This window comes from Paenibacillus sp. PastM-3 (genome assembly GCF_029893965.1).
GTDB lineage: Bacteria > Bacillota > Bacilli > Paenibacillales > Paenibacillaceae > Paenibacillus_AQ.
On the sequence record NZ_JARXXP010000019.1, the window covers coordinates 1 to 57,671 of the forward strand.

41 protein-coding genes and 1 pseudogene (1 of these 42 running past the window's edge) are annotated in these 57,671 nt (G+C 40.2%); 2 read left to right on the forward strand and 40 right to left on the reverse strand.

Annotated features, from left to right (window positions below):
* Window positions 1–781: 781 nt before the first annotated feature.
* The 12 genes from M2108_RS22330 to M2108_RS22385 form a co-directional block, all read right to left on the reverse strand.
* Window positions 782–2,746: a hypothetical protein gene (locus tag M2108_RS22330; protein ID WP_277471583.1), complete on the reverse strand. Its 1,965-nt coding sequence runs from the start codon at window positions 2,744–2,746 to the stop codon at window positions 782–784.
* A gap of 6 nt (window positions 2,747–2,752) precedes the next feature.
* A complete protein-coding gene (locus M2108_RS22335) occupies window positions 2,753–4,867 on the reverse strand; it encodes a sensor histidine kinase (RefSeq protein WP_277471584.1) in 2,115 nt (704 codons plus the stop codon).
* A gap of 20 nt (window positions 4,868–4,887) precedes the next feature.
* On the reverse strand, window positions 4,888–10,227 hold the full coding sequence (locus M2108_RS22340) for an FtsK/SpoIIIE domain-containing protein (RefSeq protein ID WP_277471585.1): 5,340 nt from the start codon (window positions 10,225–10,227) through the stop codon (window positions 4,888–4,890).
* Window positions 10,227–11,768, reverse strand: coding sequence for a methylation-associated defense system protein MAD7 family protein (locus M2108_RS22345; protein ID WP_277471586.1), 1,542 nt, complete (start codon window positions 11,766–11,768; stop codon window positions 10,227–10,229). Before M2108_RS22345 ends, M2108_RS22340 begins: the two co-directional genes overlap by 1 nt.
* Complete coding sequence (locus M2108_RS22350) at window positions 11,761–13,602, reverse strand: hypothetical protein (protein WP_277471587.1); 1,842 nt, start codon at window positions 13,600–13,602, stop codon at window positions 11,761–11,763. Before M2108_RS22350 ends, M2108_RS22345 begins: the two co-directional genes overlap by 8 nt.
* A gap of 152 nt (window positions 13,603–13,754) precedes the next feature.
* Window positions 13,755–14,585, reverse strand: coding sequence for a hypothetical protein (locus M2108_RS22355; protein ID WP_277471588.1), 831 nt, complete (start codon window positions 14,583–14,585; stop codon window positions 13,755–13,757).
* 2 nt (window positions 14,586–14,587) lie between these two features.
* Window positions 14,588–18,058, reverse strand: a complete 3,471-nt coding sequence (locus tag M2108_RS22360; protein ID WP_277471589.1) for a hypothetical protein — start codon at window positions 18,056–18,058, stop codon at window positions 14,588–14,590.
* Complete coding sequence (locus M2108_RS22365) at window positions 18,051–18,950, reverse strand: DUF4007 family protein (RefSeq protein WP_277471590.1); 900 nt, start codon at window positions 18,948–18,950, stop codon at window positions 18,051–18,053. Before M2108_RS22365 ends, M2108_RS22360 begins: the two co-directional genes overlap by 8 nt.
* A 1,082-nt stretch (window positions 18,951–20,032) precedes the next feature.
* Window positions 20,033–21,925 (reverse strand): DUF2075 domain-containing protein, encoded by a 1,893-nt coding sequence (locus tag M2108_RS22370; protein WP_277471591.1) that lies wholly within the window; start codon window positions 21,923–21,925, stop codon window positions 20,033–20,035.
* A 19-nt stretch (window positions 21,926–21,944) separates the two neighbouring features.
* Complete coding sequence (locus M2108_RS22375; protein WP_277471592.1) at window positions 21,945–22,274, reverse strand: MazG-like family protein; 330 nt, start codon at window positions 22,272–22,274, stop codon at window positions 21,945–21,947.
* 170 nt (window positions 22,275–22,444) lie between these two features.
* Window positions 22,445–23,041 (reverse strand): hypothetical protein, encoded by a 597-nt coding sequence (locus tag M2108_RS22380; RefSeq protein WP_277471593.1) that lies wholly within the window; start codon window positions 23,039–23,041, stop codon window positions 22,445–22,447.
* A 370-nt stretch (window positions 23,042–23,411) separates the two neighbouring features.
* Complete coding sequence (locus M2108_RS22385) at window positions 23,412–24,263, reverse strand: hypothetical protein (protein WP_277471594.1); 852 nt, start codon at window positions 24,261–24,263, stop codon at window positions 23,412–23,414.
* 211 nt (window positions 24,264–24,474) lie between these two features.
* Between M2108_RS22385 and M2108_RS22390 the strand changes: the two genes are divergently transcribed.
* Window positions 24,475–26,019 (forward strand): hypothetical protein, encoded by a 1,545-nt coding sequence (locus tag M2108_RS22390; protein ID WP_277471595.1) that lies wholly within the window; start codon window positions 24,475–24,477, stop codon window positions 26,017–26,019.
* Complete coding sequence (locus tag M2108_RS22395; protein ID WP_277471596.1) at window positions 26,016–27,272, forward strand: hypothetical protein; 1,257 nt, start codon at window positions 26,016–26,018, stop codon at window positions 27,270–27,272. The genes M2108_RS22390 and M2108_RS22395 overlap by 4 nt, the downstream gene beginning before the upstream one ends.
* Window positions 27,273–27,304: 32 nt before the next feature.
* Here the strand turns inward: M2108_RS22395 and M2108_RS22400 are convergent, their stop codons facing one another.
* From M2108_RS22400 to M2108_RS22535, 28 genes and pseudogenes are all read right to left on the reverse strand, one after another.
* Window positions 27,305–27,925 (reverse strand): type 1 glutamine amidotransferase family protein, encoded by a 621-nt coding sequence (locus tag M2108_RS22400; protein WP_277471597.1) that lies wholly within the window; start codon window positions 27,923–27,925, stop codon window positions 27,305–27,307.
* Window positions 27,926–27,997: 72 nt separating this feature from the next.
* Entirely contained in the window at window positions 27,998–28,960 is a 963-nt protein-coding gene (locus tag M2108_RS22405; RefSeq protein WP_277471598.1) for a helix-turn-helix transcriptional regulator, read from the reverse strand.
* A 215-nt stretch (window positions 28,961–29,175) separates the two neighbouring features.
* The gene (locus M2108_RS22410; protein WP_277471599.1) at window positions 29,176–29,781 is read right to left on the reverse strand and encodes a hypothetical protein; all 606 of its coding nucleotides are present in this window, start codon (window positions 29,779–29,781) and stop codon (window positions 29,176–29,178) included.
* Window positions 29,782–29,798: 17 nt separating this feature from the next.
* Window positions 29,799–30,368: an SF0329 family protein gene (locus M2108_RS22415; RefSeq protein WP_277471600.1), complete on the reverse strand. Its 570-nt coding sequence runs from the start codon at window positions 30,366–30,368 to the stop codon at window positions 29,799–29,801.
* A gap of 94 nt (window positions 30,369–30,462) precedes the next feature.
* The gene (locus M2108_RS22420) at window positions 30,463–31,446 is read right to left on the reverse strand and encodes a tRNA dihydrouridine synthase (RefSeq protein WP_277471601.1); all 984 of its coding nucleotides are present in this window, start codon (window positions 31,444–31,446) and stop codon (window positions 30,463–30,465) included.
* A 145-nt stretch (window positions 31,447–31,591) separates the two neighbouring features.
* Complete coding sequence (locus M2108_RS22425) at window positions 31,592–32,344, reverse strand: iron ABC transporter ATP-binding protein (protein ID WP_277471602.1); 753 nt, start codon at window positions 32,342–32,344, stop codon at window positions 31,592–31,594.
* Entirely contained in the window at window positions 32,341–33,405 is a 1,065-nt protein-coding gene (locus M2108_RS22430; protein ID WP_277471603.1) for an iron chelate uptake ABC transporter family permease subunit, read from the reverse strand. The genes M2108_RS22425 and M2108_RS22430 overlap by 4 nt, the downstream gene beginning before the upstream one ends.
* A complete protein-coding gene (locus M2108_RS22435; protein WP_277471605.1) occupies window positions 33,402–34,418 on the reverse strand; it encodes an ABC transporter permease in 1,017 nt (338 codons plus the stop codon). The genes M2108_RS22430 and M2108_RS22435 overlap by 4 nt, the downstream gene beginning before the upstream one ends.
* 19 nt (window positions 34,419–34,437) lie before the next feature.
* Window positions 34,438–35,460 carry a siderophore ABC transporter substrate-binding protein gene (locus tag M2108_RS22440; RefSeq protein ID WP_277471606.1) on the reverse strand — a complete coding sequence of 341 codons (1,023 nt, stop codon included), beginning with the start codon at window positions 35,458–35,460 and terminating at the stop codon, window positions 34,438–34,440.
* A 238-nt stretch (window positions 35,461–35,698) separates the two neighbouring features.
* Window positions 35,699–36,820: a glycosyltransferase gene (locus M2108_RS22445; RefSeq protein ID WP_277471607.1), complete on the reverse strand. Its 1,122-nt coding sequence runs from the start codon at window positions 36,818–36,820 to the stop codon at window positions 35,699–35,701.
* Between the two features lie 21 nt (window positions 36,821–36,841).
* Window positions 36,842–38,260: a CDP-glycerol glycerophosphotransferase family protein gene (locus M2108_RS22450; protein ID WP_277471608.1), complete on the reverse strand. Its 1,419-nt coding sequence runs from the start codon at window positions 38,258–38,260 to the stop codon at window positions 36,842–36,844.
* Window positions 38,250–39,611, reverse strand: a complete 1,362-nt coding sequence (locus M2108_RS22455) for a glycosyltransferase family 2 protein (RefSeq protein WP_277471609.1) — start codon at window positions 39,609–39,611, stop codon at window positions 38,250–38,252. The genes M2108_RS22450 and M2108_RS22455 overlap by 11 nt, the downstream gene beginning before the upstream one ends.
* Complete coding sequence (locus tag M2108_RS22460; RefSeq protein ID WP_277471610.1) at window positions 39,596–40,954, reverse strand: glycosyltransferase family 2 protein; 1,359 nt, start codon at window positions 40,952–40,954, stop codon at window positions 39,596–39,598. The genes M2108_RS22455 and M2108_RS22460 overlap by 16 nt, the downstream gene beginning before the upstream one ends.
* A 23-nt stretch (window positions 40,955–40,977) precedes the next feature.
* Entirely contained in the window at window positions 40,978–42,222 is a 1,245-nt protein-coding gene (locus M2108_RS22465) for a glycosyltransferase (protein ID WP_277471611.1), read from the reverse strand.
* Window positions 42,223–42,226: 4 nt separating this feature from the next.
* Complete coding sequence (locus M2108_RS22470; protein WP_277471612.1) at window positions 42,227–43,543, reverse strand: glycosyltransferase family 2 protein; 1,317 nt, start codon at window positions 43,541–43,543, stop codon at window positions 42,227–42,229.
* 38 nt (window positions 43,544–43,581) lie between these two features.
* The gene (locus M2108_RS22475) at window positions 43,582–44,577 is read right to left on the reverse strand and encodes a Gfo/Idh/MocA family protein (protein WP_277471653.1); all 996 of its coding nucleotides are present in this window, start codon (window positions 44,575–44,577) and stop codon (window positions 43,582–43,584) included.
* Window positions 44,557–44,928, reverse strand: a pseudogene (locus M2108_RS31670) (adenylyltransferase/cytidyltransferase family protein); the annotation flags it as partial. The pseudogene M2108_RS31670 and the gene M2108_RS22475, both read right to left, overlap by 21 nt.
* Window positions 44,925–45,710 (reverse strand): FAD synthase family protein, encoded by a 786-nt coding sequence (locus tag M2108_RS22485; protein ID WP_277471613.1) that lies wholly within the window; start codon window positions 45,708–45,710, stop codon window positions 44,925–44,927. The gene M2108_RS22485 and the pseudogene M2108_RS31670, both read right to left, overlap by 4 nt.
* Window positions 45,711–45,713: 3 nt before the next feature.
* A complete protein-coding gene (locus M2108_RS22490) occupies window positions 45,714–46,934 on the reverse strand; it encodes a hypothetical protein (protein WP_277471614.1) in 1,221 nt (406 codons plus the stop codon).
* Window positions 46,935–46,961: 27 nt separating this feature from the next.
* On the reverse strand, window positions 46,962–48,104 hold the full coding sequence (locus M2108_RS22495) for an FkbM family methyltransferase (protein ID WP_277471615.1): 1,143 nt from the start codon (window positions 48,102–48,104) through the stop codon (window positions 46,962–46,964).
* A 17-nt stretch (window positions 48,105–48,121) separates the two neighbouring features.
* Complete coding sequence (locus M2108_RS22500; RefSeq protein ID WP_277471616.1) at window positions 48,122–49,507, reverse strand: glycosyltransferase family 2 protein; 1,386 nt, start codon at window positions 49,505–49,507, stop codon at window positions 48,122–48,124.
* Entirely contained in the window at window positions 49,497–50,663 is a 1,167-nt protein-coding gene (locus M2108_RS22505; RefSeq protein WP_277471617.1) for a LicD family protein, read from the reverse strand. Before M2108_RS22505 ends, M2108_RS22500 begins: the two co-directional genes overlap by 11 nt.
* Complete coding sequence (locus M2108_RS22510; protein ID WP_277471618.1) at window positions 50,647–52,215, reverse strand: hypothetical protein; 1,569 nt, start codon at window positions 52,213–52,215, stop codon at window positions 50,647–50,649. The genes M2108_RS22505 and M2108_RS22510 overlap by 17 nt, the downstream gene beginning before the upstream one ends.
* Window positions 52,216–52,250: 35 nt before the next feature.
* The gene (locus M2108_RS22515; RefSeq protein ID WP_277471619.1) at window positions 52,251–53,099 is read right to left on the reverse strand and encodes a LicD family protein; all 849 of its coding nucleotides are present in this window, start codon (window positions 53,097–53,099) and stop codon (window positions 52,251–52,253) included.
* Window positions 53,089–53,817: a glycerophosphodiester phosphodiesterase gene (locus tag M2108_RS22520; protein ID WP_277471620.1), complete on the reverse strand. Its 729-nt coding sequence runs from the start codon at window positions 53,815–53,817 to the stop codon at window positions 53,089–53,091. The genes M2108_RS22515 and M2108_RS22520 overlap by 11 nt, the downstream gene beginning before the upstream one ends.
* On the reverse strand, window positions 53,817–55,127 hold the full coding sequence (locus tag M2108_RS22525) for a metallophosphoesterase family protein (RefSeq protein WP_277471621.1): 1,311 nt from the start codon (window positions 55,125–55,127) through the stop codon (window positions 53,817–53,819). The genes M2108_RS22520 and M2108_RS22525 overlap by 1 nt, the downstream gene beginning before the upstream one ends.
* Before the next feature lie 12 nt (window positions 55,128–55,139).
* Window positions 55,140–56,252 (reverse strand): UDP-galactopyranose mutase, encoded by a 1,113-nt coding sequence (gene glf, locus M2108_RS22530; protein ID WP_277471622.1) that lies wholly within the window; start codon window positions 56,250–56,252, stop codon window positions 55,140–55,142.
* A protein-coding gene (locus M2108_RS22535; protein ID WP_277471623.1) for a hypothetical protein crosses the window boundary here: on the reverse strand, window positions 56,249–57,671 show its 3' portion. It continues 1,178 nt past the right edge of the window; the window shows 1,423 of its 2,601 coding nt (coding positions 1,179–2,601); the start codon falls outside the window, past its right edge; it ends in the stop codon at window positions 56,249–56,251. The genes glf and M2108_RS22535 overlap by 4 nt, the downstream gene beginning before the upstream one ends.

Below are 57,671 nucleotides of genomic sequence, written 5' to 3' on the forward strand. Positions count from 1 at the left end.
TCTTCTTCCCGGATCGGGTCGGTCAACACTTGCGTTAGATTCGCGACTTCCCCCTCGGGGGAATCTGTGCTTAAAAGAGTTTACACAAAATTATTTACAGACCCTACCAAAAATGTTCTGTCATTTCAAAAACCTTTCTATAATACTAGGACAGTTTCTTTTCTCTTAATGATAAAATTGACCAAGTATATCATTACCACAAAAGAAGCTTACTTACCCCAAAAAAATTCAAAAGGAGGGTGTGTCACTCTTTTTGAATGTCTACATTATATCTTGCTTTTCATTTTTCCTATCACACCACCAGCGCTATTAACCCCATAACTACACCGTATGCAGGAACATATGATACTGGGTTTCGGTCTGATTCAGGATGTAAATTCTTTCGTTTATAAAGATTTCTGAGCGGGATCCGCTTCTGTATATTTGCTGTTTGCCCAGAGATAATAACTTTCGTATCCAAGTATTATCATATCCTTTATCGAATTTATCCTCTCTTTACTTGATGGAGCCTAGGAGAGCGCCCCCCTGTTTTATGTTTTCAACTGGAGGGCCTTATTTAATTAAATGTTTTAGCTATAAAGATTGTTACTCCATTTTGGCCTTTTTACAGTTTGTCTACATTTGTCTAAAGAACATCGAGGAGGTTCTGAGTGAGACACAGCAAAACAACTTCTTAAATTATCGTCTAATACATTACGGTTGCATATGTATTTTTGCAATCCACATTAAATAGATTAGCAACTGAGGGTTATCAACAAATCTTTTTAATAATAAAATGCCTTCAGCTTTGAGAAATCCCAATAGCTACCTTATCTCCTCCGGCCTGCTCTGGTTGAAATGATATATTTACTTTCATTTCTCTGATCTTAACTTTCACCCCTATTTTTGACAGAACGCTATTAACTGGCGGAGAAAGAGATAACAGCCTTTTCTCTTCAAAATGATCATTCAGTAAATAGTATTCAGGGGGAACCTCACTTTCTAATGCTTCTCTAAAACCCTTGTAAAACAAAGGGCCACTCTCTTTATTCACTTTTAAAATACCTTCTTTAAATGCTTTTAGGTCTAAATAAGCGTTCTTCTCATAATAATAGACTTTCAAGTCATCGTTTGGCTGACCATTAAAGCTAACTTCCATATCCTTCAAATCAATTAAATCTTTGGAGGGATCTAACAATAGGGGAACCCTTGTTTGAATATTAATATACAAGTTTAATATGTGATTTGTTACTTCTTTATCAAGTCTCCCTACCCGCCTAATACTAAAATATGCTTTTTCCGAGTTTTTATACATTTTTAATGTCGAACCTTTATATCTTAGATAATGTCTCCCATTAGAATACTCGGTAAAATCTTTTATCATTGGTTGAATTAAGCGCTGGATGTAAGTATAGTATTGTCTTCCCCACGAAAACTTTCTTTCTAATTTAATATCAAATGGAACACTTGCTTTCCCTAAATCATTTAAACTACATAAGTCAAGTATATCGGTAGGAATTATTTCCCTTTTTCTCACATCCCAGAAAATCTCTTCATTTCCAAGTCGCATTTTATGATAATTATTACCTTCTCCTGAAATGAAGTTTTGCAAAACTAATGTTCCAATAGAATCATTGCGGTTAGGAAATTCATCTTTCTTCTTTAATTTTCTTGTAACTAAATCACAAACTTGAGAAAGTAAAACAGCTTTTGTTATCTTCCCATCGATATCTAACTCAAATACATCCCCAAACATAATAGGTTCATATCTTTCGTTTACAGATTCATCCAATAATTGAATTCTCCTCAAATCTCTCATATGTTGATCTGTTTCATAATCCCATACTTCACAAGGCCAACCTTGAACCTGCTGAAGTTGATTATGTATTTCCTCCATTGCCTCAACGTTTCGGTATACAATATTTTTTGCTAGGGCTAGTGAAAAATCTACTAAATAGGTAGTTTCAGAAACACCCTCAACTTCTACTTTATCTACAAATAAAGCTTTCATTGTCTTCGTATTAGATAACAAAAGCTGATTAATCGCTTCATTAGTTCCCTCGTTAAGCAACTGTTTTATTGTTTTAATTGCATCTAACATGATTTTCCCCGATTTTAATTCTCTAAATACACGGGTAATCTCTTTAATAAATACATCTTTATCATAAACATCATCTTTATTAATATAATTTAATAGCGCCATTAGTTGAATATTATAATGGTTCGCACATTTTCTAAAGAGCGCCTGCTTTTTTTCAGGATCCAACATATCATAAGTTTTATCTTGAAATTGAACAGTACTATGTGAACTCAACATAATAATATAATAAGTCTTATCGTTTTGAAGAGATAGTTCTTCCAACTTCTCTAAACCAGAATACTTGCCACCGAAGTCATAATCCATAATAATCACGTTAAAATCACTACAATTACACCACTCCTCCGCAAGATTAAGTGAACATTCGTTAAAGAACTCCTCAGTATAATTTATTATATGGCTTATCGAAGAACGAATTAATTCAGGATTATACCTCTTTATAGCGTTTGTAATATTATTCCTCAGCACTTGATCATCAAAGAAATCATTTAATTCGCCTGTGTCTCTGAAAGAATCAATAATATCTCTAGTTTCTGATTCTAAAATTGTTTCAATGAAATCTTCTTTATAAATTAATTGTTCTAATATAGTATAAACTTCTTCATATTTTACATTAACTTCATCATCTAAGATGATAACACTGTTAACCTCTAATCCTTCAATTAACATCTAAAATCAATCTCCTTTCATTGAAGAAAAGTCAATCATGAATGTATTAAAACGGCCCCACTTATTTTTTTCTCTCAGTAATTCAAACCTTATTTTATGAAATGAAGCTATTTCCTTTGATATAAATAGTCCTAAGCCCTTTCCTTCTTCCCTTCTAGTAAAAAAAGGTTCAAAAATTGCATCCGCATCTATTTCTGAAATACCAGGTCCATTATCTGAAAAGAGTACCTCTCCATCATCAGTAATTTCTATAGAAATCACTCCAAAGTCATCCTCACTTTTTACTTGAATCTGATTAATCCAATAGACTGAGTTTAAAATGAGGTTGTCAAAAAGTTGAATTATTAAACCTTTATTAACTTTTACAACTATACTAGGAACATTATTTTTCACAAGTATTTTTGTCTTGCGATTATACTTCGCTAAAATCGGTTCCATTGCAGCTGAAATATTTTTAATTTGTGCAACCAAATCAACAGAACTTTTCACCCTTCTCATAGTTATAGCCTGTTCATCTATCTGGCTAATCATAGTACGTAATGATTTTATATTAAATTCAAGAAGTTCGAACCTAGGTTTTATTCCCGTAGGTATAGAAGTTTGTAATTCAAATAATATTGAAAGAATTTTATTTATAAAATTATGCAGCTCGTGAGCTATTTGCATAGAAGTCATACCTATAGCCGATATCTCTACTAACGATCTTTCTCTACGGTTTATTTGTTTGAGTCCCTCTTGGATCTTTTCAGAATCCCTCATTACAGCCAAATACATTTCTTTATTAATTAAATTTCCTTGCTTCTGAGAATTAAACAAGAAACTTTCTATATTATTTGCTGATTCTTTGGCTTCATCTAAAATATCTGTAAATGTGCGGACTTTCTCATTTCTAGATACTACATTGCCAAGGGTTTTAAATATCTCCTCAACAATTCTTTTGAAAATATCATAAGATTTATTCTTGACTAGACCTTCACGATTTGTCTGATCTACAAGATAAGGAGCTTTTGTTGACTCTAAAGAAATATAACCAGCTGTCTGCTCTCTTACTATACGCCCCTTACCACCTTTTCTGATTCTATCTTTGTTTAGTTCAAGCCAATCATCTCCTGGATCACCATAAGGATAAATTCGAAATCCATCTCTAAATATCATAGGGCCCCCAGTATAACGGTCCAGAGCCTTTCTAATTTCTTTGGAAGAACCGAAATTGCTAATTTCTTTTAATCTACTGCCAGTTCTATTAAAAATATAAAAATGGTAATCAAAACTTCCAACATACCCCTCTAATTCCTTGTCATCATTAATAAGTGATCTTTGCAAAGGTATATTAACAGTTAAATGCTCAATAATTTCGCCTTGATTACGTACCCAATATTCCATTTCGAGGTTTCCTGGAACATACGTCCCCTTAGCTTCATAATGTGCTTGTGAAAATAATTCTGAATCCGCCTTCCCAAGTATCCACTTTTTCTTATCACCGTTGTGATCAATTAATTCAACTGTAACTGTAAATTTCCTTGGAAGTGCTTTATATGGATTTATAAATTTTGATGCGGAATCAAGCAAGAAATCATTTATTGCTTTAATTGTCCACTCATCACCAATAAAATCTTTGATGTCCGTAATTGTAATTCTGGTATACTTTCTTTCATATTCTTTTTTTTGTGTTTTATAAAATTTGTTTTCAACTTCATCTAGAAAAAGTCTACTTTTATAACCATACTTTGACCAATCAATCTCAAGGTTCCAAATGCACTTTGAATCTAAGGTGGTAGTTTCCAATTTTAAATGGTTTCCAAGTTTCATTGTCGAAAACCGTCCTAGCCCCTTTTCTCCTAATGGAACATCAACATCCCCTTCTTCTAATTCTTCCTTATCATCGAGTCTATTAGCAGTACCAACCACTAGCCAACAATTTTCTATTACATCCCCGTCCATCCCATCGCCTTCATCATAAATAATAATTTTGCGTTCCTTTTGGTCAATGGTGATATTAACTATTGGTGATTTAGCATCATAAGAGTTTTTTATTAACTCTAATAAAGCAACCTGTGTACTACTAATAAGTCTTTCTCCAAAGTGTGAAATGATTCTTGCCATCGGTTTAAATTCAGCCATAACCCTCACCTTCTTATTAATTATATTTTCCAATCTAACGACTTGACTATATAACTAAGCATACTAGAGTTTGCATACGGAACTTGAGCAAAAACTAAACTTGGCTCACCTTGTAATCTTGCAACCAGATGTCCTTTCCCAAGCAACTTTTCGGCACCTTTTTCTCCTAAAGAAATCTCGGAAGTTCCGACACTCTCAACCCGCAAAATCAATCTATTCCCTAAATTATCCCTCAACTGCACTGGTAACACATTCGCATCAGGACGTTGAGCAGCAAAAATCAAATGTATACCCGCTGCCCGTGCTTTAACACCTAATCGTTGAACAATAGAGGAAACAGCACTCTTATAATCATCGATGAGCATCCATTCAGCGAACTCATCGTGTATTAAGAAAATAAGGGGCAATTTCTCATTATCTGTAACCTTAGCATTAAAATCTTTTAGATTATTAACTCTGAACTCTTTAAACTTCTGATACCTGTTATTCATCTCAACTACCATTTCTTCCAATATCTCTGCAGCTTTATTCTGATCATCAATAATGCCTTCAACTAAGTGAGGAAGATCAGCAAGGTGCATATAATCAACACCATATTTAGGATCTATTAAATAAATATGTGCCAAATTTTTACTATTTGTTACACAAATATCGAGAATGAGATTTTGCAACAAGACTGATTTACCACTACCTGTTGCTCCTGCTATGAGTGTATGAGGAGCATGCTGGGCGCCTCCCTCAAACTCACCACCTAAGTTTAAATAAAGTATTTCACCGTCTAACTCTTTTACACCAATAACGAAACTCATATTTAAGCCCGAAGCATCGTTCTGTACTTTACGAAGTTTCCAAACATCTGCTAAAGAGATACCTTGCCTATGTGGACGAGCTAATGAAACCACTATCTCTCCAGGCTGAGCCATGATATTGATAACATCTAGAGCATGAGTTGTTAATAGAATTGACCTTCTTTTTTCAACATCATCAACTTTTAATTGATCGGACCCTTTTAATCGTATTACTATTGCGTTCGGTGTTAAACGATGGCTAATTACTTTAGCTTGTAAATTATAGCTAATAAGAGCCATTCTTAATTTATTAACCGTTTCGCTTACCCATGTTTGATCCTCGATATTCTCCTCAACAGATTGAGCGTTATCCTCGATCCAAATGGATAATGCTGTTGTCGCCCAGGGAATGGCATTCATATTCTCTTCATGATTATTTTCTTCTTTTGCAGTAGAGCTTGTACCAACCACTACACTTTCATTTCTTGTAGCATTATTAGCATCTTCAATATCATTATTTTCATCTTCCGCGACTTCATCAGAAGTAGAATTTGCTTTCGTGGTTTCATCCTCAACAATAGAGATAGCGCCGGTATTACTTGCAGCAAGGAAGTTGACTCTCGGAGCAGGTAAATTAGTATCATGAATTTCCCAAGGCTTACTGTCATCAAATTTCTCACGAATTGAGATGATTGACTCTCCTTTATGATAAGCCAAGATTAAATCCCTTACTAAATCTCTAGTAAACATCTCTTGATAACACTTTTTTGAATTAGCGATCGGGAATCTTTCACTTTCCAAGTTAGAATCAGGTAACGTAGATAAAAATACGTGAGAATAACCTTTAATCTCAATAGGGATTGAGCCATTACGAATACCCTCTCGTAGCTCTTCAACAGAGTATGGAGATCCCGGAGGTAGCTCAATTCCATCATTTAACATGTCGCTTAATCTCGAGAGCCACAAATCTCTGTCAAGTCTTCCCGGGTTGCCAAATATAGCATTGTCCATTCTTGAAACAGTGTCACGCAACTGTTTTGATGAGTTTTTCTTAGCCTCAGAAGCATTTTTTGCGTCCACATACTTTGCTTCAGATATAAATACCTGTAGGTGAGGTTTGTTTTCAATTATTTTAGGACTTAGAGCTAATATATCAGCAATCTGCTCTTCTTTTTGACCTAGCCAGGTTGCGTAGTCATCTAAGAGAAACCAGCTAGTAGGTTGGTCTACTTCCATTTCTGATTGGAGGATCGCTTTACTTAATACAACTCCAATTAGTTCACCAGCACACACTCCACGTTTAGCAGCGCGAAGAACAATATCACCTGAGATTGTATTGGCGTCATCGATGAAACGTTCCGTTAGTAGAACTAACTCTATCTCACTTAAATTTAAATTCAAAGCATTCAATCGCCGTTTCACCAATACATTAAGCAGATTCAACTGTGATTTTGAGGATACTACTATATTTGAACCATGGGATTTATTATGCTGATACTTTATTACTTTCACACCTAGATTCTTTAATTGCCTTCTTTCTAGCAATTCATCATAGTTGACTACCCACTCACCTAGCTTATGGGCTTCGTCAAAGATTGCCTTCACTTTCTCATTTTGAAATGATATTTGCCTAGCAGGTAAGAAAAACGTTCCTTCATTAACATCTTTACCTTTTACCACTGAATAAACTGTCGAAAGATAAGACCACCCCACAGATGGTTGACTTGGACAAGTAAGATACACCGTTGATTTTAACTCATCTTTAGCTGTAGAACGCCTTTTCGCCCACCGCGGCGGATAATGATCAAGAATATCCGGGATTTTTCTAATCTGTACCTGGTCCCACTCAAGAATTGCTTGTCTTGATATAACATCTTGAAGAAATACAATATCAGCAAGTTTTCCTTCTTTGGGATCTGATATGGAGGCTTCATGTGCCATAACCCCCACACGAAGCCTCGCCATAAAATCACGTGTCACTTCACTTGCGACAAAAGAATCCGCATTATTATCCGTACTTTCTACCATCTTCATATACAATTCATTTAACTTATTAGTATCACGATGTCGTAAAATAACCTGACATCTAACCTCGTCTTCGGTCTCATGCAAATTGGCAAGTGAGTTAACAATGGTCTCGGGTAATCTAATTGAATCACAATTATATAAGACTATACTTAAATTGGTTTTCTCATGCGGTTGGAGGTCTAAATATCGTTGAACAAGCTGTAATAGCTTATCAGTTGCTTGTTTAGGATCCTCATTTGTCTGCATGTCGTTATCATCACGTAGCGGTGACTCCATTAAAGTGTAGTCGTTCTTGGTATCTGTAATAGCAAGTAAAATAGGCTCTTGTCCTTTATATCCTATAGATACTTCCGGATAGTATGGGTTTAATATCTCTTCTTTCAAGTCCATAAAGAATAAACGTTGGTCGCCAAAATCTATTTGTTCACTGGTTAACACATAGTTAATTAAACCTATAACTTGTCGAGCCTTAACGGATTTCGCAACCATACGCATAGGATGCCAAGGCGAAATGATAGTCATTGGTTTGTTTTTATCTCCATCGACTTTCACATTACCAATACTCATAACCGGCTGCAGGATATCAATTCGATTCACATCCCCTAGAGCATGCTTATGTAATGTACGAAGAAATTCATCATACAATTCACATTGTTCGATTATTGAATCTGAATTAATTCCTTCTTGCAACCACTCTTTTAGGGCCAATTTGTATTTTTCAGAGAAATTCACCCAACCTTCTTTAACAGAATCGTAGTTTTGTTGGGAAAGCCTATCTTCTTTCAGTGAGCTCTTTAGGTTATTCAAAAAAACCTTTTCTAGATCTGTTGTTTTTGCAAAAACACCAACTAACGATCCTCTATCTTGACCAAAAACAGCCTGCAGTGTACCAATATCACTCAAAGAAAGACCTTGAAGCTTTCCTTTCTTACTTACGGGATTTTGAGAAACTGTTGAATATGAAAACGGATGATCAGCTAGTCTTTTTAAATCATCATATAATTCTAGCCCAATTCCTAATGGGTCACCTTGCCAAATAAGTTTAACGTCATTCTTTTGTTTTGTTCCCTGCAAGTCGTGATAAGTTAGCTCGATATAAAACGCGATTTGTATAGCAGATCTTGCAGTAGATGTATTCTTCTTATTTTCTTTTTGTTTTCGCTCTGCAACCAAATGATCATATTTAAATAAATGGTGAGTTTCCCAATTAACTTGCCAATCCGTTAACTTCTCCAACCCTCTATATGCACAGCAGAAGTATAAAGCAACATCTTCGTTTAGATCCAGCCATGATTTTTTACTATTTGTCTTTTGAGTACGTATCTTTAAAGATTTCATACCAGCGACACTATCACATTGCGCAAAGAGTCTTTCAGTCGCTTCAAGCAAACCTACTAAAAAATCGCTACAATCAATTGCTTTTCCATATACATAACGATCCCACTCGGCCTTTAAAGACTTATCTGTTTCTAAGTTTTGTCTATGCTTGTCATAGAACTCTTTATCTTCCTCTGTGGCTTCTTTTGCTTTTCTTTTTTTAAAAAATTCATCTAAATTACTTAAATAAATTAATTCTTCATCAGTAAGCGTATTTGGAAATTCATCCTCGTACAGTTGACGAGTTCTCTCAGCCAAGTTAATTTTCATTGGTTTTAGCTCGAAAAACAAAAGGTTTACCTTATCCCCTTCCCATTCTAACTGAGCCAACCTTTCTGCTGCATTAGACCAATTTGCATTTGAGTTTATAAACAACTCCATAATGGGTTGAACCGCTGGATCAATTTCGCTTTTCACTTTTTCATAAGACGACATGATATCGCTATTCTCTATTAATTGTCTGTTAGGATGTTGTTTATATAAGTAGCATGCTCTTTTAGTATATGCCTCTAAAAACTTTTTTTTCCATCGGCTCGCATGCCCTAATGCGTTATCTGGTATCGAATCAAAAAAATACGAATCTCGTGGAATGCGAAGTGCAGGTAAGGCCCAGCCTAATGCACGTACTACAGGTATACATTTCTCAAATATTACTTCACGCACCATAACTACAAACTCGCTAAATTCTTCAAGACTGCATTCGCTTGCCTCCTGTAACCCTTTTAGAGATTGCTGCCAATACTTTTTTTGATCATCCGTTAGGGGTAAATCCTTGCTAGCTACTTGAACCCAGATTTCCGGTTGACTTTTTAGGTCCCCGGCTCCAACTCTTGCAATATCCCTTAACGACTGTCCTTGATCATCATTTGTGTTGGCTAGAAGTATTGCTGGTTTATCACATGAGGCATTTCTCCAATAAGTCGTTTTCTCATCTGTAACCATTTCATCAGGTAATCCATTACCTTCAACAAGCTTTCGAGGAACCTTAATAGAGAGTGATAATGATAGTAAAGCATCCTGGCGGATTGTTTTACAAATCAATGAAACTTGATCACCTGTAAGACGATCCAATAGAAAACGCGCCACTCCCTCATCTGAGTTGCCCGACTGTAATTGTCGACGGAGATATTCCGTTGCCACTTGTCCTATAAGTTCCAGTTGATTCATTAATTTTCATCCTCCCGAATTCCGAAGGGATTCTCTACATATGCACAGGCATCAGATAACCTACGCAATAATCCCATACTTGATAACCGTTGCTCAAGCCGTCTTGCATTTTCCGAAAAGGCCTCCATATCGGCTCTTCCGGAATCCGTTAGTTGCTGAGCCTGCTTATCGCCAATTATAAAACCATACTTCTCATATAATTTTTCTAAAAAATCCTGAAACTCCATTCTTTGCGGCACTACACAAAGGACTAATGATTTAAGCAATATATCCTGGGGAGCATATCTTAACCTCCTGGCTCCCCTTCTAGAAGATAAACCAATTTCTTTACCCCAAACACTATGAAATTTATCAACATGTTGTTTATGTCTATTATTAGCAGCTGTAACAAACTTATTTATCAAGTCTTCTGGCGAATTAGCAGACTCCACTTCATTCTCTTTATTATCCCTAGGCCAAGCATATTCTTTCTTTAAAAGGTTTATTGCTTCGGTTATATCTGTTATTTGACTCCATGAATCTGTATTAACAACTTTTCTTATATATGACTCTATTGCACGACGAGACAAATTATTATGTTCAGTAAAGGAATCAGATGATAAATCACGTATAACTGTTTTCTTTGATGCAACAATCTCTAATACAAATGTAAGCTTTTGCATATCTCCAAGTTCAGCCTTAGCGCGATTCAAACTATATATGACGAAGTGTAAACCTGTGATATTTACAAGATGAGGAATTGCATCATAATTTGGAATGTTACTTTGTAATAAACCTAACCAATCGTCAGCAAGTGTTAAATAATCTGGTAACTCAAGATATGGTAAATAAGCTCCAGATCTAACAGTAGATGAAGTTAACGTTCCCATCGGTTCTAGTGCTGCAACTAGTCGGTTGAATTTATTTTCATGATTTAATACACTTTTGTTAAGTAATGAAAGTATTTGCTCCCCTTTTCCGCTTCTTGTTAACATCAGATATAATAATTCCCCTGTCCTACCAAAAAACCTTCGATCATTAGTAAAGCTGCCATTGTCTTTTACTTTTAAGTCCTCATATAAACAATCGGGGCCATACGGAAAAATAAACTGAGAACTCCATCTTTTATTATTTTCACCTTCAATGGTGGTTTCCCGCAGAAAGTGAACTACCTCAGCAAAGTCTTCAAACTTTGAAAATCGTTTCTCTAAATAGCTAAAGTCAGCATTAATGAGCCCCGCTTGACTTTTATTCATGACTTCATACCATTGTACCCAGGCTTCTTTTGGATCATGTTTATATCTATTAGCTATCAACGATAATTGAGGGTTATTAAATAGTATGTTACGCAAATACAACCTAGCTTTTGGTGAATATGCTAACTTATTAGCCTCGAGTTCAATGAAGCCTCTGCCTGCATCATGTTCTGACTGAAGCACATTTAAAAATTCTATAAAACAAAGCCACGGAGTTTGTTCATCGTATAAACGATGACCCCAAATCGCTTCATCTACCCACATATCTGCATCATGTTTAGTAGGACGCGGAAGCCTCTCACGCATTGTAGTTAACCTCCACAGTTTTATCATTTATGATACCGTCTTGATTCAGCCTAATAATTCTAAATGATAAATCTTTTACGTCATCGGTATCTTCTCCATCTATTTTACGGCGTATCTCTAACTGCTTAAGTAGTCTACTTTTAAATCCCAAAATGTCTTCATAGCATTCTCGAGAAAAACTACCCGGCAATGCCCCCTCAGCAACACGTGATATAAATTCAAATCGTACTAATTGTAAGGGTAGCTCAACAGCCTCAACAGACGAGGATAGTCTAACCTCAATCACAAGTTTCCCATGATCATTAACTTTAAGTTGCATGCTCTCCCCGCGTTTTTTAGGAACAGAAATACTTTCTTCATAAATTCTACTAACTTTTGCCTGCGAGTGACTTCCCGACGTAGCTAATATTAACTCATCATTATTTTTTGCAAGTAAACCAGTAAAGATACGATTTAAACCTTGTGCAATTCGGAATGTAATGTGTGATGCTACTCTACCACTCTGTGCGGCTTTGTATACGTCAGTTAAAAATTCTCCGGCGTAGTGAAATGTGGTAAGTTTCCAAAGTTTAAGTTCCTCTTCTTTCTCTCGAGAAATGACAAAAAACAATCTCTGCCTCTGAGAACGAAGCGAATCTAAAAAAGAATTTCCACTATCCGTCATTACACCTTCTAGGTACTCCTTTTGATTTGCCCGAAATGCTTGATCTGCACCGTAATATGTATCATTTAGAACAAGATCATTGTAGTACACGTTTAGATCAGGATCATCTTGACCAAAAATCAAAATATTATCAATAGCGTTACTTGTCTCATAACCTATACCAAATCTACCTAATGTAGAGAAAACATCCGTAGACTCCCGTCTTCTTTCTGTGAGATTCTCCCCTAAAATATTACGGTAGATACTCGCCAGTGAAGTTCTATCGCTCTCAACAATTTTGACTACTTCAGAACAAGACATAATTCTGTCTCTGGCATCTGGATGGCCTAATAACATATTCGATACAAGAAGAAGCAATTGTCTTATAGGAAGATGAACACCATTTAGCTCACATAGTTCCAACAAATCGGTGACTCTTGAACGAATAAGATTTTGATCTTTGTTGCCTTCAAGTCTTTTACGATTTTCCCATATAGGGCATCGTTTTTCTATCTGATCATTTTCCTTAAGAGAACAGTTATTACAATCATTCCAACCCGGATGGTTTAATACAACATCAACAATTTGCGGAAAAAGTCTAGCTGAACTAATTTGGCTCAAATTATAGAGCCTCAGATTAAATCCATCTTTCTCTCTAATCTCATTTACAAGTAATCCCTCTACACAAAGTTTCACCGATTCAGTATGTGTATCGGTATCGATATTTTTCCATGTTTCTATTAGTTGACCGTCATTTGCCGCAATCAAAAAGACATTTCTAGCATAAGGGTTCAATACAGAATCTACAAAGTCTTTAAGAATTCCTCTTTCTTCATCTTTAAGTTCACTCAAATCTTTAATCACAAATAATTTAGCACCATTCGGTAATATGAGTTCTTTGATTTTATTATCGTTCTGCCATATCTGAAGAGAACCGTTAAGAGATATCCAAATCTCTCTACAATTAAAAGTTTTTCCATCTCCGGCGGTTCCTGTTAGAATCACAGATTTAGGTTTGCTGGACCTGAAATTCTCAATTAGCTCTTCCAAATAAACAGACTCTACTATTATCGGTACAATATTTTTACGTTTCAGAGTTCTATGTATGGATTCATCGTACATGTTATCGTTACGTGGGATAGGGCCATATTGGCGAAGAAAACTAATCCAACTGGATTCAATCATAGTCATTTTTTACTACCACCTTCTAAAAGTAAACTCAAATTTAGGTCTTAGGTAGAGTTTCGACAAAATAATATCATTCCCTTCTATTGGAAACAAAAAAAACCCAGATATGACCATCTGGGGTGAATTATTATTAGTATACAATTAAAAATAAGTCCTCAAGAAAACACACAAACACATGGAACCGTATCATCCTCATCAGGTATATCTATTGGGCATGATGCAGTAGCTACCTCATCCATTCCTTTATTCACTATATCAAGATATATTCTGTATTCACGAAGAGTATATGGTCTACCGTTATCTTGTACTTTCAAAATGCTTACATCACCTAGTAAATCTCTCATTCTTTCTTCCATTTCCACTTGCTCTTGATATTTATGTGGCCAAATTTTATAAAGATCTGCATAATGCTTAAATCCACCTCGTACACAACGTCCTCCACAGTTAGCATGAGAAAATCCCAAATCATACATTCTTGGTAGTTTTATTCCCCATTCATCATTAATAACTCTTTTCGCATCGAAATCTTTAGTGTTTTTACCAAATAAGGGAAACCTCGTCTCAACAGGCTCTAATGCTTGATGCCCATAAAATTCTCTGAGACTATCAGCACGTTGCTTTTCATGAGTACCTATTCCAAAATATAAAATCGGTTCAAGACCTTGATCTCTTAACTCTTCAATAAAAATAACTGTCTGCCTAACCTTTAATTCCGAAGAACACTTTGCAAGCCTAGAGTTCCCTAAAAACCTCGTCTCTTCAAAAACCTCCTCAGGAGTCCTACCATCTACTCTCTCGGTTATATCAATACCAATATATTCGGCTACTTCGTACATGAATCTATAGTTATCTTCATCTTCCCATAATGTATTTGTGAAAAACAAAATGCAATTCTCTTTACCATGTGCCTGTACCATTTCATATGTAACAAAAGCACTCGCAGCTCCCCCACTGAACATTGCAACATGTACTGGCTTTCTATTCATTTTCATTCCACCTCATCTATCGATCTAGTCTTTTCTGCAGATATATCTTGCATTAATTTCCACAATACCACTAATATTTCATCTTTCTTAACTGTTCTCCCTGTATACTTAAGTTTTCTTTTTATATCATCATAAATCAAATTAGATTTCGCCGATAAATTAACTTTAGCCAAGACAAGAGAGCTCTCACTAGAAGTAACCTCAATATAGTCTTCGGTCACCTCCTGAGAATTGATACTATCTAATTCGTTCAGCAACTCCGTTCGAAATACATCATCTGTTGCATCGGACCAATCTTGTCTACTAACTCCAACTAGAGCATCAGTTATATTGTCTATATAGTTCTCAGAATTTGAATTTATAATCGAAGACAATAATTTAGAAGTTTTCCTTTTGATATTTGGATATTTTTTAGCCCATGGAATTAAATCTTCTTGTTTTTCAACTGAAAGAGAATTAAAGATAATATTTCTCATAGAATCTTTATGCACTGTAGATATATATATCTCACTTTCAGTTTTGGCAATATTCACCTTATCCTTATCTTTTCCCATGTTCGTATACTCTAAAAATCTATCCATAGCATCTAATGGTCTAACTTCACCGATTCTAATAATTTCACGAAGTTGATTGGATAGTGCTGATTGTCGGTTTGTAACCCTCGCCAATCTAGGGAGTGATTGATACCAACGTACCAGTACCTTACTTAGAAAAACAGGAGTTTGCAATCCCCTATCTTCCTCTTGAATATATGATGAAAAACATCCCTCTATCAAATCGAGCAGACCACCATACTTACCTTCAAATGATTGGTATGCAAAGCTATAATCATTTGGGTTATTAATCATTCTCCATAGGAGTTCACCATTAATCGTTTGTATGAAGATCCCATTATTATAAAAGAGTGTATACTTCCATTCTTTACCCAGAAGAGTTGGCAAAAGTATTCCTATTATAGGTTGTCTTACAGCAAAAGGTGTATTTTTAAAGATATTAATTAAATCTTTAAAAGATCCTCTCTCTTTCCTTATAACGGTCAGAAGATCTTCCCTCAAAAGGATTAGAGATTCATCTTTTATAAGCTCTGGATGTAATGGATCCAGTCCATTATTTTTTAATACCGTCGCATAAATCAAAAAATCAGGTCCAAATCCACTTATATTTATTTCATCACTATTTGCACTAATATACTCAAGGATTTTATCAACAACTTTGTATGCTCCCTTTTCCTGTACTTTTGCAATTACTCTTCGATTGAAAGCCTCATTCCTTACTTCAGGTGTAGAGGGATATAACTTATACATAATATTTGAAAGACTGTTACTTAAAGAGCGCTCATCTAAAATCTCTAGACTTTCCCCTTTATATATCCATTCACAATCTTTAGAAAAATCAACAAACGGGCTTAAAATCATTCTAATATCGTGAAGGAATGACTTTTTAAGATATGCCAATTCATCAATTAAAAAGCGATCTTGTATTAAAAACACTTTATCTTGCTCTAACTTTTCTATCACGAGTAGTTTATCAAGTTTATTATAAATACTATCAATAGGGTAAGTTGGCATTACAAACATTACCTTTTCTGCGATCAAAGAAATTTGAAACACTTGCTTTCTCACTTGATCCATAACATCCAGATTATCCACAATAATATAAACAATATTGAAGTCACTTTTTTCACTTTCATCAAAATTGAAGGGGGATTCAGTAATATCAGTCTGGTGGGCAATCCTAACTTCAGCATACCTAGTTATACTCTTTTCATCATTATACAGCTTAGGTAGATAGAACCTAGATTCTAGTAATCGCTCTGCTAGTTCGAGTTTTTGTTCAATAGAAAAAGATGATAGAAGTAACTTATTCTCAATTTCCACATTAACATCAACAATACTACCTTCATACAACATAAAACGATCTCCATCATTTAAGTAGCGCAATATTTTCAGTTTATATAAATCATCAATTAGTTCTTGCGCTTGCACTAGTGATAACACTAATGCAAAAGATATAAACTCTAAGCTTGGAACTACGCGAATATTTAGATTGGCTATATCCCAAATTGTTAGTAGTTTCAAGATTTTCAATTGATCCTCAAGATGTATAGAAGGAACTAAGCGTTTCTGCAATCTTTTATATAATAAATAACTTTTTTTAATATTAGAATCATGTTCGAACTCATCAAAAGCAGGCTCAAAGTAATCAAACAACTTATCTACAGTGTACCAGTCTTTTTCTTTTTCATAATGATATTTCAACCCGCCATTTTCATTGCTTTCCAAAAAAGTAAACATAGTCCTTTCATTTTGAGCAACAATGTTAGCTAATTTCGGCATACAAAATAAAGTAATTGGATGGATAGGATAACTTCCCTCAACAATAAGTGATGTTTTTTCGAACTGTGTTAGTTCCGGAAAAAGCGGGTACCTTGATAGTCCACTCCATAAATTTTTCTGAGTTTCCTCTGAGTTCCAATTCTTGCGCATATGCTGTGTAGCCATGTTAGAAATACGGACAAAAGTTGACTGATCGCTTTCCACATTATAAATAGAAAATCTTTTTTCAATCCGTTGAAACTCTCTTTGTAACTCTTCATTAAAACGCTGTGCGTACTGTCTCATATTTTTATGAGTAATGAGTAATATGCTTAAATTTTGATATGAATTATGATCTGCTAGTTCAGCAATATCTTGAAGGTCTTGCATGGTCTCATGGACTTCATTGGTGTTAAGCGACTGCAATAACCTTCCGAATTCATCATGAACAATTAGTAGCCCTTTATCAATCTTTTGTAGCTCCTTAAGAATGTGATTTAATTGAGAAACTAACTCCCCTGTATACCCAGGGATAAAATTAGACCCAGAGGTTAGACTTGGATAAATGTTTGTAAACCATATAATTTCATCTTCATTAAAATTCTCCACTAGTTTAATCCAAGAAGAAAGAACCTGATTTCTTTCACTTAATTTCTCCATAAACTTAGTATATGTTAAAGGGAATTCCGTCTCCCATTTCTTTACAACGTTTATTATTTCGATAATTAAACTCGGTAAAACAATATTAGTTCCATCCTTCTTTAAAGCTTTATGAATAGAGGAGATTAACGATCGTCGAAGATTTTGAACATTGCCTTCTAGGATAACTGGTATGTAAATAATCTCATGATTTTTAACTTCTCTTATTAAGTGCTCAACTTCATCGTCTATTACTTCAAACTTCTGCATTAAATCATTAGAAACCACATCATTATATTTTTTTGAGATTAGTCCCGTTAAAATGGTACTCATCAAAGACTTGCCAGATCCATAAGGTCCAGTAATGATATGAGATTTTTTACCTCCTAATACTCCACTTAAAATCTCTTTAAAAGGAGCAACATGAGAGGACGTTGGGAGAAATCTACTAACAAAGTTTTCTTCTCCAAGATCAAAACGAATATTAACACTTGAATGAAATTTATACTGCTTATTCATAAATATATTCTCCGACCTTTCTACTATACTCATATCTAAGATATTCAACAGGAGAAATACCAGGTAACTGTATAGTATTCAATCTATTAGTTCTTTGAAAATGAATAGGATAATTTAAATGTTCTGAAAGTTCTTCTAACGCATTGATTATCTCTGATCTTTGCAGATGGAATATTCTTCCCCACAAATTAGGTTTAATTTCAATTTCTTCCAAAGAGATATTATCTGTTTCATTTGCTTCACCATATTTCAATAAAGCATACATTAAGGCAGTTGTTCCTATTTCCTTATAACTGTGATTGTTTTTGATGAACACACTTGAACTTTCCTCGGAGATAGATAGCAGTTTTAGTTTTCCTAATGGACTTTGTGTTACATCCTCGGGATCTTTAACCTGTTCATCTCTAACATATAACCTTAACATACAATCCAAATCTCTTTTCAGTGATTTTTCTGATGTTTTCTCGCCTTCACGAGCTGCCCAAATTCCAAGTTCATGAATGACTTCTTCTTTAGTAAACGACGCTCGTGAAAATACATTAAATAAGCCATACCATACAAATAGCCTCTCGTTAATATTCTCCTTGTCTATTAAAGAGAAATGTATCAATGATAGTGAGTCTGAAAAATCGAGGTATGGATCATATGTATTAATAATTTCACCTAACTCAGTTAGTTGGTGAATGCTCTTATTTTCTTCATTTTTCGACTCCCTAGCAATACCCGTCGCTGTAATCCAAAACCTTAATGATTGAACCATGTTTTTACCCAATCCTATTATTTCAGCTGCATCTTTTTCATAGAAAAAACGCGGTTTAATTTGAATCATGTTAATTCCTTTACGTAACCAATTTAAACGCAAATGAAATGTTTCATGTTGCCCATACTTCATATGTAAAGATCCCCCTAATAGATAACTAATGAGAATGTACATTCGCCATATAACATTATAGCATAAAAAAAATCCCTGGATAACATTCTCCAGGAAAATTCAAATAAGAATATCTTGATTTTCATCCTATCCTTCTTTCTATAGAATTCATAGTATGAAATCTTTTTACTAGGTTGTGTTCGGATATAATCCCATATAACTCAGCAGCTATTTATTTCATGCTACAATATTAATATAATATCGTAGAATATTAATATTCATTAAAATCATCATCTCTAGGAATATAAATATTATTAAACTCACTTTCTTTTATTTAGGTAATTAACCACAGCCAACTCCCCTGTCAGTCGTTCATTCCCTTATTTATTACTTCTCCTTACACTTATAATATTTTGGTATGATTGCAATATCAATTCTTAGATATTAAATTAAATCAACTACCCATGATGAAACGGCTGTAATAAGAAGTATAGTTCTCGATTTAATCACTATCACGCCTCTTACTAAATAATTCACCATTAATCTCCAATTCCCTTCATTTTCTAGATATATCGTCAGACAATCTTATAAGATTGATGTTACAATAAGTAACACATGGTTATCCTATATACTTAAGGAAATTAGATAGCAAAATTATAATAATTTCAATGCCCAAAATTCTTGGTAAGAAGTGGCTAATACTCATACTTCTCATTTATTATTATTATCAATTCGCTAATGATCTAATAAACACATTATCACATTCCCGCCCAAACCAATACGGAATCCCATCGGTATACCCTATCTAACCAGGCATCGACTTATATATATCGGTAACTTTATTACATACTTCATCAGGCAGATCGCTTCATGTATTCAGATTAAAATTTTAAGAGCTTAACCTATTCATTTGCCTTTCCTCTTCGCTCGCATCCTCCGACAAACGCCATCTCCATACCTTATTATGGATTACAACTACACTCCCGCGTCTAAGCCCATAACAAAATAGAGGAAAGGCTGGTTGGGCTCCAGGTTCCCCCGCACCATTCAGTCGATCCTCATTCTTTCTAAACCAATGATATAACCCTCGTTCTTTAATGAACTTACCCCGAAATCACCGCCGAACCTTGTACAGCCAATCTCCTTTGCAAATACGCCTTTAAATATGGGTCCACACAGTAGATATAACACCCCTTCGTTCCCCGGGTCATTAACGTCCTGTAGGTGTTTCTAATAATTTGATCGGCCATTCGGAGAGCCTCGTCCTTATTCTTCTTATACAAGGTCTTGAAGCCAGAAAGAGACTTATCCGTCTTTGCACGCTTGAACGGGTCGGTGACGATATGGTTATTTTCAAAACGCATATCTTCGCCAATGATAACTCCGACATAGTCGAATTCTAATCCCTGTGAAGTATGAATGCAGCCTACTTGCTCGATAGATTCAGGGTCGATTGCCCAAGTCGTCGTATTATTAAGGTTCCAGCTCATGAAAAACTGATAGCGATCTAATTGAATGTCATGGATACCAGGATTACTCTTTCCATCTGTCTTCCAATCCCAGCAGTATCCGGCGAGCATTCTAGCCTTATTATTCAGCTGATTTTTGCTGAAGATTTCGTCCCGTAATTCGTTCGGGTCATCATAGAGCCGAATTTCATAGTCGAAATCGAAACCATCTGCGTTTGCGGTTTCACGGATACCGAGTACATCATCAAGCCATGCCAAATATCCATCTGATCCATTGCATCTGAATTGAGAAGCTAATGTTAACTCTGTAATATCCGCATCCATTTGTTCGGCATACCGTCTAATCTGCTCTTTGCTGCCAACATCGTGCATCGCAATCTTCTGATATTCATCAATAAAAAATACAGAAAACCGGGCAGCGCGGATAATTTCCATGGTTTGATTAATCCCTTTATTTTTAAACAGACCTGACTTTTCATTTAAGCGATGAGCCTCATCGACAATCAAGCAATCGAATTCATTCGGCAATGCTTCATAGTAAACGCCTGATCCCTTAAACAGGTTATCAATGAACGACTTCTTCAAGTTTTGTTGCAGCTTTTTCATGTATACGGCACGAGGTGCGCTATTCTTGGTTACATATTGGCAGACCAGCTCTCGTGACGTTAGCTCTACCAAAAGATTAATACCGAGAACCGACTTCCCTGTCCCTGGGCCGCCTTCAACAATCAGGACCTGTTTCTTTCCCGACTGGGCTTGCTTCGCTAATCTTAACGCTTCCTCATATACGACCTTCTGATCATCAATCATGATGAATTCCTGATTTCCCTGCAGCATGCTGACAAGTGAGTCCTGAAGCGATTTAGAGGGCTTGATTTTGCCATGCTCAATGAGGTAAAGCGATTTGCTTCTATCGGTTTTCTTAATGAAGGTCGAAATAAATCCTCTTAGCTTTAGAGCATCTCCCTTGGAGAAGATCGGAGCTTCCTCAATATATTGATCATAGACAGGATGCAGTAGAGGGTCGTTATCGGTCTGTATATAGTTATGTAAATACGCACAAGGATAAAGCTGGACCTCTTCGTTCTGCACAGTCTCGTTATATTCGCTGATCAGCCGAGCATAAGACCATGCCTGATAAGAAGGATGCTGCGTTTTAGTCTTTGTCCGGTTGAAATGGGTTTTAACAAGGCCATCCGAATCTTCAACCGTTTCAACTTCGGTCCATTGCTTAAGCTCGATGATAACGACGGAGTATTCATCCTTTTCATTTAAGCCTGTAATCATGAAGTCGACTCTTCTTGAGGTCGCTGGAATTTTATATTCGATTGCGATACCTACGTCATCCGGAATAGCCGATGTGTTCAATACTTTATAAAGATAGTTCATGGAATTGTTCCATGCGTTAATCTCGCCCATGGAAACTCTGCCGACTTTTTGCACGTACTGATTATGAATCTTTACCGCAATGGTGTCCTCGGTCACATCATTCATAAATTGCTGCTTGGTCGATTCATAAATAATCATGGTATTCTCCCCTATTCGTTCACTGCCGCGTACTTTTTTGCGAGCTTCCCTTGGAGCTGGCTATCGGATATTTCTCCGCGTTTTTGTTTATTTTCTGAAGGATGGCATCCTTTACGTCGATCTTCAAATCATGAGCGAGTGTTAGCGTATAGATGAGAATATCAGCGATTTCATCCTGCATGTCTGAATAATGTTGCTCTATGGCTTGCTGACTGTTCTTCCATTGGAAGAGCTCCAGCAGTTCGCTAGACTCTAACGAGATAGAGAGAGCCAGGTCCTTAGGATCATGGAATTGCTTCCAGTCTCTTTCGTCACGGAACTGAATAATTTTCATAATTAATTCATCCATTTGTAGCACCTCATCATGTTGTTCTATTTCAATCTTTTATACTTGCTCTACACAAAATAATGATAGTCCAATCTTCAATATAATTCCATGAAATTCCTCCAAATTAAATAGAAAAGGACTCCTGTTAAACGGAGTCCCTTATTAAAAGATACAGCGAATTATGGTTTGAGCTAATTTATAGAAGCAGCCTGATTAATTTCCTCTTGAAAATTATTTAAGTCAAATTTCAATGTTTTCGCATCATTCTCAATAGATTCATTCTGTAAAGTGTCTTTCAAACTGAAGTTTCCCTGAGACTGTCCTACCACGTAATAGCCGAAATCGTTCTTATCTGGCCTATCTCCTTTATCGGCGCTAAGAAACACAATAACCTCTTCATCAATTTCAAATTTTGGGATGTAGTCTTCATCGAGGACAAGGATCATATCTTCTGTTTTTCCACCATCTACCCGTACTTCTACGTTTTCTCCAGGCTCTCCCTTAAAGACGGTTTGAACTTGGATTGTTGTATCGGTAACCGGGAACCCTTCAAAATTTTTCTGCACTTCTTGGGAGAGAACTCTACCTTTTACAATCGCATCTGCCTCATTAACAAGCTGATTCTTATCTAAGTGAATAAACTGAACCTCAGAATACACAACAGTTTTAACGGTTGCAGGTAAATTAGTCATGGTTTCATTCGACAGACTTGCTTCAGTATTACTATTTGTACATGCCGATAGAAACAGGAACAGCAAGCTGCCAAGAATAATATAAGGCGATTTCACTTTTAATCAGCCCCTTCTTCGTCTCTGTTATAGACATTAACGTTGCCCACAGTAATATAAAAAGCAGCCTTGAGGGCTGCCTTTTCAAGTCTGAGTTTAAATATTGCTTTCGACACCTTCTGGAAGGAATATTCTTGGAACATTATTGGTTCTATTGTACTCTTCTATGCGATTAATTTCTTCTTGAAAATCATTGAAATTCGCCATCATTACTTGTGATACTGCATCCGCAAAAAAGACCCCGCATCCGCGGAGCCTCTCATTAATCTATTTCTAATGCCCAGTCCCATGATTATATAATGTAATCCCGCCCGCAGGGCTTGTCTTTGCAGCGGAATCAGCACTAGCTGAGGCTCCAATAGCAACTGCACTAAGTAACAACAGCGTCGTCAGCAACAAGGATATCTTCTTCGTCATAAAAAAACTCCCTCTCTAAGATATTTTTTATAATCCTTTGATACATCTCTTGCTGTGAATCTGTAGCCCTGTTTCGGATAAGCTCGTAGAAGGCGACAGATTTCCTAAATCCCGCCTCATCTTCTAGTTTACTACATATTTGTAAAATATCTAGTATTCTATTTAAGGCATCGGTCATATTATTTCTTCTATATAAATATGTAGCGAGTAAATACTTGTAATCCACATAGCTTCGTACATCTTCTCTCTTCTCTTTGCTGCGGATCTCCTCGATCTGATCCTCGAATAGCTCAAGCACCCAATCGATAGAGTAGTTGTATTTGATTGCAGACTCGAGGACGGTTAACAGTCCGTTCAATACTTCCTTCTTCGTTAACGTCTGCAGAAAGCGGACATACTCCTGCAGCACTCTGCTGTTCCCCTCAAGTAACTCAATCACATAACCGTTGGCCACAGCCATTTCCTTGAAAAAAGCCGCTTCTGCACGTCCCTCTTCATCCAGATGCTTAATCCAGCCCAAATCCTTGTATTGATTAATGCATCTTCTTGCTTCTGCGTATTGTCCCGTCTTCTGATGCCCCACCCCCTTCATTAATAGGCTATATCCGAAATAGTAGGCAATGCTTCTGTTCAAGTGCGGCTTGGGGGACATCCCGATGATAGTATGCGAGGTCTCGTAGGTGATAGCAATTACTTCGAATAGCTTATCTGATACCTCAATTACGGCTGGCCAGTTTTCACATGAAAATGATAGCTTTATCATGTCTACAAGTGAATCGGCAGCTATACCATCGAGTTCAAGCAACGTATACACTTCCTCTCAAAACCATTTATACCAATACTAACCCTTTATTTTCCATGGGTCAATATTCCATTTCTGCAGTTTGCTAGATTGTCAATATTATTGCATATTTAACTTCCCGGTTCTTGTACACCTAAATCTGTACCACCCTTCCCTAAGCTGGAGTAAAATAGTCATATAGCAGATATCCGATACAGACAAGGGGCGGTTGTAAATGGCAGGTAAATCCCTGGCACAGGGACTAATGGCTTCAAGCGGGGAGCAATTACGTTTAATTTATGTCTTAGTTATGGAAACCGGCATTTTAAGGATGATCACCAATAAAACTAAAGATCTTTTTGATAAAAATATAGACCATTCGCAGCAGCAGCTGAATCAGGAAATTGCGAAGCTTAACGGCATTGACGATGATACGCTGCGTTTAGAGTTATTTTTACATATGACCAAAGAATTTGAATTAGCCGGATCACACTATAACACATCCTATGAAATAGAGAATAAATGCGGAGAAATCCTCCGGAAAGCGCATGCCTATCAGTTAAAAAAAGATAAGGATTACAGCGCATTTGTATCCCGAAACGCACAGCTGCAAATCGATGGTCAACTCGTTATGTATCAAATGCAAAAGATACTGGGCTCTGCCGGCGGTGAGCTTAATAAGCTGACTCCGGATCAGCAGGATACTTTTACTGAGCAGATCGAGAAATTCATTGATTCCCTGCCGGTCGAACAGCAACAAAAAATCAAAGAAAAACTAAATATAGATGCTGTAACCAACGTTACTATAAAAAATGTCATTATAACGCAAGGCAGCGCTGTTCTATTAGCTGTTATTGTTGAGATTGCCGGCTTTGCAGCCTATACAACATTGACTTCTCTGATCGCAGGCACGTTCGGTCTGATTGGATTAACCTTACCGTTCGGTGCTTATATGACGGCAACCTCTGTACTCTCTGTTCTGACAGGGCCTCTCGGATTTCTTTTAATCGGCGGAGCAAGCGGATTTATGATGCTGAACCAAAGTAAAAAAGTGAAGAAGACACTATTACACATGGGGATTGTTCAATTAATACTGCCGGTATTATTAGATGAGTCCGTGATGTATGAATACGATTCTTTTATCAGACAATGGACCGCCCATTATCATAAGCAAGAGCAAATACTGCAGGTAATTTCCTCTCACCAGACAGAATATACTAACGTCTCGCAAAAATTAAAGACTACCGAGGCCAACATCGCAGTTAACAACAAGCAGCTAATAGGGAATATTCATGCTTATAACAAAATAGTGGATCAGCTTGCTAATTCCTTGACACTGGTAAGCGACAATGAGATGACTTCTTCCTATAGGAGACGAAATCTGCAAATAGCGAATCTGGTAACACAATTACATAATAATAGAGCGTCTGTTAAAAGAAACAAACAGGAGCATTCTTTTTTGAAAAAGATGGGCGGAATGCTCTCGAATATCTCAATCGAAAGTGATATTAAGAGGGTGGAAAACCAGCTCCAAGAGTTGAGAAAAGAGCAAGCTGCCGAGCTCATTTCCATTCGCCCAATTCGCTTGGGGAACGAGTGTGATGCGGCCCAAACGCTTTTAGCAGAGAAAAAAGCAATTCTTGATACACTAGCAGTGCTAAACGAACAAAAGAGGAATATTGAAAACAACCTCTCCTCTATAAAGTACAGGCTTCAGCAAAAACAGGAGCAGTTACGCAGCTTGCAAAAAGAAATCTATGGTTTGGGTGATATAGCATGATTCAAAATGAACAGTTTTGGACCCATTGGCGTAATGGCGAATTCGAGCAGGCTATGAAGTGCAGCGTATCCGGCAAAACAAAAAGAAAAGGCTCCCGATTATTCGGCAGCCCGATGCCCCCGGACGAAACGGATATTGTTGCCGGAATCAGTGCGGGAGATTTTTTATATGATTTTCTCATGATCAATCCTACGGTTGTTGCAGGGATTGATTTTGCACGCAGCGAGGATTTGAGTTCAGCCTTTTCACTGGCCCAATTTGCAAAAACAGTCGATCTGAATCTGGCTACCGGCGATATGGCTCAACTGCAAGGATATGTGGCTGAACAGATGATCGCTCAGAGGCTGGAAGCCGCAGGATACGATGTCCAATTCCCTGAGACTTCAAACCAGGCAGGCTGGGATATCCTTGTCGACGGAAAAGAGTTTCAAGTGAAGTGCGGCAGTAATAAGGCTATTGTGGACGAGCACCTGGAACGCTATCCGGATATCCCTGTATATGTAAATGATGAATTGGCGTTACATTACCCGGATCACTCGAATGTTTATAGTGCCGGGTTAACCAAAGAAGCCGTGGTTGATGCAACAAACTCTACGTTATCCCATGCGGAGGACCTGCTTGATCTGGAGGTGCCCTGGATTTCAGCAGGTGTGAGCTCTTTCTATAATTTAAGACGGGTGGTCCGTGAGCAGCTTCCTTTACAACTGGCGGCCCGAAATGTAGTTATCGACACTACCAGCCGTGCATCCTTAGCCGCTGCAGGACAAGCCGCTTTTACCTTTGCAGCGGGAGCTATATTTTCCGGAGGCGCTTTTGCCGTAGTCCTGCCTCTAGTGGGTGCTTATGCCGGGTTACAGCAAAGCTCACGGGTAGCAGACAAATTCAAGAAACTCCTTGCTAAAAGCCAATACCAACACTTAGAAAAATGCTTACAGGACTTAGTGGTTGTCATGAAAAAACAATTGAACCAGAAAGCAGCCATCAAACAAGAAAAGTGGCAGACCATCCTGCAAAAGAGTTTTAATACTACCCCGATATCTAGTTTGGCAGGCATTCACCAGGAAAAGCTCCAATTCATCGGCAATATGAATAACGAGTTAACGTCCATTGAGCATGAAATACCGAGAGATCCTGTACGTGCTTTTGAAAGATTAATTGCAGTATTAATGAAATCAGGAATTCATGTGTATTCTATCCAGAATGAACTTCTGAGCGTGGAAAATGGAATGAAGGAATTACAGAAGAAATTATAATGTCTTTTCATCTGTCCGCATAATCCGCCAAATCAATTCATCATCAGCTCATAGAAATACTTCGGCTCCTGAGTCTTATACAGGTTATACCAGGCTTCTAAGGTTTGGTCCGGGAAAACATCCAGGGCCCGCAGGACATGAACAGTGAACTCCAGGGGAGCTATTCCAGAGGCAGTAATCAGGTTTCCGTCTGTTACAGCAGGCTGCAGTTTATAGTGTTGTTCGCCTGTGTATGCCGGGCAGACCATTTTCAGATACTCCAGATCATTGCTTGTATGAGCACGTGTATCCAGCAGGCCTGTCCGGGCAAGCCCCATTGTAGCTCCGCAAATCGCCGCAACTCCTATATTGTCCTCCAGACATCTTCCGGCAGCCTGCAGGATAGGCTCGTGGATGGAATCTGTCCATGTCTCTCCCCCCGGCAGAATCAGCAAATCTGCGCTGCTAAAGCTGCACTCCTCCAGTGTGATGTCAGGCATTAGGGTTAACCCGCCCATTGTAGTTATAGGTGTCTTGTCTAGCCCTACGGTGACTATTTTAGAGGAGCCTTGCCCCTTCTTATAGTATCTTCCCGAGTTCAGCTCGGCAGTCAGGTACCCGATTTCCCAGTCCGCCATGGTGTCAAATACATACAGATATACAGTATGATTCATTGATAAATCCCCCTTTTCATGATTACCTCCATAATAAAACAGCTCCACTGACATCCGCTGTCAGTGAAGCTGTTACTGCTGATAATATTCCATTAGCTCCGCTACAGTAGCAACGAGCTTGTCCTTTAAGCTCTGCGGCTCCATTACTTGAATGGACTTCCCATAGGGCAGAAGAAAAGAAGGAACATACCTGTGAACGTTCTCCTCCTCAAGGGTAAAAATCGCCTGATTCGCTGTCCGCTCCTTCAGATGATGCCCCAGAAACCAGTGCAGACACAGGTCGTCCAGCGCATCCGCCGTGCCTTCTATCCTTACAGCAACCCATTCTTCCTTGCCTGCTGCATCAGGCAGCAGATTATGCAGGAAGCTTTCACGGGCCGAAAAACCCTCCGAGCGCTTAAAGCTCTCCGCCGTACGTTTGATCATCAGAATCCGGTCGGCCCGGAAGCTGCGGAGCTCTTTTTTCAAATGGCAAAAGGCAACCGTGTACCATCTGTTATTCCAGTAGACCATCCCATACGGGTCGATCCTCCTGTTCTTGGCATGCTCCTCACGGCCTGTACGGTAAGCAATTTCTACAGAGCATTCGTTGGCTACCGCCCATTCCAATTCAGCGAGCATCGGCTGGACAGAAGCAGGCGCTATATTGTTTATCACTTCAAAGCCCGCCAAATGGCGGCTAAGCACCTGCTCCTGCTCCTGATTCGAATACATCCTTAGCTTAGCTGCTGCATTATCCAACACATCACTCATAGGGTGTCCGGCCTCTTTTGCAAAAAGAGCAGCATGCAGGAGCGCCTTCTTCTCCTCCATATCAAACAGCAGCGGTGCTCTGATCACATTACTGAGCAGGCTATACCCGCCGTTATGCCCAGAGTCGGAGATGATCGGCACTCCGCTCACACATAATGCATCGATATACCGGTATACGGTCCGTATATTGATTTCCAGCTTCTCGGCGAGCTGCTTCGCCGTTATTTTCACGCCGGAGTTCAGTATCCACAGGATAGCCAGCATATTATCTTGTTTTGGCATCGCATAAGCCCTCATTTTTCATAAAATCTGCTAGAAGCGTACCCCTGATAGGTAGCATAAACGGCATTAGCCTATTGATCGGCCAGAATAGGACGGCCGGCAGACCTGCACCAAAGCTGCTTTCATTTTTGATAACTGCACTTAGCAAAAGAGCGAAGTCTCCCCCTTTACCGAATTTGTTGTCTACATTCATTACATAGGTCCAGGCTCTAACGTCAGTGGATCTCTACCCAAGCGTTAATTTCACTTTGGATATTGTTTACATCAAAGCTTATCGTCTTTGTATTATTCTCAATGATTTCGCTCTGCAAAGAGTCTTTCAAACTGAAAACACCTTGAGCCTGCCCGATCACGTAATACCCGAAATCATTTTCATCCGGCCTGGAGCCCTTATCTGCACTTAGAAAGACAATGACTTCTTCATTCATTTCAAATGATGGAGTAATAGCTTCATCAGTAATAAGGATCATATCTTCCGTTTCTCCACCTTCTGTCCGTATTTCTACGGTTTCTCCAGGCTCCCCCTTATAGACGGTTTGAACTTGAATTATTGTATCTGTTGCCGGGAAGCCTTCAAAGCTCTTTTGTACTTCTTGGGAAAGAACCGTTCCTTTTATAATCGTATCTGCCGCATTGATAAGCTCCTCTTTGTTAAAGTGGACCAACTGAACTTCAGAGTAGACAACAGCTTTATCCGTTTTAGTTGAATGATTTGCTTGTCCTTTAGACAACCTTGTTTCAATATTATTATCTGCACAAGCCGATAGAATGAAACATATCACAGCGCCAAGAATAATATAGGAAAACTTCACTTCAATCATTCCCCTCCTGATTTGCCTCACAACGTCCCCCGCCGCAGCTCATAAAAATACCGCACCGCCGGATGCTTCAGCTCCATCTTCTCAGCCATGCCGAGAATCCGCTTTTTCCCAACCCGTCTATCCAGCAGAGCCAGAATATTCAGCATCATGTCGCCGCTCTCCATACTCTCCTCTATCGGAGTGACCAGAAACTTATTAGCCACCACGATAAAATTTGACTTCGTTAATGCCGTTTGGGCGGACAAAAGCTCTTTGGCATGCTCGGTGCTTTTTCGGCTTCTGGCCATTACGATCAGGCGGTCCTCCGGCACCGGCCCCTTGGTTGCTTGTCTGACCGCTTCAATGTCCTCACTTGTGACTGGAATCCGGATACCCGGATCATTTTTGATGTCCAGCTCTGTCTGATACCATCTGATCAGGCTGCTCTTATCGCTCATGCTGAGCACGTTCCTTTTATCGACCGAGATGTAACAGATCCCTGATTTATCAGGCAAATAACGGTAGCCCGGCGCGCGGTACTCTACTCTTCCGTTTAACGCAGGGCTCAGAAAGCCCTCCAGCTGTTGCTTCAATTTACTCCAGGACATATAATCCCCCCTATACCAAATAGAGGACAGGCTTGCTGGCTCCGGGGGTTGTCCCCTCTCCATTCCGCCTATCCTCCACTTAGCAGCATATTATCTATTCGTTTTCCGCCTCGTCAGGCTCCTTACTTGCAAAAGCATCAAGCAGCGCACGCACTTCACTCGTTGATCTAGTATTCATCAAGTTATTTCTTAATTCACCGGCCCCGCGGAAGCCGCGGACATAGATTTTGAAGAACCGCTGAAGCGGGCTGAATGAACGCGGCGCTTGTCCTGAATACTGATCATAGAGGTCCAGATGCAGCCGCAGCAGATCCAGCAGCTCCTCGCTAGTATGCTCCTTCGGCTCCTGCTCAAACGCAAACGGATTCTGGAAGATTCCCCGCCCGATCATAATCCCGTCCACCCCATACTCCTCAGCGAGCTTCAGGCCGGTCTGACGGTCCGGGATATCCCCGTTAATGGTCAGCAGGGTATTGGGTGCAATCTCGTCGCGAAGCTTTTTGATCTCCGGAATCAGCTCCCAGTGGGCAGCTACCTTGCTCATTTCCTCACGCGTGCGCAGATGAATCGACAGATTCACAATATCCTGCTGCAAAATATGGGTTAACCAGCCGCGCCATTCGTCGATCTCGGTGAACCCGAGCCTTGTTTTTACACTGACCGGCAGTCCCCCGGCCTTCGCCGCCTGAATGATCTCCGCTGCAAGCTCCGGACGGCAGATCAGGCCGCTTCCCTTCCCGTTCTCCGCTACATTCGCTACAGGACAGCCCATGTTAATGTCGATGCCTTTGAAGCCTTCCTCGGCCATCCCAATGCTCATCTGGCGGAAGTATTCCGGCTTATCCCCCCAGATATGCGCGACCATCGGCTGTTCATCCTCGGTAAACGTCAACCGCCCGCGCACTGCATGATGCCCCTCCGGGTGGCAATAGCTCTCAGTATTCGCGAACTCGGTGAAGAACACATCCGGTCTGCCCGCCTTACTAACGACATGACGAAACACCACATCCGTCACATCCTCCATCGGTGCCAGTATAAAAAAGGGACGCGGCAAATCGCGCCAAAAGTTAGTTGTCATCATAATAACCTCTCTATGGATATCAGGACTGCTTATCCTGCGTATGTTATGGTACTGCCTCAAAAAGAAATAGACCGCCCTGTCCAAAGGAAACGGTCTATCGCATGTTTTATTATAACATGGCAAGAGGAAATTTCAATCTGCATTAATAAACCGCTATCGGACCGTAAGGCCCTTCCAGAATCTCTATTTTCGTATCAAAAATAGCAGTCAGAACCTCCGGCCTCATAATCTCTGCTACGGTTCCAAAGGCAGCAATTTGTCCATCCTTCATCGCACAGATCCGGTCTGAATATTTGGCGGCGAAATTAATATCATGCATCACCGTCAGAATGGTTCTTCCAAATTCATTGGCAGCCTGACGCAGATGCTCCATCATTTGAACCGAGCGGGCAATATCCAGATTGTTCAGCGGTTCATCGAGCAGGACATATTCCGTCTCCTGGCACAAAACCATGGCAACGTATGCTCTTTGCCTCTGGCCGCCCGACAGCTCATCCAGATACCGGTTTTCCAGATCCGTCAGATCCAGAAAGTCGATATATTTTGAGATAATAGCCTCATCTTCCTTCGTTAATCTGCCCTTGGAATAAGGAAAACGCCCGAATCCCGCCAGTTGTCTGACGGTGAGTCTGGTTACAAAATGATTTTCCTGCCGCAGGATCGTAATAATCTTGGCCAGGTCCTTTGATTTGGATGCAGAAACATCCATATTAGCCACACTAATCTGACCCTCATCCAGCTCCAGCAGCCTGCCAATCATCATAAGTGTCGTAGACTTCCCCGCACCATTGGGTCCGATTAAGGAAGTGAAGCCCGCCTTGGGAATTTCAATATTGAGCGGTCCTATAGTGACCTGATCGGTATACAGCTTTCTGGCATTAGTTATCTTTATCATAGCGACCTCTTTCTCAGAATCACAACCAGGAAGGTTATTCCGCCAAACAATTCAATAATAACGGATACTACAGCCCGTGAATCAAATACATGATACATTAAAAAATAGGCCGTCGTCAGAATGAAAAAGCCTATAGCAAGCGCCATGGCAAAAAGATACCGGTGATCATACGTCTGCGCCGCCTGATAACTCAACGTTGCAACTAAGAATCCATAGAAGGTAAGGGGCCCCACTAAAGACGTTGAAACGGACATCAGAATGGCAACCAATATCAGCGTATAAATGATACTGGACTGATAGTTCACTCCAAATGTTGTAGAGACCTCTTTGCCGAGCGACAATACATTCAATTTCCTGGAATAGGCCATAAATAATACAGCTATAACGATAACTACGGGAATGACAACCGGAAAATAGGCAGCATCCGCATTATTGACAGAGCCAAACAACCGGGACTGCAGCAGATCGAATTCAGACGGCGCAAGCAGCCTTCTCATAAAGGAGGATACCGAATTCAGCCCGGCTCCAATGATGATTCCAACCAGCAGCATCAGCTGCAGATTGCCGTATTTTCCGGATAACAGCCAGCCGTACAGGATCAGGCTCATCAGGACCATAACCGTAACCTGAAATAAATAGGACCCCATACCGCTAAAGTTAACCAGGGCACCCGCCCCAAAGAAGAACATGGTACTTGTATGAATGGTGGAGTACAGCGATTCAAAGCCTAGCAGGGACGGCGTTATAATCCGGTTATTCGTAATGGATTGAAAAGCCACGGTTGATAAGCTATGGCACACCGCCGCAATAATCATTGCAACCAGTGCGACCACCCTTCTCGTAACAACCGGTATAAAGGATGGCGAATCTATACGAACAGGGTTGTTATACATTAACAGTCCGTACGAGGAAAGTGCACCCAAAACAATCAGTGTGATCAGGATGATCCAATAACGTTTTTCCTCTTTCCGGGAGCGGAAGGCGCTGGCTGATCTCTTGTCATGCTGGAGGCCATTACCGATTCCCGCATTTTCAGTTCTCCGGTATTCCAATGCGTTCATCTTGGCCTCCTTGGTCTTCTTTGTCTCAATAAAAGAGTAATGAATACGACCGCTCCCACTGTACCCAGGATTAAGGAGACCGGCACTTCAAAAGGCATAATAATGACACGGGAAATGATGTCACAAAGTGTTATGGCACCCATCCCGATCACACAGACCCAGGGCAGATTGCTCCTGAGATCATCGCCTCTGTACATGGAAACAATATTAGGGACAATCAATCCCAGAAAAGGAAGATTTCCAATAACAGCGGCCACCACTCCAACCGCAACAGTAATAAGACCATTCGCAAGCAGGAGCAGCCTATTATAATTCAATCCAAGACTTGTGGCTACATCTTCCCCCAGCCCGGCTAACGTCAATCTGTTCGCACACATAAAAATAAGAATGCTGACGATAACGATAATCCACAAGTATTCATATCTTCCCGCTTGAACAGCTGCGAAAGAGCCCACGAACCAGCTCTCAATAATTTGCGACATTTGAAAATGGAGCCCCAGGAAAGTGGATAATGCCGAAACAACGGCTCCAAGCATCAGCCCAATGATCGGAACAATTAAAGATGAACGCAGCCTGACTCTTCTTATGAATAGAAAGAAAATCATCGTTCCTATAAAAGAAAAAAGAATGGCCCCCGTCATTCTGGTAACCAGAGTTGGTGCCGGAATGAATAAATAGACAGCCAGCAGTCCCAGGCCTGCCCATTCCGTAGTGCCTGTTGTAGTAGGTTCCACAAACCGGTTCTGTGTAATCAGCTGCATGACGAGTCCCGTCATGGCCATCGCAGCCCCGGTAAGCATTAAGGCAATCGTTCTTGGAACACGGGTGATGAAGAACATCTCCATCCCATCCGCTTGTCCGCGTATATCATATACTCCGGTGAACAGCGAGATGATCCCCAAAAGGATAACAACGATAACAGCCAGTATAAACGGTATTGTCCATATTCTATTGTAATTATAGAACTGGGGTTGAGAGCAGCTCTCAACCCCGGAAGTAATATGTTTTGACACTATTCCGTACCCCTTTACATTACTTAGCAAATGCTTCTGCAATGTTATTAAATACTTCTATAAAGGTCTGCAATGATTCATTCGTATAAGTGTCATTTGGTGCATACACGATTTTGCCTGCAGTAACTGCGGTAGTGTTCTGAAGAGCAGGAGAATTATCAATTACGTCCTGAGCAGGAACCTTCTCTTCTGTAGAATTGATGGCAGCATCGCGATCCAGTACCAGCAGCCAATCAGGATTGCTCTGAGCAATAGCTTCAACGGAAATTTCATCACCCTGATGATTGGTGGAGGATTCTGCAACCTCTAACGCCGGAGTCCATCCCAAAATATCATACAGCGGGCCCCAGACGCGTCCGGAGTGAGGAGCTGAGAAACCGATATCTCCGCCGGATACGATAATGCTCATCACCTTATCCGTTCCGTTATAAGCAGATTTGGCTTTTTCGATTGCTTGATCAAAATCAGCTGTCAGTTGCTTAGCCTCATCATTCTTATCAAAAATCTGTCCCAGAGTAGTCGTAGCCTGTTTCAGTCCGTTCACTAGATTTTCTCCAGGAGCACCGGCTTCTTCGGAGACATCAAAGGTAAGATCAATAACAGCGGCATTCGGTACCAGCTTCTTGATATCTTCATAAAAGCCGGAGAATCTTTGGCCAACAATGACAAGCTCAGGCTCTACTGCTGCGATGATTTCAAGCTTGGGTTCACTGTGGTTCCCGATATCCTGAACATTCTCATCCGCTACATAGGGTGAATCCGCAGGCATTACCCCTTTTGGAACAGCCGCTAATTCAATATCCCAGCTCGCCAGCGTTTCAAATGTTCTATTATCCAGAGCAACAACATTCTTAGGATTTACAGGAACCGTAACCGTTCCATGGGCATCAGTGATTTCAACGGTAGTAGCTTGTGGAGTATCAGTAGCCTCAGCAGCTGCGTTCGCATTACCATCCGTTCCAGCAGTATTATTCGCGCTTGAGCAAGCCGCCAGCATCACAACCAGAACCGCCATCATTACAGATAATTTTAACCTCTTCATTCCTTGTACCCCTCTCCCTGTATGTATACTTTGTAGATAATCTAATCATTTATCCTCTGAAAAACAGTGATAATGATTATCAATTTCACTTACAACAGTATACCAGCTCGAGAAATATAATCAACCCCCTTTTATCTTTCAGGCAACAAAATTGGGCATAAAGACTTAATTGCCCGCTATTTCTGTAAGAAACGCCGATAAATTCAAAAAAAAGAGGGGAGATCCCCTCTTCACTTATCTACTCTTGACCAGAATAAATTTTTTCAAGTTCATGAATTTGATTTTCCAGTGAATAGCCTGCGCTTGCTACAATATCTTTGCAATCGGTGCGGGTATATCCTTTGGACAGTTCAATAATGGCTTCACACCAAGCGTTAACATCCAGCGGTAAGAATTGTAGGTTTTCTGTAATTTTTGACTCAGGCATTATATCTGCAGTAACTAAGCACTTTAGACCAGAGGTTTGTGCTTCGACTAAAGTAAGATCAAGCCCGCCAAACCGGGAAGGGTTACAGAATACATCCATAGCCTGCATCAGCTTAGGGACTTCAGTATCAGATTGTCGCCCGAGGAAAAGCACACGATCTTCGAGACCAAGAGAAGATACTTTCTCTTTAATAAAATCAAATCTCACACCGTCACCGATTAACATAAGCTTAGCCTTAGGCAATTCCATGCTCACTTTTTCAAAAATCTCGATCAGCATTTCATGATTTTTTTGATAAGCGAACCTGCCAACATGTCCGATGACAAAAGAATCTTCTAAACTGAACTTCTCTCTATATTCTTTACGAATTTTCGGATTAAAGGCAAATTCATCTGTATCAATTGCATTTTTAAGTATATGAATTTTTTCTTTTGGAATCTGGGGTCCATAAAGCCAGTTCGCAGCCGGCTGAGAACATGCAAGAAAATGGGTTGCATGGTGCGGCATAAAAAGTGTTTTTTGTTGTTCATGCCTTTCAATAGCCTTCTGCCTCAGATCGGGATCACTGAGACAGACCATACTGTTATGAGAATGAACAATAATAATTGGAATTCCTGCCTCTATTGCAATCTCTTCCACCAAGAAACTCTTCCAGTAACTAGTGTGCAGATGGATAACATCATAGCCCATGGATAAGATTGTTTTTAATTCTGAAATAAATTGCTCCTCGTTCTCTTCTGCATAACAAGAAACATAATGAATTTTGCATCCATCTTTGGTTAGTTCATCTTCAAAATCAAGGGATTTACTGAAAGTAACGAAATCAAATTGAAATCTGGTTTTGTCTATAAACTCCCAGTTTCTCATGGCATAGTGCGTTATCCCGTCGCGTCTAGCTACTATTGGTAATTGGAGAACCTTTATTTTCTTCACTATTATTCCTCCAACATATTATCATTTATCAAGTTCTAACAATTCACGCGCAAGAGCAAGCACTCGCTCAGATGAATTCCCATCAGCATATTTATGCGTTATGCGTTTCAAACGCTCTCTGTCTTTCTTGAACTTATCTTCACCAAATAACGAATCACTAACGGCTTGTTGAAACTGATTATAATCCAAGGCTATTTCGCCGGGCATCCAAGCGTCATATGGCTCCATCATTAACCCTCTTGTTGAGCTGTACTCCTCAAGATCTAACGGAGTTAGGATGATTGGCTTGTCCGTAAGCAAGAAATCTATAATGATAGATGAATAATCAGAAACAAGGCCATCTACACCATTTAATATTTCATAAAGATCCATATCATTTGCATGCAGCATATCGTCCGTGACTTCTATAATATTGTTTGAATCATTGAACATTTTCCGGCTGAGCTGCACGGTGTGCTTTTTATATAGGAAGAGGATATTATTTTCACTTAGAAAATCATTGAATATTTTCTCGTCAAATCCAGTCATATCGCTAATAAAGGCCGCACTGTTACCATTATTAGTATATAATGATTCTCTGTAGGTTGGCGCGTAGAACAAGATTTTACGTTGTTTGATCGGCCCTACGAGTTTTTCCAGCGCTGCTTTCCCATCAGATTTGAAAATCATATCGTTACGCGGATATCCGGTGATTACGAATTTCTCAAAATCGAGCCTCAGGCAATACCCCATAAAAACACTATATAAATGCGACATCGAACATACTGCTGTCTTATTATTGAAAATTTCGTTTTTGCTTATAGACAAGCTTCTCTCGCTTTTTTCGTGACTCATAAAATAAAGTGTCTTTATAGTAAATCCATGCCATAATTCTATTGATTTTTTATTACCGCAATGCTCACTACCTTGTGTTATGACAAGGCTACTCGAAAGATAATGGTAAAAATACTCACTATCTTTCTTTGAATCCTTCACAAGAACAACTTCCATATCATTATAAGGATTATACGAGATTAGTGCCTTTGACAGCGCACCAGCATTGTAGTGTCCGATAATACAAACTTTATTAGGTATTTCCTTTATTTCACCGTATTCATTCAAATCAATTCGTGACAGTTCGGCAATTCCATATTTATTAGGAATATAAAACTCCCTGATGCCCATTGCATAAAACTGCTGTGCAATTTCAAGGTAATAACTACTCGTTATGATTACATTCAGATTCTTGTTGATTATTTCAGCGGGATTAATGATTATCAAATCGAGAAGTTTTGTTCCATGTTTGCTGGGATTATTATCGGCAAAACAAACAATATCGTATTTATCTTTTAGCAGCTTGTAATAGGATTTACCGAGTAATCCTGCACCAAATAGGACAAATTTCATGTAATCACACTCTCTTATCACTTTAAATTTCAAGGCCATTTTTTTAATAATCAACTTGCTTCCCAATCAACTCTGGATAGTACTCAGCGCTTAAGTCATTCAGCACATCTTGAAAATAAAATACGTTCGATTCCGTCTGACGCAGTTTATATTCCACATCCTGATTGCCATACAAGAATATCATAACCGTATCCTCCATCGTGAGCGAATCAAAATCAGGAGGGATAAGTGGAATTCCAAAAAGACGGTCCCCTGGTTGTGCTTTTATATCCCATACTTCAGTTGGAGTGATATTGCACTTCATAATATCTTCTAATGTAATCTTCGCTGCAAATCCTGCGCCATATGCGATCAAGCGACCCTTCGTACTTCGAATAGTAGTAATGGTAGCTTTTTTCCCAGGCAAATAGTTAGTCAGATAGTTACTGATCGCAAAGTAAGTAACGGTAAATCCAGCCTTTTCAACGTGATTATCACTTATGTTACAAGGTAGTAAGCCAGTATCATTCACAGCCTGTACAAATTTATTAATAATATCATTCTCATAGCTTTTCAATTGAGGGTTTCGTCTTATTCGTCTAATTAATAACTCATATTTAATAAAATAAGATATTTTACAATAAAAATCGAACTTCTTAGTTGAATCCATACAATATTTTAAAGTATCTCGTGACAACTGGTATCTGTTTTCTGCATGTTGGTAAATTTTTTCCATGTTGACTTGAGATGTTATGATTGAATTTGCACGGGTAATATAATTGTACAATGTCTTTCGTAGGTGAATAATGGATTTCTCTAAGGCTAATATCGGAAGCCAAATCTGCTCCTCCTGGGTGTGGCTTAGATGGGTAATGAAGTGTTCGATTAAGCGCAATTTGCTAATTAATGTTGTCCGAAACATGATCACTGCCACAGATGTTGAAAGTTTCCTCATCATATACTTTGTTAATAAAATTTGATTTTGATTGGGTACCAAAACAATCTCGGGGATATTTATTTCTGGAGCAAATCCTATATCCCACCGATTTGTTACTTCATCGCAAACAACGCAATTGACATCAGGGAATTGACTTAGCGCATTTACCATGGCTGAAACGTATTCCTCATGCAGCAGATCATCACAATCCGGAATACATACAAATTCGCCCGTGACAAGCTTCAAACCATTTTTAACAGCCGCCGCTACACCCTGATTTTCTTGATCCCAAATAATGACTTCATAACCCCGGACTTTGAGTTTCCCCTCATATTGAGCAATTACATTTCTTGTTCCGTCGTTACTGCCGTCGTTTACCAAAATGATCTCAATGTTATCCCACTTTTGTGCAATAACAGAATCAAGCATTTCGGAGATATAGTTAACTTTGTTATAGCATGAAACGACCATGCTTACTTTAGGTTGCATGAGTCTGCTCCTTCTGGCGATAATTCAATAGAATCATTGTAGAAATCGGGAAATCTAATAGAAGCTGCATATGTTAATATCTCATCATAAGTAAAAACTATACAACCAATCTTTTGAAGAGTCTTAGAAATTTCAAGGACTATTTCATAATTAGACGGAAGAACAAGAACCGTATCATTAACGGACAGGCTCTCAACATCTGGGATTTTAACGAAAGCTCCATCTCCGCCCTTATCCCACAATTCATGTGGTTCAAGTGATGTACCGTATAGGTTCCCAAGGACTGAACGTCCGTTTTTTCCGAGAGCACCCCAAGCAATGATACGATCAGATCTAAAGTTCATGTTCTTTGGTTTATTTTCAAGAATATTGTCTATAATAGCGGCAAATAGCAAATGCGGATTTGCCACATGCTCCTCATTTATTTGTGGACTTGGTGCAAAGACATTATTCACCAAGTTTATCGTGTCCTGACGTAATAGTTGCAACTTGAACGAATCCGTTTGATTGAATCGCTCGAATATAAGTAACATCCGTCTTAATCGACTCAATTCAGCTAAAACGGGTAGTCTTTTATTTTGTGGTTGTACTTTACTTAGCCACTCTATCGTTTTGTCGACAATTTTATGATACTGCTCATTGTATTTTTCATAATCATCAATGGTCTTCCTAATTGACATTTGCATTTCATTCTGTACATAACGATATAGTGGTATAGGAAAGTACTTGATCTTCCCCCCATTGGCTACTAAGGGTAATACGTATTGAGGTTCCTGAGTTCTGTTGATTGCATAGAAATAATGATCAATCATACCACTGTTAATCAGATATTCACTACGTACCATATAGTTCCAAACAACATCCGCTATCCTGCCAAAAAAGAAGCTTTCGGGCAGATTAGATAAGATTTTTTCATGATTCTCTGCTTTACAGTAATTATGATATACGGTTCGATCATTGTATACATACCAAAAGTCACAAACGGCATAATCATACTCAGGGTTCGAAGATAGCCATCCAGCCATCGTTGACACGTATTCCGGTTCAAGTTCGTCATCTGCATCAACCTGACATACGAATTCACCGCTTATGCGTTTGAGTCCTTCGTGCACGGCGGCGGGTAATCCCCGATTTTCCTGTTCAATGATGATTACTTCAAACCCCCTGGCCTTAAGCTCAGGTTCATATCCCAAAATGACATGATGAGTATTATCAGTAGATCCATCATTAACCAGAATCAACTCGATATTGTCCCATTTTTGGGCGATGATGGAATCAAGCATTTTGTACATATATTTACCTTTGTTGTAACAAGGAATAACTATACTTACTTTTGGATCCATCATCATTCTCCCATCTTCAATCTTTAGCTAAAGTATTCTAAATATTTATTAATACCTTCCGTGCCATCATATTTAGCATTGCTTTGAGAAAGTCTTGTACGTTCCCCTGAATTTTGAAGCAGTTCAATAATGGCGGCCGCCAATTGTTCAGCATCAAAGCTGCATACTCTCCCATTAATGCCATCCTCAATCTGCTCTCTGACAGAGGAGAAATCAGTTGTTACGATGGGACAGTTCATGCTCATTGCCTCTTCTATTGAAAGCGGCCGGCCTTCAAACACAGATGTTTGAACATATAAAGTACAGTTTTTATAATATGGAAAAGGATTCGGTCTCTCGCCCAGAAAAAACACATGATCTTGAAGCTGCAGTGTTTCAATTAATCTCTGGCATTTTTCCGTGTATGCTTTTACCTGATGACTGCCAAGCACAAACCAGCGAAAATCTATACCGGCATCCTTCAATTTCCCAGCCGTTTGGATAAGTAATTCAATCCCCTTTTGCGGGTGAATTCTCGCGATGGTTAATAAATTATTGCTGCATTGTTGATATTCCTGAGGGTAAAATTCTTCAGCTTGTCTAAACATAAGAGCCTTATTGTTGATATTTATCAAAACTTTAACTCGATCAGCTAAATCAGGGAAATATGAACAGAAGGACTCGGCATTTTGTTTTGCAATACAAACAATGCCATTCATCCTGTCATAATATGCTTTTTCATACTGATATAAGGAATCCTCATTTTTAAACTCTATTTCTGCTTTCATATCTAGATGCAAAAACACAAACTTTTTCTTGGCCGAAACCTTATCGGCTACTATTTTCAAAGGAAGCATATTGGTAAAAGCTATTGCAACATCATATCCACTATACTCTGGGCATATGGTTTTCAAAATGCTCCAATTTTCTTCGAAACGCACACCCATAGCTTGCCTTTTAAATTCCGCATCCATATTACGATCATGAATGAAATTTTTCACTTTAACACTTTCGGTCTGGCCTGCTGCATCCAGTTCTTCCATAAGCTCAGGCGACCATCTTGAATATTGCTTAAGAAATGGAAGGACATTAACGTGCTTAGGGATCATATCGAACATCTTTGCATTATCCTGATCATCATTGAAAAGTAAAAGATCTATCTGATACTTATCAGAAGGAAACAATTCAAAAAAGTTGAGCAGAAATCTCTCGACGCCACCGCAAGTTATAAAGGATGTATAGACAACCAGCATTTTTATCTTTGTATGATTATTGTCCAAAGCAGTCACAACCTTAACTCAGGTATTTTTCTTTAACATAATGAGATAAATAGAATTTGATATCTTCGGCACTCACTACGTGAGATGATGAGGATTCTTTAACATAACTTAGAACTTGCTCCGCCTTTGGGAAAACAAGCACTATATCCTCTTCTCTGAGAGAATTAAAGTCAGGCTTTTTAACGGCTTTCCCGTCGCCCGAGATATCCCAAAGCTCGGTTGGCTCAATAGGTGTATGCTTCAACAACGGGATCAACGCTACTGCGGCCTTTCCTAATGCTCCATAACCAATAATCCGGCTTTTAGATGTAATAGGTATGTCTCTAGCTGGAACAGTAAGAAGTTTATTTTTTACTGCGCGAATAAACAGTTCTTCGTTTCCAATCAGATCATCTATGGTAATAGGAGTGGATGGTACACAAACTGTATTTATCGTTTCAACTAAATTATCAAGAGCTTGTGTCAAATATGGATGACCATCCGATAATCCCTTGGCATGTCTATATAGGTTGATATGTTTTGACAATAATGAGACAGCCATGATTTGTTGTTTCTTGTTAGGGTCAGCAATACTTTCCGGTAGGTGACTTACAGCGATCTTAGCAAGCCGATTATATTCATCGTAGAATCTTTGCGCCTGTTCGAACTTCGCATGGTGGGAATGGCCAATGTCTCCCACATTGAAATGGTATAGCGCCAAGGGGAAATATTTATATTTTCCGTGATACATGGTAAGTGGAATGATATAACCTGGCTCATGGGAACCTTTGGTTTCTGTATAATAGGTTTGGACAATCTTACATTTATTTAAATATTCTGCTCTCACTAAATAAACCCACACTTCCGAACGAATATCGGTCAGTAAATATCGTTTAGTATACTGAGGTTCTTCCGTTTGCAGTTCGCTAAAATGTGTAGGCTTAAACTCTTTACTTGTTCCGCTGCCTGTATATAAGACTGCATCGCAAATGCAATAGTCATAATCTGTATTTTCTTCGAGCCATCCGGCCATAGTAGAGACATATTGGGGATGCAACTCGTCATCGCTGTCCACCATACAGATATAATCGCCAGTAGCCAGAGCAAGACCTGCTTGGGCAGCGGCACATACTCCGGCATTTAATTGATCTTCAATGATGACCTCAAACCCGCGCATGCGGAACTTAGGCTCATATTCAGCTATTACCTCACGTGTACCATCAGTAGAACCGTCATTTACAAGTATCAATTCAATGTTATTCCATTCCTGAGCCAGAATAGAATCAAACATTTCTCCAATATATTTTACTTTATTATAGCAGGGCATAACCATACTTACTTTGCTTTGCATAGGACTACCTTCTTCCAAATCAGAGTCTGCACGATCCTCTAGGATTCCCCAATTCTGTTCTGCAAAAACTGCTCCATAACCTTCGCCATCGTAATAGACTCCTCAGCAGTCAGCTTATAGTTACGTCTTGCCGGTTCGTTTATATTGCGGACAAAGTCAGCGAGCTCAAAGCGAATTCCATACCCGGGAAACGGCGCAGAAAAGCTTTCATTGTTATCGAGATTTTCGTAGCATACCTCAAACGTTTTCGTAAGCCACCAGGGTGATTTCACTTGAATGTATCCTTTAGTGCCGGAAACAAGCAATTGCCCCTCACTTTTAACACCTATGCCTGTCTTCACTGTGGCAATGGCATCTTCAAAGCGGAAGTATGCCTTTGTATAGATGTCCACACCGTTACCGTCTTTAAAAGAATCAAACCGCAGATCACTGTATTTTGTTCCTAGCAGCTTCATGATGGGCAGCAAATTATAGCTTGCAAGCTCCGTAAAGCTGCCACCGACAATGGGAAGATATTCCCTTGCAGCGGGGTCACTGGGGATTAGCTTTGTGAATGTGGCTTCCACATCATATATTTTTCCAATCCGTCCGCTTTTGGCGATTGCCAGGAGGTTAAGAAAGCTGGGGGCATAGGCTGTTTTGATGGCTTCCATTAATACAAGACCTGTTTGCTGTGCCATTTCATACAACTCACGTGCTTCATTTTCGCGTAAAACCATTGGCTTTTCGCAAAGCACGTGTTTTCCAGCCAGTAAAGCCTGGCGGGCGTATTCATAATGGGTTTCATGAGGCGAGGCAATATACACACCATCAACATCGTCAAGAAAAGCTTCATATTGATCAGAGGCCTTAGCCAGTTCAAACCGGCTGGCGAAGGCTTCAGCGCTGCTTAGACGGCGATTAAATACCGATGTCACAGAAATCCCGCTTACAAATCTCACTTCAGCCATGGTTCTCTCTGCTATACGACCGCTTCCAACGATGCCAAGCCTGATGCTCCTGTTCCGTTCAATTCGCAGCTCTGTGCTTGAAATATCTTTTGTTCTTTCGAGATAAATAACCTCGCAATATTCATTTAGATAGTCAAATGTGCCGCGCCAATCCGATCCGACAACGAAAATATCGACGTTAAATTTTTGAACGTCTCCAATCTTCTGACTCTCATGGTCCTCCACAATAATTTCATCGGCATAGCCGCAGCTTCGCACATTGTCAATACGACGCATTAAGGAATCCACGACATTCATTTTGCCCCGTTGAATGTCGTATTGTTCCGTTGTAACACCTACGATGAGATAGTCCCCGAGCGCTTTCGCCCGTTCCAGCAACCGGCGGTGGCCTTCATGGAATAAATCAAAGGTTCCGTACGTTATCACTTTTTTCATATGATCCTCCCCGGCTCGATGCCTAATGAACGTAAGCGCGATAAAATCTGTGAATGATATACTGTAGAAGCAATCACTATACGATCATAGTCCTTTGCAAAAAAGCGCACTTCCTCAGGGGTCAGACAGCGTTTTCCCTCAAATATATCACCAGGCTGTGCGTAAGTATCCGCAAATGCGGCAACCTCGCAGAAGTCCAAAGCGGAAAGCTGACGGAAGTATTGCTCACCGACTTTGCCGATTCCATAGATGATGATCCGCTCGTTTTTATCCACCTTATCAAAGGGAAATAAATACTGAATACCAGCATCCATTCTTCTTGCCTTATCCGCATGCTCAGCTCTGGGAGGCAGAGTGATTTCCTGCAAGCGGCTGGTTGAAACTTCTTGGGTGTAAGGAAAGAAAACCAGGTCAACCCCCACTGCCTTAAGCTCTTCCTCGTCATGCCCCCAACCGTCAGCAAGGTGATCATCTCCACTGAACATGGCATCAAAACCATACTTTTCCAAGGCAGTGAATTTATAAATTAAAGGTTCTGTCGTTACATCAACTTCATCCACATATTTTAGCGCCCCCACAATTTCCAGGCGTTCCTTAAGAGGTATAGTTGGCCATTTATTTTTGCGCTTCGAAATTAGCTCATCTGTAAGAACACCAACAATCAGCTTGTTGCACCGTTCCTTCGATCGGCGGATTAAATGAAGATGCCCCATGTGGAACATATCAAATGCACCTGAAATGTATCCGATATTCCAATGTTTGTTGGTATCCGTGGCTAACATCTTTTATTCCTCCGAAATATCAAAATGTTGTTTATGCTGATCATAAAAATCATCAATCAATGCAGGGTTGTTCAGCTTTCCGTAACTGTAATGACCGGCCAATACATTTTCAGCGATAATGAATGAATAAAAATTCGTATGACTCAAGAAAAACACGGCCAGATCGTGTTCATCACTCCCCAAACCGGAACCTTCCGTAACCCTAAAGCCCCCCATTTCCTCCCAAATGCTTCGTTTGAATAATATCGCACCGATTGAAAATCGGTGTGGGCAAACGAAGTAGGAATAAGGCATACTGCTTAATTTGCTCGAGGTTTCGTCCAAAGGTAAGGTATGCTCCCATAAGAAGAGTGTTTCTTCGGTCTTCCCCATAAAGTGAGTATTAAAGTCATAGTAGGCTCTTCCAAATTTCTCCTCAAACTCGCTCAAACAGTTCATTTTCTCCATAAACCGAACATTTCCATGAACATTGACCGGAATCAAAGGAGCGACTATACCAACCCGATACCGGGAATTACGCTCAACATCCATATGGGTGTTCATTAAACCTTCAAAAAAGCCTTCGCAAATGAACATATCCTCGTCGAGCTTATAGATATAGTCGGCATTCGGGTGAAGCTTGATAGCTATATTTTGTATTAGAGACAGATTATTTGTTTTGGTTGATAAATAGGACCACTGGTTATCCCTGCACAATTCGCTAAGCTCGGGAACGTATTTCCCTGAGGACATTACGCAGACATCAATATCCTCCGGCACAAACCGCTTAATACGCTTGAATACAATGTCCCACAGCTTTTCTTTGTAGCCTGCAAGCACTAGTAAGGTTTTATTAACATGCTTCCGCTTATCTTCGAATGTAAAAGGATCATAGAGTTTTTTGGCAGAGAATGAACCCCAGTTGCAAACGATAATCTCGCAGCGTTCTAACAGATGGAGCGCCTTTAATTGCTCAGTAAACTCATATGCGAGATTGGGCGAAGTTACAATAATGCAGAATTCACCCTCTTCTTCACAAAGTCTCTGCGGAGAAACTACAGGAATATCGTGTATGGTTTTACCTTGCATTTCATTTGAATTATCACAAATATAATATATTTGATCCGTCTTCTGGTATTGTAAAAACAACCTGGTATATTGGCCAGAGGGGAACAATACCAGTTTTTTATTTTTAATTGAAGAAAGATCTTTTATTGCTTCCCCTTTTATAAAAAAACTCTCCATATAGCTTTTCTCCTATTAATCAAATTATTATTTTAGTAACCGCTCCGAAGGAATGGCATAGAGCACCAGCTCGAATGGATGCTGTGAGTACTTTCTAACAAAAAAGTGATAATCAGTGAGCTGATCACGTAAATACAATGGAATCTCGTAGAGGTCTTCGCCTTTGTGGTAAAGGCAAACTGCTAATATTGGCCGATGCCGCTTAATGGTTTCTTGTCCACCGCGTAAAGCGGCAAGCTCAGATCCTTCCACATCCATCTTAATGAACGTCGGAGCAATACCTGTTAATTCAGTATCCAAAGTAGAAACTTCAATGGTCACCTCACTAACGCTATCTGTAATCCGGTGCCCTAGAGGATCGTCCGACAAATAGAAAAAGGTTGAGCCGCAAACGTCTCCAACGGCCTTATTTATAGCTGTTACCGGAATACTAACGTTCGCGATTGATTTTTGCAATGTTTCAAACGTTTCGGGTGATGGCTCAAACGCGGTAATTCCACGTAAATTCGGATACATTCCAGCAAACTGTTGCACGGTATCGCCTGTATATGCGCCGCAATCCACAATATAATCCGACTCTGTGAGCTCAAACAGCTCTGATGCAATATATTGCCATTTCTCATCAAACCAGGGGGAGGATAACCGCTTAACTTTCAGTACGCTCTCGATAAAATCATAGTAGGAGCTTTTGGACAGATTATCTTCCAGCAAGGATATAGCCTCTACACACTTTGAGACGTTAGCTTTACATTCTTGACTGAATTCAAGCGCTCTAGTAACCGCCATGGGAATAAAGTTAATATCCTCTACTTTAAAACCGGTCTCAAGCATTCCATCCAAAAAGACTTTTTTGGCATTCGGATTATGATTAAGAATTGCAGGGGTTACAAAAAGCAAGGCATTGGATGAAACTGCCTCCGCGGGGAGATATACCGGGAGTCCCTCACGCAGGACGCCTGTTCCGCCAATTCCTGCATCTATAAAGAAGTCAATTCTCACGCCACTTTCACGAAAATAGTTAAGCCAATTAAGTCCCCACTCTCCGGCACCATATAACGCAACCTGCTTTCCATGTAATACTGCATTTCTTGTCAAATGGATTAAGGTCGGTGCAATAAGCGAATCAAAAGGTGTGTCTAGAAGATTCTTCAGCTTTGTTTCAAAGGACATATGATGACTTCCTCTCGTTATTGGCTGGATTGAAAATTAAATGTACACTCGGGCGTAATTTCAGGAAATCTGTTCCGAAATAAAAATTCACGTAAGAACTCTGAATCAATTATCTTACTTCCATGGCTTCTCTCTCGCACAAAATACAAAATTTCGGCGGATTTCGGTAATACTATGATAATATCATCTTTTTTAAGTTCATCGAATTTAGGTTTTGTTACACTATTACCCAAAAACTTACTATCCGTGTCGGCGCTCATATCCCAATAAAGCTGCGGCACTAATACAGTTCCTGCAAGCTGCGGCAGTATAGAACTTGCTACTTTCCCAAGTACACCATAAGCAATGACCCTGGAACCTTTATTTAGCGGAGGTATCGTTAGCTTGTCGGACTCTAAAATAAGTTCATCTAGAATATTCATAAGATCCATGTACAGACCAGACTTAAAGACTTCAGGCTGCAATTGCGGTTTCGGGCTAAATAATTCGTCAATCAGTCCTGTTGCATTGCCTGCAAGTTCATCTATGAATTGCTCTCTGTTGCTTACCGCTTGTACTCCTGAGTCCATATCGTTCAGGTGGTACAGGTAATCCTTGATTTTACCTAACTTAACTAGAGCAAACAGTCTATCTTTTTCTTCCCGGTTTAGATCTGCACGTTCAATGGTCCAGTTATACAGATAAGAGTAGTCCGTATAATATTTGTCCACCTTGTCGTACGAGTCAAAAGAATACATATCACTGGCAAAGCGGTTGAATCTGTATAGAGGTTCTTCAAAGCACTTCAGCTTGCCGCCGCCAAGCATGAAGGGAACAGCAAATAAAGGCTCATATGTTTTTCTTCGTTCAGTGCAGAAGTTTTCAATCAAACGGCAGCGTTGCACATAGCTTATTCTCGCCATGTATACCCATGATGTTGTAATAATTTTCCGCAAAATATGCCGTTCTAACAGCTGCTTGTTATCCGACATCGGAGCTGCACTGGTTACGGCCTGCGGCTCGACTTTACCATCTTTCACTACGTAGGGTCTGTAAGAACATGCCGTCCATTCATAATCCTCATGCTCGTCCAGCCAGCCTGCCATCAGGGAAACATACTCCGGTTCGAGGTTGTCATCACAGTCTACAAGACAGAAATAATCCCCTGTCATCTTAATCAGACCTGCATACACGGCTGCACAGCAGCCTGCGTTTGCTTGATCGACAACAACAACCTCATAGCCCCGGGCACGCAGCTTGGGCTCGTATTCGGAGATTACCACACGAGTGCCATCGTTAGAGCCGTCATTGACGAGAATGACCTCAAGGTTATCCCATACCTGTGCGATTACACTTTCCAGCATTGCCCCGATATCTTTTACTTTGTTGTAACAGGGTACAACCATGCTCACTTTACTTTGCATTGTTTAAACACCTCGTATATTTTAAGCCGTCTATAAAAAAGTAGTAGTTGTATATATTCATATCCTCAAGCTGCCTGGCTATCTCTTTATGATAAATGCTTGCGATAATGAGCCGTGAATGTCCATCCATTAGAGCAGGCAATTCGGAAGGAGACCGCACGGGAACACCATATGCCAAACTCCCCCATGCTTCCTTGCGATTATCAAAAGCGCAAATGACATTCAATCCGTTGCTATAACGCTCCATCCAAATTCTCAGACTATCGCCGGCACCAAAAATGTATACCTTTTTATCTTCAATATCACTTAGCATGTCTGTGTACCGGCTGACATACTCTTTGTATGACCGGCCTAAATCTACAATGCTATGTTCCCTATGCTTTGGTCTGCGATCTTTCACATCCGGCTCGTATAATCCGCCAGGATAAGCGGCAATTAACGTTTCCTTGAAGGCTGCAGGTACTGGAACTTTCAGATCCTCAAAGTCCATTTCCACACTTTCCGCAAACCATTCCTTGTCATACAACCTCCTACCACGCTCACCCATTAGAACAGGGATGGAGTAATATAATTGGTTAGAGTACTTAGAACAGAAGCGATCATACCGCCTTGCAAGATAATCGTATTGTCCCGCAATCCCCCCGGCACCGTAGCAAAATTCTTCTTTAGCTTCAGGGATTTCAGCCCCCTCGCATTCATCAAGAGCAGCCGATGCATACATTTGGATGTGCATCTTCCATGCTGCTTCCTGAACACATCTGGCAGCATCGCTGCTGGGCATATCATCAAGAGGAAGAATGTCGATATAGGCCCCCATGTGGCCGCCCTTAGTATGCCCGTTAGGAAAATTAGAGAGAACAGCTGTGTCACTTCGCCGCAGCCTTATAAAGCGGGGAGCAGCGGCAGGATCATTTTGCGGTGTCTGCAGGAAATAGGGTTCGTTAAACCATTGCTGCGAAAGCCTGAGACGATCATATTCCTTACGCGGCAAAGCAATATCAATATCGTCATCCCAGGGGATGAACCCTTTATGGCGTACCGCGCCGAGCAGAGTTCCAAACATCGCGAACCAGGTCAGCTCTTCACGCTTGGCGACTCTAGCAAATTCTTTTAGGATATCAAGCTCGACGGCCTGCAACTCACTTAGCTTGTTCATTAATTAATTCTCCCAAGGTATAGATAGGTACATTTACTCTCCCGCTTAGGTCTTTTTTGATGTCTTCGCCTTCAAGGATGCTTACAATTAAAACATCACAGCTGCTATCCGGCAGTAACTCTTCGATAGCTGTATTATTAAGAAGGATTTTATCAATCACAGCGGCCACGCCGATTCCGCTTTCTTCAAAAATACGTAATAATGTTTTCCCGCGCAAACCAAATCCATAAATGGCCGGACGGTTGAAGCCCAGCTCACGCAGCTTTTTCACTACAGGTAGGAGTCTATAATATCGATAAGCTACATCCGGCGGCTGCCTCGAAATATTCTCCATTGACCGCTCCGTTTCCAGCTCCAGCGGCAGCGTCATGTCACCGAATACTTCAGTGCGCGTTTGGAGATCAGCCTGTTCTGATAAAACATCAAACTGCTCTGAAAGGCCGTAGCGTGCTTTAAGCAGCTCAAGCCAGGCATCTCTGCGGGAGTCCATACCGAAAGCCGGTGAATAGAGAAGCGCCCACAAAGCCCTGGTCAGGGCAATATCTGGCGAGGCATCTTCCCAATAATATTCCTGATCTATAAAGATAAGCTCATCATGCTCTTTATCGTAAAAACAATTCGCGGGAACAAGCTCCCAAAAGCATTTGCCGGTCTTTGCAGCCCTCATGATAGCTTCCCGGATACGGTCAAACTGGGAAACCATCTCGTTTACATCAAAAGTTCCATTCGAAAGCTTCTCAGCCCAGTAGTCCCACAGGGTTGGGAAATTCAGCCGCGGCATAACCAGCGAATTGCCTTCCAATTTCATTGTTATGACATTCACGCCCAAGCCGGCAAGCTCTTCGTGGTTCTTCAAGGTTCTCAGTAAACCTGCCTTACCGTCCGGATGTAGGGGTGTCTTATGCACCGTACCGTCACCGCGGACTGTTGTGGCAAAGCGTTTGGCGGGCTCACGATAAGCTGTGACTGCAGCATAATCCACAATGCAAGGCAGATCCTCCTGACATACCCGTGCTTCCACGAAATAGGCACCGCACATAAACTCAAAGGCTCCGCCGCGGATAACCTCACGGTATAGGAACCGTTCGTCGAATTGCAGAGATACATCGTCTCTTATATATGGAATAAAACGCTGGTTTAAAAATTCGTCAGGAAGGTAGTTTTCCGAGTATACTTCCCGGGTAAAATAATGATCTGTAAGCGGGTAAAACCACTTTTGCCCTTCAAAGCCTGCAAGCCTTAATCGGGTTTGCAGTTCCGCTTTACTTGGGAGAGGATGCTCACCGCGGCCAAAGAGTGTATCATAGGGCAAAGCATGGTTCGAGGCCCGTTCTCCCGCCCAATATCGCAACGCGAAGGGATTCTCATACACTAAGAGCAAACGACCATGAGCACCCAGCTTGTCTTTGTAAGCCGCCAAAGCTTCAATAGAGAGGTCTTTGGGGTCCAAGACCCTTTCATAGGCCACTCCGTTTTCAAAGGGATACCAGCTGAAAACCGAATCCTTCCACGGGGAGTTTTCATAATATTGCTTTAATGTATCGTTGAGCATTGAATACGCCCCTTTGCTTATTTTGTGAATACTGACTATTCGTCCAAAAGCTTATAATAAGCAACAGGATGCGATTTCCGCTTACCTTCAGGCGGGAGTATCATATAATCACCAAACTTATGTGTAAGGTAGGCGTTATAATCATAATGCCCCAATAAATTCAGATGTTCAAAAGGATATTCAGCAGTTTGCTCAAACCATTCCCGCTTTCCTTCGCTGTATTTATCAGGAGCAGGGAATGTGATTGTCCTAACACGCTCTCCATTTTGACGATTGAACTTCTCGGTAAAGCGCTGCAAATGATTCGAAACCATTTCAAGCGGTATCAGGCTAAGCAGTGAGAAAATACCACGCAGCATCGGATTCTTATCCGTCTTCTTGCCCACTTCTGACCATAAAATTTTCCGGATTATTGTACAGTGCAGATTATGTAGCTTCTCAGCCCATTTCCCGTCAGGCACACTGTCAAAAGGAAATATATCGATAAATATCCCGGACTCATACGGCATATGAGCCTGTCCTTCCCTAAGGAAGTAGGTATTCTTCCTTCTAATCTTCCCGTACCCCCAGCGATAACCGGGAGTAGACCTCATATCCTGAAAGTAAAACCGGTCCGGATCCAGATCCGTTTCACATACCTTGCGGAACTTCTCGTATTCTGCCCGAAGCAGACCAATATCCGCATCATCGTCCCATGGTATGTAGCCTTTGTGGCGGATTGCACCAAGCATGGTACCGCCGATCATAGCATAATTGATATGATGTAAGCGGCAGATCCGATCCACCTCAGCCAGCATTTCAACCTGTATTAGCTGAACGGCTCTTAAATCCTCCGGAGAAAGCGGACCCTGTTTCATATTGTCTGATTGCATTTCAATTCCCATGTGACAAAGCACCCTTCGCCCAGTCAATTCTGTTAACGATCACCGCGTCTATGCCGAGCTCCCTTGCAAGCAAAAGATCATCATCCCCTGTTACTGTCCACGGGCGTATCAATATGCCCCGTTTGCGGCAATCTTCCACAAGTACTGGATTGCGCAGCATATGAATGCCGGGATGTAGCGCTTCGGCTCCAACCTTTTCACATTGCTCCCCGGTGACCCATACTCCGCCGCCGCATAGCAGCGCAATTCTGGATGACGGCTCAAGCAGCTTTATTTTCTGAACAGAATAGTGGTTAAATGAAGACCATATAATCCTGTCGCACATACCATACTTTTCAACTAGTTTTAGCGCCGCAGATTCAATCCCGTCATAATAGAAGACACCTGTTTTCAGCTCTATATTGATAGTCAGTCCTGTCGGGTTCAATAAATCCAATACTTCTGCCAGCGTCGGCACTTCCATAAAGAGCGGTTCAGTGCGGCCGCTTTTATTGAAGTTGAGCTTCTTTATTTCAGATAGGGTGAAGTCTTTCACCCATCCCTGGCCATTGCTCGTCCGGTCAACGGTTTCATCATGGATAACGACGATCTCATTATCCTTGGTAAGCTGAATATCAAGCTCCACTCCGTCAGCGCCCATTTGCACAGCCATTTGAAAACCAACAAGCGTATTTTCCGGCGCGGAAGAATAGGCTCCGCGATGGCCCCATATTTTCATTAAAGCCACTCCGCCCTTCCATCTGTAACGATTTTATCTTTACCGGCGCCAAATCTCACATAGCGTAGCTGTTTTTTCTTGGTGTTAACGAGCATAATATCAAATGCTTCCTGCGAGGGTTCGCCAAGCTTTCGGTCAGGGGTGATAAAGCCTTCCGGCTTATACTCTGTGAATGCTTCGCACTTTGCATTTACTAAGGATATAATAGGAAAGCCTTCCTCATTGTCCAAGTAATCTCCATGGTTATGACCATTTATAAAAGCAAGAATTTGGGCAGCGTGGTTGCTGAGCAGCTCCATCAGCTCGTATTCTCCACGCATTTCCTTAGCCCAATACTGTAAGCGGCTAACAGGAGTAAGATGGGAAAAAATCACAACTCGCCAATCATCAGGCGTGCCTTCAAGCTGTTCCTTCAGCCACTGAATGCACGCCGCGTTGTATCCATAACGCAATGTCTCTTCCGGGTCGAAGGAATCCAGAAATACAAAACGCAATCTGTTTGCAGCAAAATCGATGGAATATCGCGGCTCATCTCTGCCTAAATAAAGCTCGCACTGTTCTAGTAAGGAAAACCGGTCCGGATTGTTCTTGAAATAGTTGGTATCATGATTGCCAAGCACCGTCCATACAGGTATTTCACATTTTTTCAAGTCACCAAGTACCTGTTCTACATAGTAGCGGCTTACCTCACGTGTGGTCATACCATCCGTGAAATCACCGAGGTGAATAATCCCATCCAAGCCTATTTCTTTGTGAAGCTGCTGGATGGATGCAGAAGTGTCATCCCAGGTCCCGTTTACTGTATAATGTGTGTCGGTTAACAGTGCAAAGCAGAGCTCATCCTTCTCCCGTAGATCCATAACACGCTTCGAGACCCGCTCCACTTCATTTCTGAGCCAAGGCTTCATTTGGGTTAGGGGTGTTGTACTATTTTCAAAAGAAAGAATATGATTGATATCTTCGAAGCTATTAAAATCCGTTCCATTCATTTTCCTTAGACATACCCGAAAGTAAACGCGCTCTGAAAAAATATAATCATCTTGCCTGTAGCTGTTGCCGCTTAAATCCTGCCGGTAAACCGTCCAACTCTCATCCGGGGCATAGTCATAGGTGTAAATCCAGCGATCTTGTACCTCAGCCGAATAGGTAGCAACGTTGAACTTATACTCCGGATCAATGAGCTGCAGTCTGTCGCCAGGCTGAGCCAGATAAAAAAGAGGGGTGCTTAGCATTTCGGGATGTCCCAGTTCCTGCAAGCCGTCACCTGCGCGTATTTTCATCCCTGCTACACCTGTTAATGATTGCTTCAAGTGCTCCCCTCCCTAATTGAGTTCTTGAGCTTCTTTCAGTTCTTTCCTTACTGCGTCCAGTGAGTTCCTAACAATTTGCCACATATCATAATATTTGTATTCAGCCAGTCTGCCGCCGAAAATCACATTTTTTTCTCTTTCGGCAAGCTCTTTGTAGCTTAGATAACGTTCACTGTTCTTTTGATCATTGACCGGATAATAGGGTTCATCTCCGTGTTCATACTCTTTTGAATGCTCACGTGTTACTACTGTTTTAGGCTGTGTGCCAAATTCAAAATGTTTATGCTCAATTATACGGGTAAACGGGGTTTCCTTATCCGTGTAATTCACAACAGCGTTACCCTGGAAATTAGGCTGATCAAGAATTTCCGAATCAAAACGCAGTGTACGGTACTCTAGCGGACCGAACTGATAATGATAGAACTCATCAAGCATTCCTGTATAAACGGTCTTTGCTGCGATGGTATCAAAGGTTTCCCTTTGTGCAAAATAATCCGTATTCAGTCTGACCTCGCTGCCTTCAAGCAGCTTTTCAACGATTCCCGTATATCCTCCGACAGGAATTCCTTGATATTGGTCGTTAAAATAATTATTATCCCAAGTGAAACGAACGGGCAAGCGCTTAATAATAAATGCAGGCAAGTCCTTGCAGTCTCGGCCCCATTGTTTTTCTGTATATCCTTTAATCAGTTTTTCGTAAATATCGCGCCCCACTAATGAAAGAGCTTGTTCTTCAAGGTTCTGCGGCTCTTCACATTTCAGACGTTGACTCTCTATAATCTTTGCTGCTTCTACCGGATCGGAAACTCCCCATAACCGATAGAAGGTATTCATATTAAAAGGGAGATTGTATATCTCGCCGTTATAATTCGCTATTGGCGAATTGGTATAACGGTTGAATGTCGCAAAACGATTAACATACTCCCATACTTCTTTATCATTGGTGTGGAAAATATGTGCGCCGTATTTGTGCACATTAATCCCTTCCACTTGTTCCGTATAAATATTTCCTCCGATATGATCACGCTTATCAATCACTAGGCAAGTTTTATTACATTTCATGGCTTCATGTGCGAATATAGCACCAAAAGGCCCTGCGCCGACAATCAGGTAATCGTATTTCATGAGTTTAATACCACCTTTTTAGATTTCTCATAAATTTCAATTCCCGCTTTTCCGTCAGGATGTAAGATTTCTGCACGACGGAGTTCGACCTGCTTGTCCAGCCGTTGTTCGAGCCAAGGCTCCAGAACGGGCTGCGAAATCATATCAAGGAATTTTTCAAGCGTTAAGATATACGGATCCTCCAAGAATTCACTGTTGTTAGCGTTATGGAGTTCATCCTCCATTCCTTTGGCCAGGAAATCCAGGAACTTGCTTAGGCCCTCTGTAATTGTGATGTTCTCTTGACGCAAAGAGCTGCTCTGTGGATCGAATTCGATAAACTGGTTGCTCTGCTTATCTGTGAGATAGATTTTATCTGCAACGTTTGAGGATACATAATAATAACCACTGTGAATGCTTTCAGATGAACTATCACCTTGCAGGATATTTGGACAAAAATCATTGGCATAAGAAAACGAATGATCTCCCAAGTTAAATTTAACCATCCGATGTTGCTCTGCAGGCACTAAATATAGATAATTGTTGGATAATACTATTTTTTGAAATAGTCCAAATCCATCTACCGGTATTTCTTCGAGATCTATACTATACTCAGTCATCGTATTATCATCTGGATTAAAACGGACTAAAGCTGACTTTTTCAAGCCTAACAACCAGTAAATTCCGTCAATCAGCATTATATCTGTATATCCGCATTTATCAGCGCTTATGGGATTCAGCTTTGCAGCTTTGCTACACAAATCAATCTCCACTACTGCATTGGCATTGGAAAATACTAGAGTAAGCAAACCCTTTGCCTCATTATAAACACCGTTAGAGAAATACCCTAACTCAGGGTCGCAAATGTTTTGGACGGGCTTTACCCAGCTGTCTATAATTTCTGTGCTGTTATCTTCCATATTCAGCTTAACAATACCGGGATATTGTAACGGGATGAAGTAGAGCGAACCCTCAGCCTCAATTATTTTCGAAAACTTACTCTGGGCATTATAAGTTTTTTCTGACGGCACTGGCAGTTCAACGTATTCAAAGGATTCACTCGTTAAATCATATATAGCTATGGCCGCAGCGGAATGCGGGGAGAAATAAAGTTTATTGCCGCTTTGATGAATGGTATGGTACACTCTCCAATCAAACACTTTTTCACTTTCAAAACTCCCCATATACTCTACATCCCAAGTTTTCTTATTTAACCGGAAGAAACCATTAAAATGCAGCGTTAGAAACCACAAATATTCCTCTGTATCACACAAACTGCCTACTTGGAGCAGAAGATCACTCATATCCATATTTTGAATCATCACAGGTTTTGGCATACACTGATACATCTGCATTAGTGAAGTGCCATCTCCATAAAAAGCCGAGCTTACACTTAAAGCCCTATGCAAATCAGCCGTATCATCATAAATTCCATATTCT

What these genes read in the sequence shown, in the direction of transcription:
- M2108_RS22455 (WP_277471609.1), bottom strand. Translation starts at nt 39,611, where the DNA reads ATGCAACCTAAAGTAAGCATGGTCGTTTCATGCTATAACAAAGTTAAC.
- M2108_RS22460 (WP_277471610.1), bottom strand. Translation starts at nt 40,954, where the DNA reads ATGGATCCAAAAGTAAGTATAGTTATTCCTTGTTACAACAAAGGTAAA.
- M2108_RS22355 (WP_277471588.1), bottom strand. Translation starts at nt 14,585, where the DNA reads ATGAATAGAAAGCCAGTACATGTTGCAATGTTCAGTGGGGGAGCTGCG.
- M2108_RS22375 (WP_277471592.1), bottom strand. Translation starts at nt 22,274, where the DNA reads ATGGATGAATTAATTATGAAAATTATTCAGTTCCGTGACGAAAGAGAC.
- M2108_RS22470 (WP_277471612.1), bottom strand. Translation starts at nt 43,543, where the DNA reads ATGCAAAGCAAAGTAAGTATGGTTATGCCCTGCTATAATAAAGTAAAA.
- M2108_RS22335 (WP_277471584.1), bottom strand. Translation starts at nt 4,867, where the DNA reads ATGGCTGAATTTAAACCGATGGCAAGAATCATTTCACACTTTGGAGAA.
- M2108_RS22520 (WP_277471620.1), bottom strand. Translation starts at nt 53,817, where the DNA reads ATGAAAATATGGGGCCATCGCGGAGCCTATTCTTCCGCGCCGGAAAAT.
- M2108_RS22485 (WP_277471613.1), bottom strand. Translation starts at nt 45,710, where the DNA reads ATGTTAGCCACGGATACCAACAAACATTGGAATATCGGATACATTTCA.
- M2108_RS22330 (WP_277471583.1), bottom strand. Translation starts at nt 2,746, where the DNA reads ATGTTAATTGAAGGATTAGAGGTTAACAGTGTTATCATCTTAGATGAT.
- M2108_RS22365 (WP_277471590.1), bottom strand. Translation starts at nt 18,950, where the DNA reads ATGAAGTATGGGCAACATGAAACATTTCATTTGCGTTTAAATTGGTTA.
- M2108_RS22410 (WP_277471599.1), bottom strand. Translation starts at nt 29,781, where the DNA reads ATGATTGAAGTGAAGTTTTCCTATATTATTCTTGGCGCTGTGATATGT.
- M2108_RS22440 (WP_277471606.1), bottom strand. Translation starts at nt 35,460, where the DNA reads ATGAAGAGGTTAAAATTATCTGTAATGATGGCGGTTCTGGTTGTGATG.
- M2108_RS22400 (WP_277471597.1), bottom strand. Translation starts at nt 27,925, where the DNA reads ATGAATCATACTGTATATCTGTATGTATTTGACACCATGGCGGACTGG.
- M2108_RS22510 (WP_277471618.1), bottom strand. Translation starts at nt 52,215, where the DNA reads ATGCTCAACGATACATTAAAGCAATATTATGAAAACTCCCCGTGGAAG.
- M2108_RS22370 (WP_277471591.1), bottom strand. Translation starts at nt 21,925, where the DNA reads ATGATTATTTATGAATCGACCAAGCAGCAATTTATGAATGATGTGACC.
- M2108_RS22415 (WP_277471600.1), bottom strand. Translation starts at nt 30,368, where the DNA reads ATGTCCTGGAGTAAATTGAAGCAACAGCTGGAGGGCTTTCTGAGCCCT.
- M2108_RS22340 (WP_277471585.1), bottom strand. Translation starts at nt 10,227, where the DNA reads ATGAATCAACTGGAACTTATAGGACAAGTGGCAACGGAATATCTCCGT.
- M2108_RS22360 (WP_277471589.1), bottom strand. Translation starts at nt 18,058, where the DNA reads ATGAATAAGCAGTATAAATTTCATTCAAGTGTTAATATTCGTTTTGAT.
- M2108_RS22500 (WP_277471616.1), bottom strand. Translation starts at nt 49,507, where the DNA reads ATGCAAAGTAAAGTGAGCATGGTTGTACCCTGTTACAACAAAGTAAAA.
- M2108_RS22515 (WP_277471619.1), bottom strand. Translation starts at nt 53,099, where the DNA reads ATGGGAATTGAAATGCAATCAGACAATATGAAACAGGGTCCGCTTTCT.
- M2108_RS22495 (WP_277471615.1), bottom strand. Translation starts at nt 48,104, where the DNA reads ATGTCCTTTGAAACAAAGCTGAAGAATCTTCTAGACACACCTTTTGAT.
- M2108_RS22350 (WP_277471587.1), bottom strand. Translation starts at nt 13,602, where the DNA reads ATGACTATGATTGAATCCAGTTGGATTAGTTTTCTTCGCCAATATGGC.
- M2108_RS22430 (WP_277471603.1), bottom strand. Translation starts at nt 33,405, where the DNA reads ATGAACGCATTGGAATACCGGAGAACTGAAAATGCGGGAATCGGTAAT.
- M2108_RS22405 (WP_277471598.1), bottom strand. Translation starts at nt 28,960, where the DNA reads ATGCCAAAACAAGATAATATGCTGGCTATCCTGTGGATACTGAACTCC.
- glf (WP_277471622.1), bottom strand. Translation starts at nt 56,252, where the DNA reads ATGAAATACGATTACCTGATTGTCGGCGCAGGGCCTTTTGGTGCTATA.
- M2108_RS22490 (WP_277471614.1), bottom strand. Translation starts at nt 46,934, where the DNA reads ATGGAGAGTTTTTTTATAAAAGGGGAAGCAATAAAAGATCTTTCTTCA.
- M2108_RS22395 (WP_277471596.1), top strand. Translation starts at nt 26,016, where the DNA reads ATGATTCAAAATGAACAGTTTTGGACCCATTGGCGTAATGGCGAATTC.
- M2108_RS22345 (WP_277471586.1), bottom strand. Translation starts at nt 11,768, where the DNA reads ATGCGTGAGAGGCTTCCGCGTCCTACTAAACATGATGCAGATATGTGG.
- M2108_RS22425 (WP_277471602.1), bottom strand. Translation starts at nt 32,344, where the DNA reads ATGATAAAGATAACTAATGCCAGAAAGCTGTATACCGATCAGGTCACT.
- M2108_RS22390 (WP_277471595.1), top strand. Translation starts at nt 24,475, where the DNA reads ATGGCAGGTAAATCCCTGGCACAGGGACTAATGGCTTCAAGCGGGGAG.
- M2108_RS22420 (WP_277471601.1), bottom strand. Translation starts at nt 31,446, where the DNA reads ATGACAACTAACTTTTGGCGCGATTTGCCGCGTCCCTTTTTTATACTG.
- M2108_RS22505 (WP_277471617.1), bottom strand. Translation starts at nt 50,663, where the DNA reads ATGAACAAGCTAAGTGAGTTGCAGGCCGTCGAGCTTGATATCCTAAAA.